Annotated in this window: 46 protein-coding genes and 5 pseudogenes (1 of these 51 running past the window's edge); 26 read left to right on the top strand and 25 right to left on the bottom strand. The window is 39.9% G+C overall.

Annotated elements, in window-relative coordinates; translation table 11 throughout:
• The 6 genes from BKK50_RS03010 to yiaK form a co-directional block, all read right to left on the bottom strand.
• Window positions 1-402, bottom strand: partial view of an FGGY-family carbohydrate kinase gene (locus BKK50_RS03010; RefSeq protein WP_077415183.1) — the 5' portion only. Its footprint begins 1,056 nt before the window's first position; the window shows 402 of its 1,458 coding nt (coding positions 1-402); the start codon lies at window positions 400-402; its stop codon lies off the left edge, out of view.
• A gap of 53 nt (window positions 403-455) precedes the next feature.
• Complete coding sequence (locus BKK50_RS03005; protein WP_077415181.1) at window positions 456-1,445, bottom strand: TRAP transporter substrate-binding protein; 990 nt, start codon at window positions 1,443-1,445, stop codon at window positions 456-458.
• Between the two features lie 43 nt (window positions 1,446-1,488).
• Complete coding sequence (locus tag BKK50_RS03000; RefSeq protein WP_077415178.1) at window positions 1,489-2,766, bottom strand: TRAP transporter large permease subunit; 1,278 nt, start codon at window positions 2,764-2,766, stop codon at window positions 1,489-1,491.
• Entirely contained in the window at window positions 2,763-3,245 is a 483-nt protein-coding gene (locus BKK50_RS02995) for a TRAP transporter small permease (protein WP_077415176.1), read from the bottom strand. The genes BKK50_RS03000 and BKK50_RS02995 overlap by 4 nt, the downstream gene beginning before the upstream one ends.
• Window positions 3,242-3,715: a NanQ anomerase/TabA/YiaL family protein gene (locus BKK50_RS02990; protein ID WP_077415174.1), complete on the bottom strand. Its 474-nt coding sequence runs from the start codon at window positions 3,713-3,715 to the stop codon at window positions 3,242-3,244. Before BKK50_RS02990 ends, BKK50_RS02995 begins: the two co-directional genes overlap by 4 nt.
• Before the next feature lie 113 nt (window positions 3,716-3,828).
• Window positions 3,829-4,827: a 3-dehydro-L-gulonate 2-dehydrogenase gene (gene yiaK / locus BKK50_RS02985; RefSeq protein WP_077415172.1), complete on the bottom strand. Its 999-nt coding sequence runs from the start codon at window positions 4,825-4,827 to the stop codon at window positions 3,829-3,831.
• A gap of 203 nt (window positions 4,828-5,030) precedes the next feature.
• Here yiaK and BKK50_RS02980 point away from each other — a divergent pair, with 203 nt between their 5' ends.
• Window positions 5,031-5,819, top strand: coding sequence for an IclR family transcriptional regulator (locus BKK50_RS02980; RefSeq protein ID WP_077415170.1), 789 nt, complete (start codon window positions 5,031-5,033; stop codon window positions 5,817-5,819).
• Window positions 5,820-7,288: 1,469 nt separating this feature from the next.
• Entirely contained in the window at window positions 7,289-7,648 is a 360-nt protein-coding gene (locus BKK50_RS02970) for a DUF805 domain-containing protein (protein WP_077415168.1), read from the top strand.
• Between the two features lie 107 nt (window positions 7,649-7,755).
• Here BKK50_RS02970 and ligA read toward each other — a convergent pair whose 3' ends face one another.
• Both ligA and zipA read right to left on the bottom strand, forming a co-directional pair.
• A complete protein-coding gene (gene ligA, locus BKK50_RS02965) occupies window positions 7,756-9,774 on the bottom strand; it encodes an NAD-dependent DNA ligase LigA (RefSeq protein ID WP_077415166.1) in 2,019 nt (672 codons plus the stop codon).
• A 101-nt stretch (window positions 9,775-9,875) separates the two neighbouring features.
• Window positions 9,876-10,826, bottom strand: coding sequence for a cell division protein ZipA (gene zipA, locus BKK50_RS02960; RefSeq protein ID WP_077415164.1), 951 nt, complete (start codon window positions 10,824-10,826; stop codon window positions 9,876-9,878).
• 139 nt (window positions 10,827-10,965) lie between these two features.
• Between zipA and cysZ the strand changes: the two genes are divergently transcribed.
• Window positions 10,966-11,814, top strand: coding sequence for a sulfate transporter CysZ (cysZ, locus tag BKK50_RS02955; RefSeq protein WP_077415162.1), 849 nt, complete (start codon window positions 10,966-10,968; stop codon window positions 11,812-11,814).
• Between the two features lie 102 nt (window positions 11,815-11,916).
• Window positions 11,917-12,864: a cysteine synthase A gene (gene cysK / locus BKK50_RS02950; RefSeq protein ID WP_077415160.1), complete on the top strand. Its 948-nt coding sequence runs from the start codon at window positions 11,917-11,919 to the stop codon at window positions 12,862-12,864.
• A 726-nt stretch (window positions 12,865-13,590) separates the two neighbouring features.
• On the opposite strand, the gene BKK50_RS02945 is transcribed toward cysK, so the two are convergent.
• Complete coding sequence (locus BKK50_RS02945; RefSeq protein WP_077415158.1) at window positions 13,591-13,878, bottom strand: hypothetical protein; 288 nt, start codon at window positions 13,876-13,878, stop codon at window positions 13,591-13,593.
• Window positions 13,879-14,373: 495 nt separating this feature from the next.
• Here BKK50_RS02945 and rpsP point away from each other — a divergent pair, with 495 nt between their 5' ends.
• From rpsP to BKK50_RS02905, 8 genes are all read left to right on the top strand, one after another.
• Window positions 14,374-14,622 carry a 30S ribosomal protein S16 gene (gene rpsP / locus BKK50_RS02940; RefSeq protein ID WP_077415156.1) on the top strand — a complete coding sequence of 83 codons (249 nt, stop codon included), beginning with the start codon at window positions 14,374-14,376 and terminating at the stop codon, window positions 14,620-14,622.
• Window positions 14,623-14,654: 32 nt separating this feature from the next.
• Window positions 14,655-15,182 (top strand): ribosome maturation factor RimM, encoded by a 528-nt coding sequence (rimM, locus tag BKK50_RS02935; protein WP_077415154.1) that lies wholly within the window; start codon window positions 14,655-14,657, stop codon window positions 15,180-15,182.
• 55 nt (window positions 15,183-15,237) lie between these two features.
• Window positions 15,238-15,987, top strand: a complete 750-nt coding sequence (gene trmD, locus BKK50_RS02930) for a tRNA (guanosine(37)-N1)-methyltransferase TrmD (protein ID WP_077415152.1) — start codon at window positions 15,238-15,240, stop codon at window positions 15,985-15,987.
• 35 nt (window positions 15,988-16,022) lie between these two features.
• Window positions 16,023-16,373: a 50S ribosomal protein L19 gene (gene rplS, locus BKK50_RS02925; protein ID WP_049358025.1), complete on the top strand. Its 351-nt coding sequence runs from the start codon at window positions 16,023-16,025 to the stop codon at window positions 16,371-16,373.
• A 197-nt stretch (window positions 16,374-16,570) separates the two neighbouring features.
• Window positions 16,571-17,422 carry a formate transporter FocA gene (focA, locus tag BKK50_RS02920; protein WP_077415150.1) on the top strand — a complete coding sequence of 284 codons (852 nt, stop codon included), beginning with the start codon at window positions 16,571-16,573 and terminating at the stop codon, window positions 17,420-17,422.
• 52 nt (window positions 17,423-17,474) lie between these two features.
• Window positions 17,475-19,787 carry a formate C-acetyltransferase gene (gene pflB / locus BKK50_RS02915; RefSeq protein WP_077415148.1) on the top strand — a complete coding sequence of 771 codons (2,313 nt, stop codon included), beginning with the start codon at window positions 17,475-17,477 and terminating at the stop codon, window positions 19,785-19,787.
• Between the two features lie 130 nt (window positions 19,788-19,917).
• On the top strand, window positions 19,918-20,658 hold the full coding sequence (gene pflA, locus BKK50_RS02910) for a pyruvate formate lyase 1-activating protein (protein ID WP_077415146.1): 741 nt from the start codon (window positions 19,918-19,920) through the stop codon (window positions 20,656-20,658).
• Between the two features lie 35 nt (window positions 20,659-20,693).
• Entirely contained in the window at window positions 20,694-21,161 is a 468-nt protein-coding gene (locus BKK50_RS02905) for a surface-adhesin E family protein (protein WP_077415144.1), read from the top strand.
• A gap of 47 nt (window positions 21,162-21,208) precedes the next feature.
• On the opposite strand, the gene BKK50_RS02900 is transcribed toward BKK50_RS02905, so the two are convergent.
• A complete protein-coding gene (locus tag BKK50_RS02900; RefSeq protein WP_077415142.1) occupies window positions 21,209-21,547 on the bottom strand; it encodes a helix-hairpin-helix domain-containing protein in 339 nt (112 codons plus the stop codon).
• 185 nt (window positions 21,548-21,732) lie between these two features.
• On the opposite strand from BKK50_RS02900, the gene BKK50_RS02895 reads away from it, so the two are divergent.
• From BKK50_RS02895 to BKK50_RS02880, 4 genes are read left to right on the top strand one after another with little or no spacing between them, the layout of a single operon-like run.
• Entirely contained in the window at window positions 21,733-22,524 is a 792-nt protein-coding gene (locus BKK50_RS02895; RefSeq protein ID WP_077415140.1) for a TroA family protein, read from the top strand.
• An 11-nt stretch (window positions 22,525-22,535) separates the two neighbouring features.
• On the top strand, window positions 22,536-23,111 hold the full coding sequence (locus tag BKK50_RS02890) for a L,D-transpeptidase family protein (RefSeq protein ID WP_077415138.1): 576 nt from the start codon (window positions 22,536-22,538) through the stop codon (window positions 23,109-23,111).
• A 24-nt stretch (window positions 23,112-23,135) separates the two neighbouring features.
• The gene (locus BKK50_RS02885; protein WP_077415136.1) at window positions 23,136-24,110 is read left to right on the top strand and encodes a FecCD family ABC transporter permease; all 975 of its coding nucleotides are present in this window, start codon (window positions 23,136-23,138) and stop codon (window positions 24,108-24,110) included.
• Window positions 24,103-24,840, top strand: coding sequence for an ABC transporter ATP-binding protein (locus tag BKK50_RS02880; RefSeq protein ID WP_077415134.1), 738 nt, complete (start codon window positions 24,103-24,105; stop codon window positions 24,838-24,840). Before BKK50_RS02885 ends, BKK50_RS02880 begins: the two co-directional genes overlap by 8 nt.
• A 94-nt stretch (window positions 24,841-24,934) precedes the next feature.
• Here the strand turns inward: BKK50_RS02880 and BKK50_RS02875 are convergent.
• From BKK50_RS02875 to malQ, 11 genes and pseudogenes are all read right to left on the bottom strand, one after another.
• Window positions 24,935-25,744: pseudogene (locus BKK50_RS02875) on the bottom strand (DUF72 domain-containing protein).
• A 30-nt stretch (window positions 25,745-25,774) separates the two neighbouring features.
• Window positions 25,775-26,386 carry a DUF6037 family protein gene (locus tag BKK50_RS02870; protein ID WP_077415132.1) on the bottom strand — a complete coding sequence of 204 codons (612 nt, stop codon included), beginning with the start codon at window positions 26,384-26,386 and terminating at the stop codon, window positions 25,775-25,777.
• A gap of 284 nt (window positions 26,387-26,670) precedes the next feature.
• A pseudogene (locus tag BKK50_RS02865) lies at window positions 26,671-26,982 on the bottom strand (vitamin B12 dependent-methionine synthase activation domain-containing protein); the annotation flags it as partial.
• Window positions 26,983-27,012: 30 nt separating this feature from the next.
• The gene (locus BKK50_RS02860) at window positions 27,013-27,729 is read right to left on the bottom strand and encodes a restriction endonuclease subunit S (protein ID WP_077415130.1); all 717 of its coding nucleotides are present in this window, start codon (window positions 27,727-27,729) and stop codon (window positions 27,013-27,015) included.
• Between the two features lie 40 nt (window positions 27,730-27,769).
• Window positions 27,770-29,179: a restriction endonuclease subunit S gene (locus BKK50_RS02855; RefSeq protein ID WP_143529736.1), complete on the bottom strand. Its 1,410-nt coding sequence runs from the start codon at window positions 29,177-29,179 to the stop codon at window positions 27,770-27,772.
• 32 nt (window positions 29,180-29,211) lie between these two features.
• Window positions 29,212-31,215 carry a type I restriction-modification system subunit M gene (locus tag BKK50_RS02850; protein WP_077415126.1) on the bottom strand — a complete coding sequence of 668 codons (2,004 nt, stop codon included), beginning with the start codon at window positions 31,213-31,215 and terminating at the stop codon, window positions 29,212-29,214.
• Window positions 31,216-31,297: 82 nt separating this feature from the next.
• Window positions 31,298-34,984, bottom strand: coding sequence for a methionine synthase (gene metH, locus BKK50_RS02845; protein WP_077415124.1), 3,687 nt, complete (start codon window positions 34,982-34,984; stop codon window positions 31,298-31,300).
• A gap of 285 nt (window positions 34,985-35,269) precedes the next feature.
• The gene (locus BKK50_RS02840; RefSeq protein ID WP_077415122.1) at window positions 35,270-36,934 is read right to left on the bottom strand and encodes a PTS transporter subunit IIBC; all 1,665 of its coding nucleotides are present in this window, start codon (window positions 36,932-36,934) and stop codon (window positions 35,270-35,272) included.
• Window positions 36,935-36,944: 10 nt separating this feature from the next.
• Window positions 36,945-37,736, bottom strand: coding sequence for an endonuclease/exonuclease/phosphatase family protein (locus BKK50_RS02835; RefSeq protein ID WP_077415120.1), 792 nt, complete (start codon window positions 37,734-37,736; stop codon window positions 36,945-36,947).
• Window positions 37,737-37,746: 10 nt separating this feature from the next.
• Window positions 37,747-40,014: a glycogen/starch/alpha-glucan family phosphorylase gene (gene glgP / locus BKK50_RS02830; protein WP_077415118.1), complete on the bottom strand. Its 2,268-nt coding sequence runs from the start codon at window positions 40,012-40,014 to the stop codon at window positions 37,747-37,749.
• The gene (gene malQ / locus BKK50_RS02825; RefSeq protein ID WP_143529735.1) at window positions 40,011-41,522 is read right to left on the bottom strand and encodes a 4-alpha-glucanotransferase; all 1,512 of its coding nucleotides are present in this window, start codon (window positions 41,520-41,522) and stop codon (window positions 40,011-40,013) included. The genes glgP and malQ overlap by 4 nt, the downstream gene beginning before the upstream one ends.
• 194 nt (window positions 41,523-41,716) lie before the next feature.
• On the opposite strand from malQ, the gene BKK50_RS02820 reads away from it, so the two are divergent.
• Window positions 41,717-42,448, top strand: coding sequence for a GntR family transcriptional regulator (locus BKK50_RS02820; protein ID WP_077415117.1), 732 nt, complete (start codon window positions 41,717-41,719; stop codon window positions 42,446-42,448).
• 103 nt (window positions 42,449-42,551) lie between these two features.
• Complete coding sequence (gene metJ, locus BKK50_RS02815; RefSeq protein ID WP_077415115.1) at window positions 42,552-42,869, top strand: met regulon transcriptional regulator MetJ; 318 nt, start codon at window positions 42,552-42,554, stop codon at window positions 42,867-42,869.
• Here metJ and BKK50_RS02810 read toward each other — a convergent pair.
• Entirely contained in the window at window positions 42,866-43,261 is a 396-nt protein-coding gene (locus tag BKK50_RS02810; RefSeq protein ID WP_077415113.1) for a Cu(I)-responsive transcriptional regulator, read from the bottom strand. The two genes, metJ and BKK50_RS02810, sit on opposite strands and share 4 nt — an antisense overlap.
• An 85-nt stretch (window positions 43,262-43,346) precedes the next feature.
• Here BKK50_RS02810 and BKK50_RS02805 point away from each other — a divergent pair, with 85 nt between their 5' ends.
• From BKK50_RS02805 to BKK50_RS02795, 3 genes and pseudogenes are all read left to right on the top strand, one after another.
• Window positions 43,347-43,553: a heavy-metal-associated domain-containing protein gene (locus tag BKK50_RS02805; protein ID WP_077415111.1), complete on the top strand. Its 207-nt coding sequence runs from the start codon at window positions 43,347-43,349 to the stop codon at window positions 43,551-43,553.
• On the top strand, window positions 43,540-45,705 hold the full coding sequence (locus tag BKK50_RS02800; protein ID WP_143529734.1) for a heavy metal translocating P-type ATPase: 2,166 nt from the start codon (window positions 43,540-43,542) through the stop codon (window positions 45,703-45,705). The genes BKK50_RS02805 and BKK50_RS02800 overlap by 14 nt, the downstream gene beginning before the upstream one ends.
• Before the next feature lie 231 nt (window positions 45,706-45,936).
• A pseudogene (locus tag BKK50_RS02795) lies at window positions 45,937-46,537 on the top strand (IS1595 family transposase).
• Between the two features lie 563 nt (window positions 46,538-47,100).
• Here the strand turns inward: BKK50_RS02795 and BKK50_RS02785 are convergent.
• A complete protein-coding gene (locus BKK50_RS02785) occupies window positions 47,101-47,991 on the bottom strand; it encodes a LysR family transcriptional regulator (RefSeq protein ID WP_077415107.1) in 891 nt (296 codons plus the stop codon).
• 116 nt (window positions 47,992-48,107) lie between these two features.
• Between BKK50_RS02785 and BKK50_RS02780 the strand changes: the two are divergent.
• From BKK50_RS02780 to BKK50_RS02770, 3 genes and pseudogenes are all read left to right on the top strand, one after another.
• A pseudogene (locus BKK50_RS02780) lies at window positions 48,108-48,950 on the top strand (aldo/keto reductase).
• 55 nt (window positions 48,951-49,005) lie between these two features.
• Window positions 49,006-50,550, top strand: coding sequence for a methyltransferase regulatory domain-containing protein (locus tag BKK50_RS02775; RefSeq protein WP_077415105.1), 1,545 nt, complete (start codon window positions 49,006-49,008; stop codon window positions 50,548-50,550).
• A gap of 497 nt (window positions 50,551-51,047) precedes the next feature.
• A complete protein-coding gene (locus BKK50_RS02770; protein WP_077415103.1) occupies window positions 51,048-51,782 on the top strand; it encodes a hypothetical protein in 735 nt (244 codons plus the stop codon).
• A gap of 205 nt (window positions 51,783-51,987) precedes the next feature.
• Here the strand turns inward: BKK50_RS02770 and BKK50_RS12775 are convergent.
• Window positions 51,988-52,921, bottom strand: a pseudogene (locus BKK50_RS12775) (ATP-binding protein); the annotation flags it as partial.
• Between the two features lie 208 nt (window positions 52,922-53,129).
• On the opposite strand from BKK50_RS12775, the gene BKK50_RS02760 reads away from it, so the two are divergent.
• Window positions 53,130-54,197 (top strand): alpha/beta hydrolase, encoded by a 1,068-nt coding sequence (locus tag BKK50_RS02760; protein ID WP_077415101.1) that lies wholly within the window; start codon window positions 53,130-53,132, stop codon window positions 54,195-54,197.
• 88 nt (window positions 54,198-54,285) lie between these two features.
• On the top strand, window positions 54,286-55,386 hold the full coding sequence (locus BKK50_RS02755) for a cupin domain-containing carboxymuconolactone decarboxylase family protein (RefSeq protein WP_077415099.1): 1,101 nt from the start codon (window positions 54,286-54,288) through the stop codon (window positions 55,384-55,386).
• 49 nt (window positions 55,387-55,435) lie between these two features.
• Here the strand turns inward: BKK50_RS02755 and BKK50_RS02750 are convergent, their stop codons facing one another.
• Window positions 55,436-57,364, bottom strand: a complete 1,929-nt coding sequence (locus BKK50_RS02750) for a TonB-dependent receptor plug domain-containing protein (RefSeq protein WP_077415097.1) — start codon at window positions 57,362-57,364, stop codon at window positions 55,436-55,438.
• Window positions 57,365-57,671 lie beyond the last annotated feature (307 nt).

Genomic DNA, 57,671 nt, shown 5'->3' with positions numbered 1-57,671 from the left:
CGGGTGACCGGTCCATAATGTTTGTCGGGTTAAGGGATAAAGTTTTTCCGGAATTTGCTCCGCCTGCCACTTTTTGACGATTTCTAAGGAACGTTGATCGGAAGATAAAATGGCGCGTCCTAAAGGGCGGTGATTTTTATCTAAAAAAAAGCCCCCTTTACCTTGGGCAGAAATGCCAACAGCTTTAATTTGTTGGGCATCAACCGGGCTTTGTTCAATGGCTGTTTTTACCACTTGTGCGGTGATTTGCCATAAGGCTTGCGGATCCCGTTCGGCATAGCCGGATTGTTCGCTGATAACCGATACATTTTGGCGTGCGATGCCTTGCAGTTTTCCTGTGCTATCAAATAATGCGGCTTTTATAAAGGTTCCACCGCAATCAATACCTAAGTAATAATTCATAACACCTCAATAGAAAAGACAAGCAGCCATGGGGCTGCTTGTGATTGATGATCTTATTTGGCTAATGCATCAATTTGATTAACCAAGCTATCACCGTGTTTTTCAATGTAAGATTTACGTACTTTTTCTTCAATGATGGCTTTAAACGGTGCAGGATCGATGGTTTCTGTTACTTCAATCCCTTCTTTACGCAATTTCGCAATAATTTCTTGCTCATTTTTAACGTTCAGATCACGTTGGAAAGCCCCAGCTTCTTTGGCGGAAGCGACAATAGCTTGTTGTAATTCAGGTGAAAGTGCATCAAATTTGGCTTTATTCATCACCACAATGAGTGGGGTGTAGCCATGGTTACTGAGAGTTAAGTATTTTTGCACTTCATATAATTTAGAAGACCAGAAAATACCAATCGGGTGTTCTTGTGCATCCACTGCTTTGGTTTCTAATGCGGTGTAAAGTTCAGCCAACGGCATTGGCACAGGGTTTGCACCTAACAGGCTAAAGGCTTCAATATACATCGGGTTTTGGTTGGTACGAACTTTTAAACCTTTCACATCTTCAGGTTTGGTCATGGTGTGTTTAGAGTTAGAGAACGCTCTAAAGCCCACATCCCAAAACGCCAATCCTTTAAGACCTTTTTCTTCCAGAGCTTTTAATAGGTTTTCACCAATTTCTCCGTCTAAGACTTTATAAACGTGTTCACGGTTTTTAAAAATAAACGGAATATCAATTACATTTAAGGCAGGAACTAATCCGGTGAAGTTTGGTGAGCCGGACATTTCAAGATCAATGGTGCCGCCACGAACACCGGCAATCATGGTTTGTGCATTGCCTAGGGTGCTATCAGGGAATAATTTTAGTTTAATTTCACCTTTGGTTTTTTCAGCCAATAATTCATTAAATTTTTTCGCTGCAATATGTTGAGTATCGCTGCGTGGCGCTTCATAACCAAATCGTAAACTGGTTTCTGCCGAAACCGCTGAGGTTGTAAATACGGCTGCACCTGCAACTAATGTGGCTAAAAATTTCATATTAAAACGTTTCATAATGTTCTCCTAATTGAGCGTGGTTGAGAATACGATTGCTTGTTTACAGCATCCATTGTAATGGCACTAAAATTAATGATGGAAAGAAGATAAACAAAAACAATAATATAACCATCATTCCCATATAAGGCAGGATGCCTTTTGCGGATTGTTCAAAGGGGAGTTTAGAGACCCCTGTAATCACATTTAATACATTGCCCACCGGTGGGGTAATTAAACCGATGGACGTGTTTAAGATAAATAACACGCCAAAATAGACCGGATCGATACCGGCTTCTTCCACTAACGGCATTAATACCGGTGTTAGAATAAGCACGGTCGGCGTGAGATCCATCACCATACCAATAATGAATACTGAAATCATAATGACGATTAACAATAAGGTTGGATTATCAATTAATGGTTCTAAGAATTCCGTCATGATTTGCGGTAATTCTGCAACGGTGATGAGCCAACCGGTCACATTGGCTGCGGCAACTAAGAACATCACAACAGCCGTGGTTTTCGCCGCAGCGAGGATCACGCGGTATAAATCTTTAATTTTGAGTTCACGGTAAACAAATAGCGAAACGATAAGGGCATAGAATGCCGCTACAACCCCGGCTTCCGTTGGGGTGAAGATCCCTGAGCGGAAACCACCAATAATGATAACAGGTAGTAACAATGCCCAAATACTATTTTTGAAAGAAATACATAACTCCTCTTTTGTGGCTTTTGAGAAGGTCATCAAATTTAAGCGTTTGGCTTGCCACCACCAAAGTAGGCCTAGCATCACACCCATCATCACACCGGGAAAAATACCGGCTAAGAAAAGTTTTGTAATGGAAACACCACTGGCGACCCCAAACACGATAAAAGGAATTGAAGGGGGAATAATCGGGGCAATAATTCCTGCTGTACCGATCAAACCCGCAGATTTATCAACAGGGTAGCCGGTGGTTTTCATCATCGGTAATAACATGGCGGCCACCGCAGCGGTATCTGCAACGGCAGAACCTGAAAGGCTCGCCATAATCATGGCAGCGATAATCGCAACAAAGCCCAATCCACCCCGTTTATGACCGACTAATTTCATTGGTAAGTCAATAATGCGTTTTGATAATCCCCCTTCATTCATAATTTCACCGGCAAGAATAAAGAAAGGAATTGCCATTAACGAAAAGCTATCGGCACCACTGACTAAATGCTGTGCCAAAATTTGCGAATCAAATAAGTCGAGTTGGAGCATTAAAGCAATGCCGCAGACTAACAGTGAGAAGGCAACGGGAATACCTAAGAGAATAGCCCCAAGTAATACTGAGAGGAAAATAACGACAATCATGCTTTCTCTCCTTTCGTTAATAATGTGATTCGGCTAATAAGGCGGGCGATAAGCAAGAGGCCGATTAAAGTTCCTGCGACAACACTGGCAAGATAAGTGATACCTTGTGGTAAACCGGAAATCGGGGCAAGATTCGCCCAATTTAATTGGAACTGTATCCAGCTACCATCCACAATCAAATAGCAACAATAAAGCATGATGCTGTCTGTCAAAATACCTAATATATTCCGTCTGTTTGGGGAGAGCTTATCGGTTAAAATGGTGACATTAACGTGGCGGTTTTCACTAAATGCCAAGACAGCCGCCAAAAAGGTGAGCCAGATAAACATATAACGGGACACTTCTTCTGTCACGCTAATACTGCTGTTAAAGCCGTAACGCAAGACGACATTAAGAAACACCAAAATCGACATCACCGATAAAATAAACACCACAAGGGCTTCTAATGCTTTTCCAACAAATTGAGCCAAGGCTTTCATTGTTCCTCCTCAAGGTCATCAATCGCGACTTTCACCACCACTTTACGAATTCTTGAAGTTTCATTTTCTTTACAAGCGATTCGATGGGCATCTTCCGGAAAGAAAACGGCAAAATTGCCCGGACGACATAACAATTCTTGCTCATTTTCGACTTGGGTATAAAAAAGAATGTCACGCTCTGCATCATAGCTTTCAGCAACTTGATGATTGCCCCGATCCGTTGCAACACACATTCTCTCCATTCCGGCATGCCAATATTGCACATCAATATACTGACGATGCACTTCAGGTAAATGGGTTTCTTCGGGGGAGGGGATAAGATCAAGTACCTGCACATAAGATTTGCCTTTCAGTGGATAGCGTCCGCTTGCCAGTTGATCAAAGTCGGTTTGTTTGAGGTAGTCGAGTGCGGCAACAATCGCTTTGGGATAACGGTTTGCCACGATATGAGAAATATGACCGAAAATCATCAGCTCCCCCTAAAAAATATTTGGAAAATTATTCACAAAACGCCTTGTTTATTTTTTCCCCTCTGTTGAGGGGAAACCTGCCTTTAAAAACGCTATTTTTTATGACCGCACTTTTAAAGGGATTTGAGTTTTGCCCAAACCGTTTCGTCCACCGGAATACCATTGGCTTTGTTATCTGCCAAAATTTGCGTAAATTCATGTCCCGGTAAACGGATTTCGACATTCGGGTCGGCACGTTCTGCGGTCTTCACATAGTCCATAATACGTTGAAGTTTTTCATCTTTTGTTTTACCGTCAATAAGACGATCTACTTCAATGGCAATGAATACTTGGGAAACACAGTATTCATCATCTTTATCTTCGGTGACGGCAACAGTGGATTCCCCATTGGAAAGCAGTGTGGCGATCATATCTAAGACAATGGATAAGCCGGAACCTTTCCAAAAGCCCATTGGCATTAAACGGCGATTTCTTTCCACCGTTGCCGGATCACGGGTTGGATTACCCTCATCATCGAAGCCTGCATCAACAAGGGTTTGGCGACCTTGTAAGCGATGCACTTCTAACATGCCGTAAGAGTACATTGAGCAAGACATATCCACCATAGTGATAGGGTTGGTAGGGACGGCGATGATTAAAGGATTTGTACCGATGCGACATTCTTTAGCCCCCCATGGTGGCATTACCGCAAGGGCATTTGTCCAACAAATCCCGATATAGCCTTTTTCTGCCGCTTGCCATCCGTAAGAACCACCACGCATCCAATGGTTAGCGTTACGCAATGCCACCACACCAATTCCATTTTGAGCGGCAAGCGCCATGGCACGATCCATCATTTTTTGAGCGGTTAAATTCCCAATGGCTTGGTGGGCATCCCACTGTTCAATCGCACCCAATGAGAGTACTTTAGTAGGTTCGGCTTCTGGTACAATATCGCCATTTTCAAGTTGTTGAATAAAACGAGGGAAGCGATTAACCCCGTGAGAATAAGCCCCGGCTTGTGTGGTATCGGCAAAGACAGTAGCACATTCTTCCGCAATGTCTTCACGAACATGACGGGAAAGTAGTACACGTTTGAATTCCGCTTTGAGCTCAGAATAAGAAACTCTCATTTAACACCTCTATAATTTCAAATAGTAAAACCATATTTCACAATATACAATCAACCTATAATGAAGTCAATTTTATAAACAATATTAAATCCTTTTAAAATCAATAATATAAAAACAAACTTCCTATTATGTGACAGAGATCTCATTTTTATAAAGCGGTATTTCACATTATGAAATATAATGCATAAAAAGCGAGGAGTACTATGGAAAAAGAAAAGTTAATAGGTAATCAAAGCCTTATAAGAGGGCTTAGACTTTTAGATATATTGAGTGATTTTCCTAATGGTTGCCCATTAGCGAAATTAGCCGATATTTCTGGACTAAACAAAAGCACGGTTCATCGTCTTTTACAAGGCTTGCAAAGTGAGGGGTATGTTAAAACGGCTTCGACGGCAGGAAGTTATCGGTTAAGCATAAAATGCCTCAGTATCGGGCAAAAAATGCTCAGTTCAATGAATATTATTAATGTGGTTTCGCCTTATTTGGAACAACTTAATCTCACATTGGGAGAAACGGTAAATTTTTCCCAAAGAGAAGAAGATAAAGCGATTATGATTTATAAGTTAGAACCCACCCACGGCATGCTTAAAACCCGGGCTTATATCGGTCAACACATGCCACTTTACTGCTCAGCAATGGGAAAACTTTATTTGGCTTATCCTAGAAAAGTGGACTATTTACTACAGTATTGGCAAACACATCAAACAACTATTCAACAACTGACGAAAAATACCATTACCCAACTAGATGAAATGGAGGCAGAGTTGGATGCTATACGACAAAATCAATTTGCGATGGATAAAGAAGAAAATGAAATCGGGGTGATGTGTATTGCCTGTCCGATTTTTGATTCTTTTAATCAAGTGAATTATGCCGTTTCTGTTTCAATGTCCACTTATAAATTGAAAAAAATAGGCGTTGATTTTTTCCTGAAAGAAATCAAAAAAACCGCACAGGATATTTCCAGAGAACTCGGCTATGTAGCCGGATAAAGTGCGGTTGATTTTAGCCTAAAATTCGGTCTTATGTCATTATTGTACCAGTCTGGAGTACGGGCACTTACAGATACCATAAGACACAACAAATTTTATTTTGTAAATACCTCTAAATTAAATTTGTTGTGTCTTATGGTATCTCCAAATAGCCCCAAAATCAGGTTTTATAGCTGCAACATAATATCATTAGAAATAAAAAGTGATCACACCAAAACTAAGTACCTAATTTGAGTTGAAGATTATGTCCCATTCTTATCAATTTTGTTTAGAAATTATCAAACCGGTCACCGAACAGCATTTTGGTACTAGTAAGAGGCTAAACTTTATCAAATTCCCCCCATTCTCTCGTTATTTATTGACCCAAAGAACTTCGTGAAAGAAGGATTGACGGAGTAAAATCACCCTGTATAAGATTTCAACTATCCAAAATACTGAAGCCAAAAATGAAAAAGAAAGAGATTGCTGCTACTGAGTCAATAAATCTTTCACAACAAGCATTTAAAAAGTTATAACGAGAATCAGTGTTAGCTTGTGAGGAGATTACTGACCTAAAATCTCGATCGTCAAAAATGATGGCAGAAAAAAGAAAAATCATTGAAATGTTAAAGCTCAAGCACGCTTTGAATGATTTACTTCATATGGTTAAAATGTCATGCTCTACCTTTAAGTGAGGTTATACTCATGCTAAAGAAACGATTTTATTGTAGAAGCACGAAAATAAATGTCGTGATGGGTATCGTCTTTTGATGTTAAAACAGTGTCAAATAGATTTTAATTTGACTCATAAAACAGTGCTGAAATGAATGTGTGAATTATTAGTTCAACTTCAAACAAGAAAAGGCACGGAAAACGAGGAATAATATAGATTATTGTACCGAACGTACTTTACGACAACTTCGCTCAATCAAAAATGGGTAACTGATGTCACAAATTTCACATTGGATAAAAAAAACTATTTTGCGCCATTGATAGACTTGGCTAACCGAGACATTATCGCTTAGAGTTTTGCGACACGCCCTATGTTTTCACCTGGAAAAAGAATGTTAGAACAAGAACTTACTCAATTTAAGCCGACATACCCATAGCGACTAAGGCGTGTTTATACTTCAAGTCACGGAATTACAAATAGATCACTTTTAAGTAGAGAATTAAAACTGTGGTCTATTTTCTTGGATTATTTAATGGCAAAATCGGTTTTGTGGGAAATTTTCATAAATCAAAAGAAAAAGGATAATAGTAAATCGCCTTTGCTATTTCAGTCTGTCGATTAAAAAGGCAAATTCAGTTTTTTGATTTTCAATAATCTCTTTTTTATGGGCTAATAATTCGAGTCTTTATGCAAAAGCGTTAAATTTCGTCACAGCCGTTACCTATTACTTTATCTTTCATTTATTTTCATCTTGTACGACCAAATTTTTTCTATAAAATAAAATCTCCTTTATCAATCAATTTTTTGGAGTTTTTACATGAATTGGTATCTTTCTGTACTGAAAAATTATGCAACTTTTAATGGTCGAGCAAGACGTAAAGAGTATTGGATGTTTGCACTATTCAATACCGTTATAACTATTGCGCTAGTCATTTTTGACGAGCTTTTGGGGTTGGTGAATTATGAAGTAGGTTTCGGTATTTTAAGCGGGCTATATTCTCTAGCTGTAATTATTCCGGGTCTTGCTGTTTCTATTAGACGTTTGCATGATGTCAATAGAAGTGGTTGGTGGGTATTAATTGCTTTAATACCATTTGGTTGTATCGTTTTATTCATCTTTGGGTGCCTAGATAGCCAACCGGGTGATAACCAATACGGACCTAATCCTAAAGAATAATATAAAAACGAGAGTACATCAGCGTTTTCTATCATAAAAATCACCGCACTTTAGATCAAAGTGCGGTGATTTTTTGTTTGTTTTTCATCAATAAAGGTTAAATGCTTTTATTTAGAAATTGAAAGCTGTGCCAAAAATTCCTCTTCCAAAAGCACGATCACGCCCAGTTCCTGTGCTTTGGTGAGTTTTGATCCCGCATTCTCACCGGCAACGACAAAATCGGTTTTAGCGGAAACGGAACCACTGACTTTTGCCCCCATTTCTTGCAATAAGGCTTTCGCTTCGTTACGTCCCATTTGGCTGAGGGTGCCGGTGAGGACGATAGTTTTTCCTTTGAAAGGGTTGTCTTGCACTTCTTTAACTTCCACCTCTTCCCAATATACCCCTTGGGCAAGCAAATCTTTCACTACTTCAACATTATGAGGTTCACGCCAGAATGCCAAAATGTGGTTCGCTACCACTTCACCCACATCAGGTACTTGTTGGAGTTGTTCAAAATCGGCACTTTGTAAGGCATCGAGCGTTTTAAAATAATTGGCTAAATTTAATGCCGTGGCTTCACCTACCTCACGGATCCCCAAGGCAAAAATAAAACGGGCAAGGGTCGTGTGCTTGGCTTTTTCAAGGCTGTTTAAGGCGTTTTCTGCTGATTTTTTCCCCATGCGTTCTAAACGGGTTAACGTGGTCAGATCAAGTTTAAATAAATCTGCCGGTGTGTGGATTAATTCACGATCAACAAGTTGTTCAATTAATTTTCCGCCTACGCCGTCAATATCCATGGCTTTGCGTGAAACAAAGTGTTTTAATGCTTCTTTTCTTTGTGCCTCACAGAATAATCCACCACTGCAACGTGCCACGGCTTCCCCTTCAATACGAACGATCTGTGAATGGCATACCGGACAATGTTCGGGGAAAACAATGGGTTTTGCATTTTCAGGACGGCGTTCCCGTAAAACCCCAATAATTTGTGGAATGACATCGCCGGCACGGCGAACAATTACGGTATCGCCAATGGCAATGTCCAAACGGGCGATTTCATCGCCATTGTGTAGGGTGGCATTGCTCACTGTCACCCCGGCGACAAATATCGGTTCAAGTTTTGCCACAGGCGTAATCGCACCGGTGCGTCCTACTTGGAATTCCACATCATTTAATACGGTGAGTTCCTCTTGGGCAGGGAATTTATAGGCAATGGCCCAACGGGGTGCTTTAGAAATAAAACCTAATTCATTTTGCAGAGCGATATCGTTAATTTTTAACACTGTACCGTCAATGTCGTAACCCAGCGTACTACGTTTATTTTGCATTGCCCGATAAAATTCCAGCACTTCGTCATTACCGTGACAAAGACGGATTTCAGGATTGACCGGAATACCGATCGCTTTGAGCCATTGTAAACGCTCATAATGGGTGGAAGGTAAATCCACGCCTTCTGCAATCCCGATGCCGTAAGCGTTGAGTACAAGCGGGCGTTTACTGGTAATTTTCGGGTCGAGTTGGCGTAGCGACCCGGCTGCCGCATTGCGTGGGTTGGCAAAGGTTTTTTCACCATGCTCAAGGGCATATTTATTCAAATTTTCAAACCCTTGATGTGGCATAAACACCTCACCCCGCACTTCTAATCGTGCCGGTGGGTTTTCTGTCAATAACTGTAATGGAATGTTGCGAATAGTACGAATATTCGCCGTAATATCTTCCCCTGTTGTACCATCGCCTCGGGTTGCGGCTTGTGTTAATACACCATTGACATACAAAATACTCACGGCTAGCCCATCAAGTTTAGGCTCACAGCAAAAGGTCAGGGGGGAAGCAGAAAGCGTTAAACGATCTTCAATGCGTTTCACAAAAGCATCAAATTCCTCATCAGAAAAGGCATTATCGAGGGACAGCATCGGAATTTCATGACGGATTTGGTTAAATCCTGAAAGGGGTTTTGCACCCACCCGTTGGGTTGGGGAGTCTGCGGTAATCAGTTCAGGATGCGCCACTTCCAAGGCTTTGAGCAGGTGGAAAAGACGATCATATTCACTGTCCGGCACGGTGGGATTGTCTAATACATGGTATTCGTATTCGTATTGGCGAAGGGTTTGGCGTAAGGTTTCAAGTTGGGTTTGGATCGTGTTCATAAAATTCTCAATAAAAACCGACCGCACTTTTAACTGGTGGAATAAGAAAGGCGAACTCAATGTTCGCCAAAAGCTAAAGTGTGGTTGAAAATCAATAGGGATTATACCCGTGAAAGGTAATGTTGTTCTTGGTAATCATCAAAGAGTTGTTCATCTTCTGTCAGTACCGCGCCGCCTAAATCTTCCGCAAGGGTTTTGGCAGCACGAATCATCAATTTAAGATTAGCCAAGTCATTACCCGGTGAAGGTAATTTCATAAATAGGGTGACACCGATAGTGCGGAAATCCGCATTATAAGGATCAAAGTTGCCTTCCCCTTGTAAGTTAGCAACACTAAATAAGACAGGGCTTGCCACGCTTAAATCAAAATGGCGGTGATACATATTATGCTTACCAAAAATAAAGCCTAAGTTTTCAAGGGATTGAATTAAACGAGAGCCATGAAATTCACGATGTTGCGGTGAAATCACATAGAGTTGAATATAGCCCGATGTTTGCTTTTGGATTTCTGGTTCAGCTTGGCGTGCTTCATTAAAATGTACGCTGGCTTTGACTTCCTCTAACTCACCTCGAGCCATTTGTGAAAGCTGTTCACGCAATTCAGGCGAGGAAGAATTAATTCCTTCTAACTCATCACTTTGTGCTTCCAATTGCTCAAGGGTCATTGCCGCAGGATTTGGCGCAGCCTGTGGTTGTGTCGGTTTCATATTGTATTCCATACGAACCGGCTCACGCACAGGCGCACTGTTTGGAATGGAAATTTTAATATCATCGACCGTACGCTCGGTTTCACGATAATCCACCTGCGACACCGGTGGGGTGTAATCAAAAGATTGCGGTGTATTCGTAAAAGAGGGAGGGGATACCGACACCGGAGTAGCTTCCGAAGTATATTCTGATGGTGTTTGTTGCGTTTGGTTAAACGCACGGTTAAATGTGGTTTCATTTTTAAAATATTTTGATTTCTCACGGCGATTTGACCATAATCCGTGGGCAACCAAGGCGACAAGTGCCACAACACCCAAAATAATCAAGATAGTATTCAGATCCATGTTTGCTTCCTATCGGCAATAAAACTGCGCCAATGCTACCATATTTTAAAAGGTGAAAAAACAGGGCTAATGGGGAATTTTGTGGCAAAAATACGGTCAAAACTGACCGCACTTATGTGAGCGTTAAAAAGGAAAAAGCATGATTAATCAACAAGAAATTAAATCCGGTTTTTATTATTTTGTGATGGGATGGCATTTTATTACACAAAAAGGGCTACGCCGTTTTGTGATTATGCCTATTGTTTTGAATGTGGTCTTACTTTCCGGATTATTTTGGCTATTTATTTCACAAATTAGTGCGATGATTGATTGGCTGATGAGCTTTGTCCCCGATTGGCTCGGCTTTTTGAGTATTGTTTTACTTATACTTTCCATCGGAATGATTTTGTTGCTATTTTACTTCACTTTCACCACATTATCCGGTTTTATCGCCGCACCCTTTAACGGATTATTATCGGAAAAATTGGAAAAAATGCTCACCGGCGAGCCGATTAATGATGACAGTTGGCTGGATATCATGAAAGACGTGCCCCGTATGTTACATCGAGAATGGCAAAAATTGTGGTATAGCTTGCCTAAAATTTTCGGTTTATTCTTATTAGGCTTTATCCCCGTGGTTGGACAAACCATCGTACCGGTTTTAACCTTTTTATTCACCGCTTGGATGATGGCGATTCAATATTGTGACTATCCTTTTGATAATCACAAAATTTCCTTTAATGTGATGAAAAACGCCTTGGGTGAGCAGCGTTCACAAAGTCTTACTTTTGGTGGATTAGTCACTTGTTGCACGTTTTTACCTATCGTGAATTTAGTGATTATTCCCGTTGCCGTATGTGGTGCAACAGTGATGTGGGTAGAAAATTACCGTGATCGTTTACGCTTTGATATGAATTTCAAGTATCAACACGGTCATTCTTCTAGAGAAGTGGCGACAAGCAGTAATAGTGCGGATATTCGTACAAACAATCATCAAATTGTGAAATAGCGTTTAGTTATAAAATAGATCAAATAACTATTTTTTTTATTTTATCGTCAATGCTATAACTGCCTCATCAATCATCGTAAATCATCTTCATAAGGAGAGCATATGACAATCTATGCAGATAATTCTTACAGTATCGGCAACACACCACTGGTACGTTTAAAACATTTTGGTCAGGGTAATATTGTGGCAAAAATTGAAGGCCGAAATCCAAGTTTTAGTGTGAAATGCCGCATTGGTGCCAATATGGTATGGCAAGCAGAAAAAGACGGGATCCTCACTAAAGACAAAGAAATTGTCGATGCCACCAGTGGCAATACCGGTATTGCACTTGCCTATGTGGCGGCTGCGCGTGGGTATAAAATCACACTTACCATGCCGGAAACCATGAGTTTAGAACGTAAGCGTTTATTGCGTGGCTTAGGGGTGAACCTTGTGCTTACCGAAGGGGCAAAAGGCATGAAAGGCGCCATTGCCAAAGCGGAAGAAATTGTGGCGGCTAATCCAAATCGTTATGTTATGTTAAAACAATTTGAAAACCCGGCTAATCCACAAATTCACCGTGAAACCACCGGTGTTGAAATCTGGAAAGATACGGAAGGGAAAGTAGATGTAGTGGTTGCCGGAGCCGGCACAGGTGGGACGATCACAGGGGTTTCCCGTGCCATTAAATTAGACTTTGGCAAGGCGATTACCTCTGTGGTGGTAGAACCTAGCGAATCCCCGGTGATTAGCCAAACCTTAGCCGGTGAAGAAATCAAACCGGGTCCGCATAAAATTCAAGGCATCGGTGCCGGATTTGTGCCGAAAAATTTAGATTTATCCTTAATCGATCGTGTGGAAACTGTAGACAGCGACACCGCCATTGCGACTGCCCGTCGTTTAATGGCTGAAGAGGGAATCTTAGCGGGGATTTCTTCCGGTGCTGCGGTTGCCGCAGCCGACCGCATCGCAAGATTACCGGAGTTTAAAGATAAACTTATTGTTGTCGTGCTCCCATCCGCTTCAGAACGCTATCTCAGTACAGCGTTATTTGAAGGCATTGAGGCCTAATCTATTCATCAGTGGATAAACTGGGGGTAAAGATGATCTACCCCCAAAAGTTGAGCTAAATGTCGACTGACTAAGATGCAGATTTTTATGGCTAAACGCAACTCACTTTTTAAACACCAAACCATCAAATTTTATCTTCAACAATATAAAAACCACTCACTGACACGCAAATATTTTCAACTCCGAGAGAGCTAAACCATTGGATGGTTCCATTTTTCCACTCGCAATATTATTTTCAATTTCAAAGATGAAAAGTAGCTTATTTTTCTATCATTTAAGCCAAAAGAAGATAAAAATGCCAAAATTAAGCAAAAAACCGCTGAAATCCCATCAAGAAAAAGAGGAATATATGGTTATCATCGGATTTATAATGTGCTAAAAAAGACACCTAAAATCAACTACAAGAAAATGTAAACGATTATACAATTGGCAAAGGAGGATATTCAAACATCGAAAATATTGTTCTCACAAAGGATAGATGAACAAAATTGCAGAGAATCAGTAACAACTGAGACATTTAGGACAAAGCAATGAACAAGAGATGAATATTCAATTAAAACTAAAAAAGACTAAGTTCTATACAATAATATAACCCAGTTTTTAAATTAAGTGAGCCTAACTTTTGAGAGTTAATCAATTTTGACCGCACTTTGAGCCATTCCCCAAAAGTTGGACAGGTTAGTTAACTTAAATATTGAGCTTGGTATTGTACCAAGCTCAATCCTTTTAAACCAAGCTTAATCCATTTTGGGTTGTAATATGCCAATATTCTTCAATTTTAGCCTGCAATTCAGTGATTAACGTAGAGGTGGTGTGGGTACATTCGGATTTTAATACCGTAAAAAACCTTTCAATCACGGCATTTTCATAGCAATTTTTTTGATAGCTCATACTTTGTACCGCCTTACCTCCCAACATTTTTACCCATTCCACCGTGCCGTATAACACGCTTTGGTCGCTATGAGTAATTGAGCATTCTTTTGAATTAAATTGGCTAAGTCCTTGTTCTAACATTCTTTTTAGCAAAACTCTAGGAAATAATTTCTTGGTTAGCTTAAATCCATCAATGGCGAAAAAAATAGCGCTTTTCTTGTCCAACACGAAATTCTGTCACATCAGTTACCATTTTTGATTGAGTGCAGTTATCGTAAAATCACTGTTTATCACGTTCGGTACGATAAGCGACACCTTCCCTCTTTTTCTGCGTAAAATCGAACGAATATGTAATTCACATATTCATTTCGGTACTGTTTTATGGTTCAAATGAAAGCCTAATATCAAAAGACGATAATCATCACGCTATTTACTTTCGTGATAAATCAAAGTGCGGTTAATTTGTTTGCAGAATTTCCATTTTTCCAATGCTGTTTTAGCTTGCCTTTTTGTTCGAAAAGTGTAAAATCCCCAGGCTTTTTGTCTATATATACAGAGAAAAAAGTAAGCTATATTTTTAAGTGACTTTCGAGCTTAGAAATATTCTTTTAATCATCAAATAATTAGAGGAAGGTTATGGTAACCATTCGTTTATCTCGTGGCGGAGCTAAAAAACGCCCTTTTTATCAAATCGTTGTTGCAGACAGCCGTTCACCTCGTGATGGTCGTTTCATTGAGCGTGTAGGTTTTTTCAATCCAATTGCACAAGGTAATGCTGAACGTCTTCGTATTAACTTAGACCGTGTAAACCACTGGGTAGGTCAAGGTGCGTCATTATCTGATCGCGTTGCCTGTTTGGTAAAAGAAGCTCAAAAAGCCGCTTAATTCGCTTTTGAGTAGAGAGATAGGTGAAAAATATGGAACAACAACGTATTGAAGTTGTGGGCAAATTAGGCTCAACCTATGGTATCCGTGGGTGGTTGCGTATTTATTCATCAACCGAATATGCCGAAAGCATTTTTGACTATCAACCTTGGTTTTTAAAAATCAAAGGACAATGGCAACCCACAGAGCTTGAAAATTGGCGTCATCATAATCACGAACTGATTGTGAAACTGAAAGGCACAGATGATCGTGAAGCTGCTCAGCTTTTAGCGAATGTTGAAATAGGGGTAGATCTTTCTGTGTTCCCTAAATTGGAAGAAGGCGATTATTACTGGCACGATTTAATCGGTTGCTCGGTCGTCAATCTTCAAGGCTATACGATGGGAACAGTCACGGAAATGATGGAAACCGGTTCAAATGATGTACTGGTCGTCAAAGCCAATAGCAAAGATGCTTTTGGAAAACAAGAGCGGTTAATTCCGTTTTTGTATGAACAAGTAGTTAAAAGAGTCGATCTCACCACGAAAACAATTGAAGTGGATTGGGACGCTGGTTTCTAATCTCAGGTATGCTCGAACGTAATGTCGTCAGTTTTAAACAGAGTAAGGCTAAATCATGCAGATCGGAATAATTACCTTATTCCCTGAAATGTTTAAAGCAATTACGGAATTTGGGGTAACAGGGAGAGCCGTAAAACATCATCTCTTGCAACTGCAATGCTGGAATCCGCGTGATTTTACACAGGATAAACATAAAACCGTTGATGACCGCCCTTACGGTGGAGGCCCGGGAATGTTAATGATGGTGCAGCCCTTACGGGATGCCATTCATTCAGCAAAAGTTGCAGTGGGAGAAGGTGCAAAGGTGATTTACCTTTCACCACAAGGACGTAAACTCGATCAATCTGGTGTCATGGAACTGGCACAAAATCAAAAGCTGATTTTAGTGTGCGGGCGTTATGAAGGGATTGATGAACGATTGATTCAGACTGAAATTGATGAAGAATGGTCAATCGGTGATTACGTTTTAACCGGAGGGGAATTACCCGCAATGACATTAATTGATGCCGTTGCAAGGTTTATTCCGGGTGTATTAGGCAAACAAGCCTCTGCAGAAGAAGATTCTTTTGTCGGAGGTTTACTTGATTGCCCGCATTACACCAGACCGGAAGTGTTAGAAGGCTTAACCGTTCCACCCGTGCTGATGTCGGGGAACCACGAAGAAATTCGCAAATGGCGATTAAAACAATCGCTTGAAAGAACGTGGCTCCGTCGCCCTGAGCTCTTGGAAAGCCTAGCTCTGACTGACGAACAACGTAAGCTGTTAAAAGAAGTGAAAACGGAAAATAACAGTAAACTCAGTTAATTCTAGGATCATTAGATCAATTAAGGATCAAAGAAATGTCTAACATTATTAAACAACTTGAACAAGAACAATTAAAACAAAACGTACCTAGCTTCCGCCCGGGTGATACTTTAGAAGTGAAAGTATGGGTAGTGGAAGGAAGTAAACGTCGTTTGCAAGCATTCGAAGGCGTGGTTATTGCAATTCGTAACCGTGGTTTGCACTCTGCATTTACTTTGCGTAAAGTATCAAACGGTGTGGGTGTTGAACGTGTATTCCAAACTCACTCACCGGTGGTAGATTCCATCACTGTTAAACGTAAAGGTGCGGTGCGTAAAGCGAAACTTTACTACTTACGTGAGCGTTCGGGTAAATCTGCTCGTATTAAAGAGCGTTTGGGCGAATAATTTCGCAAATAAAGAGTATAACGAGGCTTGGGGTTCCAAGCCTTTTTTGTTATCAGAATCAGAAAAAACTTAACAAAACTTGCAAAATATCAAATTTTGTTGAAATAACATTTGAGTGTATCTTGCAAAGCATACCTAAGAGAGTAGAATACCCTCGGTTGTAGTATTAAGAGAAAATCATCATATTTAGGTGTTTTATGTCAGATGTTAAAAATTCTTCCACGGTAGCATTAACGCCGGTTGAAGCGACAGATTTTGCAGAAAATGCAGCAGCTTATAAAGCCCAAAAACGTCCTTTCCTCTCTTTTATATCCGGTATTAGTGCCGGTGCTTGTATTGCATTAGCCTTTGTTTTTTATACTACAACACAAACGGCATCCGCTGGTGCAGCGTGGGGCTTAACGAAATTAGTTGGCGGTTTAGTTTTCTCTATTGGTGTCATTATGGTGGTGTTATTAGGTGCTGAACTTTTTACTTCATCAACCCTCACATTAATTGCCCGAGTAGGGGGAAAAATTACCACTTGGCAAATGATCCGCAACTGGATTGCCGTCTATTTTGGTAATTTTGTCGGTGGATTGATTATTGCCGCATTGGTTTGGTTTGGTGGCCAAACGATGGCGGCAAACGGACAATGGGGCTTGACAATTCTTAATACGGCACAACATAAGATCCACCACAGCTGGTTTGAAGCCTTTAATTTAGGTATTTTGTGTAACATCATGGTGTGTTTGGCCGTTTGGTTATCTTATTCCGGTAAAACCGTTGTTGATAAAGCCTTTATTATGATGTTACCGATTGCTTTATTTGTAGCATCAGGCTTTGAGCACTGTGTTGCGAATATGTTTATGATTCCAATGGGTATTATTACCGCCCATTATAGTAGCCCGGAATTTTGGCAACAATTAGGCGTTGAAGCGAGTCAATATGCCGATTTGGATATCTATCATTTTATTGTAAAAAATTTAATCCCGGTAACGTTGGGAAATATAGTGGGGGGGGCAATTTGTATTGGTTTATTCCAACGTTACTTAACAAAATCCCACTAACTACTAATCATTTGAAACAAATTATTTTTATTACTTAACAAAGGAAATGACTATGTCAGAACTTAATGAAGCGCAAAAAGTGGCTTGGGCCGGTTTCACCGGCGGTGATTGGCAAAACAATGTCAATGTACGCGACTTTATTCAAAAAAACTATACCCCGTATGAAGGTGATGATTCTTTCTTAGCCGGTCCGACCGAAGCAACAACAAAACTTTGGGAATCGGTGATGGAAGGCATTAAAATTGAAAACCGTACACACGCGCCATTAGATTTTGATGAGCATACGCCATCAACCATTACCTCTCATGCCCCAGGTTATATCAACAAAGATTTAGAAAAAATCGTTGGTCTGCAAACCGATGCCCCTTTGAAACGTGCCATTATGCCATTCGGTGGTATTAAAATGGTGGAAGGCTCATGTAAAGTCTATGGTCGTGAGCTTAATCCTGAAGTGAAGAAAATTTTTACTGAATATCGTAAAACCCATAACCAAGGGGTATTCGATGTTTATACACCGGATATTTTACGCTGCCGTAAATCAGGTGTATTAACCGGTTTACCGGATGCTTATGGTCGTGGTCGTATCATTGGGGATTATCGCCGTGTAGCACTTTATGGTGTTGATTTCTTAATGAAAGATAAATACGCACAATTCTCCTCTTTACAAGACAACCTTGAAAACGGTATCGATCTTGAAGCCACTATTCGCTTACGCGAAGAAATCGCAGAACAACATCGTGCACTTGCTCAAATGAAACAAATGGCGGCAAGTTATGGTTATGATATTTCTAATCCTGCTACCAACGCACAAGAAGCGATCCAATGGATGTATTTCGCTTATTTAGCAGCGATCAAATCACAAAATGGGGCGGCAATGTCCTTTGGTCGTACCGCAACATTCATTGATATTTATATTGAGCGTGACTTAAAAGCAGGCAAAATCACTGAAGTAGAAGCCCAAGAGTTGGTCGACCACTTAGTGATGAAACTGCGTATGGTTCGTTTCTTGCGTACCCCTGAATACGATCAATTATTCTCCGGCGACCCAATGTGGGCAACCGAAACTATCGCCGGTATGGGGTTAGACGGTCGTACATTAGTGACCAAAAACACTTTCCGTATTTTGCATACTCTTTACAATATGGGCACCTCTCCGGAGCCAAACCTCACCATTCTTTGGTCTGAGCAATTACCGGAAAACTTCAAACGTTTCTGTGCAAAAGTGTCTATTGATACCTCTTCCGTTCAATATGAAAACGATGACTTAATGCGCCCGGATTTCAACAACGATGACTATGCTATTGCCTGTTGTGTGTCACCAATGGTGGTGGGTAAACAAATGCAATTCTTTGGTGCTCGTGCAAACTTGGCAAAAACCTTATTATATGCAATCAATGGCGGTATTGACGAAAAATTGGGTATGCAAGTAGGGCCTAAAACTGCGCCAATTACCGATGAAGTGCTAGATTTTGATACAGTGATGACCCGTATGGATAGCTTTATGGATTGGTTGGCAAAACAATACGTTACTGCGCTAAACATTATCCATTATATGCATGACAAATATTCATACGAAGCCGCATTAATGGCATTACACGATCGTGATGTATTCCGTACCATGGCGTGTGGTATTGCCGGTCTTTCTGTGGCGGCAGACTCACTTTCTGCCATCAAATATGCGAAAGTGAAACCGATCCGTGGCGACATTAAAGACAAAGACGGCAATGTGGTTGCCTCTAACGTTGCTATCGACTTTGAAATCGAAGGTGAATACCCACAATATGGTAATAACGACAACCGTGTCGATGACATTGCCTGTGATTTAGTTGAACGTTTTATGAAGAAAATTCAAAAACTCAAAACTTATCGCAATGCCGTGCCAACACAATCTGTATTAACCATCACCTCTAATGTTGTATATGGTAAGAAAACAGGGAATACCCCGGATGGTCGTCGAGCCGGTGCACCATTCGGTCCGGGCGCTAACCCAATGCACGGTCGTGACCAAAAAGGTGCGGTCGCCTCATTAACCTCAGTGGCGAAACTGCCGTTTGCTTACGCGAAAGACGGTATTTCTTACACCTTCTCCATCGTACCAAATGCGTTAGGTAAAGATCCGGAAGCGCAACGCCGTAACCTTGCGGGCTTAATGGATGGTTATTTCCATCACGAAGCCACGGTTGAAGGCGGTCAACACTTAAATGTTAACGTGTTAAACCGTGAAATGTTGTTAGATGCCATGGAAAATCCGGATAAATATCCACAATTAACCATTCGTGTCTCCGGTTACGCAGTGCGTTTTAACTCTTTAACCAAAGAGCAACAACAAGATGTGATTACCCGTACTTTCACGGAATCAATGTAAAAACGTTAAAAAAATTGACCGCACTTTAGTGGCAATCACAATGATGAGCCTGATTTTACTCAGGCTCATTTTTTATGTTGTCATATTCTGATAAAATTTAGCTATATTATTTCGTTGTTGTAGGTTGATTATGTCTATTTTAGGAAAAATTCATTCCTTTGAATCTTGCGGCACGGTTGATGGGCCGGGGATTCGTTTCATTTTATTTATGCAAGGCTGTTTAATGCGTTGCAAATACTGCCATAACCGTGATACCTGGGATTTAGATGGTGGCAGAGAAATCAGTGTTGAGGAATTAATGAAAGAAGTGGTGAGTTATCGCCATTTTATGAATGCTACAGGCGGTGGCGTAACCGCCTCGGGCGGTGAAGCGATTCTTCAGGCGGAATTTGTGCGGGATTGGTTCCGGGCTTGTAAAAAAGAAGGGATTAATACCTGCCTTGATACTAATGGTTTTGTCCGCCACTACGATCATATTATTGATGAATTGCTCGATGTGACCGATCTCGTGTTACTTGATCTAAAAGAATTAAATGATCAAGTTCACCAAAATTTAATTGGTGTTCCGAATAAACGAACCTTGGAATTTGCCAAATACCTACAAAAACGCAATCAAAGAACGTGGATCCGCTATGTGGTCGTGCCGGGTTATACAGATAGTGATCACGATGTCCACTTACTTGGTCAATTTATTGAGGGAATGGAAAATATCGAAAAAGTCGAATTGCTGCCTTATCACCGCCTTGGGGCACATAAATGGAAAACCCTTGGCTTTGATTATGAACTGGAAGACGTGATGCCCCCAACACGGGAATCATTAGAACATATCAAATCTATTTTAGAAGGCTACGGGCATACCGTTAAGTTCTAGCTGATCCTCAATGAATATCAGGCTAAGGAATAAATATGAAAAAGCTAATTTTAATTTTCTCTGCCGTGCTCTTTACCGCTTGCGCTGCTCCGATACAAAAAAATGCTGAACATCAAGACGTTAAGCTCACTCCACCTACACAAGATCGTAAAGGTTATGTACGCTTGGTAAAAGATGTTGATTATTATATTGATACGGATTCTATTTGGATTGATAACGAAGAACCTCAAGAAGTCCATTTTGATGCCGTAATTAATTTAGACCAAGGTTTATATGTTTACCCTAAAGAATCAAAACGCTATGCACGTTCCGTTCGTCAATATAAAATTTTAAATTGTAAAAACTATCGTTTAACACAAGTTCGTACTGATTTTTATGATGAGTTTTGGGGGGAGGGGCTACGTGCAGCGCCGAAAAAACAAGAGAAATACAGCATTCGTTTAACGCCTAATACCACACTTTATAATGCTGCACAGATTATTTGTGTCAATTACAGTAAATAATCCATTTAGAAAGTCAAAGGTCGCACATTGCGACCTTTGAATATTTATTAAAAAGTTAAGCGATCACGATTTTTCTCAAGGGTTGCTTTGCCAATGCCTTGGACTTCAAGCAATTGCTCTGCGGTAGTGAAATGACCATGTTTTTCACGATATTGCACAATAGCCTCGGCTTTTTTTGCACCAATACCGGTTAAGGATTTCTGAATTTCATTTGCTGTTGCCGTATTAATATTGAGCTTATCCTCCATATTTTTTGACATTTCATTTTTGGTGATCTCCGCTTGTACCGCTACCGGTTCCGCTGATTTTTCCTCTGCCAATGAGTTTACGCTAAATAAGCTACTGCCTAAAATAATTGAACTGATTAAGGTTTTCATTAATTTCATAGTGTTTCCTTGTTAATGATGAAAATGTTGATAAAATCAACATCAACATTTTTCTCTTTCTATGAAAATAAACAAGAAATTGACCGCACTTTTGCGCTCCGGCTCGAAAAAATTTATGTTTTATGAAGTAAAACGAATTGTTATGAGTCATACCGTAGTTGATGTGGAATCAAAATGAGTCTGCTATGTTTAAATTTTTTATTTTCTCAACCGCACTTTTTCTTTCTTTTCCTTCCTATAGTGAGCAATTTGTTTCGCTGACGTTGTGTAGTGATAGACTCTTGGCTGAACTCGCACATCCCGACCAAATTGCAGCACAATCATCTTATTCCAAAAATTCACTGATGATGTTGGATAAAGTCAATACCGATAAACCTGCTCTCGAACCACAGCTCACCGCATTATTACCTTACTTAGATAAAACCCTACTTATCAATGAAAGCTTCTACCCTCAACTGATAGCAGACTTGAAAAAACTTGGGGCAAAGGTAATTCCCATTAACGATGAACCACAAACTCCTGATGAACTCTTTGATTTAATATTGAAACTGGGCAAAATCACGGGCAATGAAATTTATGCTGAGCATTTGGTGAAAAAATTGGAATCTAAAAATTTCAAGCTAAATCAACCTCTTACAAAAACCTTAATGCTTTCGGATACAGGGTTCGTGGAAAGCGATTTTCCACAATATTCTGCATTGCTTAATTTGCTCGGGCTCACGCCATTAAAAACACCGCTCAGTGCACAAAATTTTTCATTGGAAAAAATGGTGCTTGCCCAACCAAATGTACTGATTGAAATCTCGGACAAACAAAGCTATAACGAACAATCAGCGCTCCTCAATCACCCAATTTTAAAAAAACTTTTTAAAAACCGACCGCACTTTCGTATTCCAATGAAATACACTTATTGCTTTGATCACGGCATCTGGACTGGGGCAGAACGAATTTATAATCAATACAATGCTTTACATTGAGGGAAGATAAAATGAAGAAAATAATATTTATTGCATTGTTGCTTATTATGGCTATTTGTAGCACTACATTTTTAATGCTTAAGCCAATGCCCGATCATCTGTTAAAAGGCGAAAAAGAAGCGGCACCACAAGTATTGAATATGCAGCCACTACCTAAAAATACGCCAATTACTCGCTTGGTGGTAATGAAAAGCGAACGTCAAATGTGGGCTTATAATCAAAATAAACTTGTGAAGATTTATCCGATTTCACTCGGTAAATCCCCTGTGGGACATAAGCAATTTGAGGGGGACAAAAAAACACCAGAGGGCGTTTACCGTATTAATGAACGTAATCCTAATAGTCGTTATCACAAAAATTTAGGTATTTCATACCCTAATTCCGCAGATCAAGCTTATGCCCAATCTCAAGGAAAATCTCCCGGTGGATTAATAAAAATTCACGGTTTACCAAATAAATTTATTGATATTGGTCGTCAACATCTGCGTAAAGATTGGACGGATGGTTGTATTGCCGTCACCAATGAGGAAATTGATGAATTATTTAATGCTGTGATACACAATGCGGAAATTGATATTCGCCCATAAACATAAAAAAATGACCGCACTTTTATGAAAAAATACCTTAACCTATTGCTTCTTCTATGCCTAGTATTCATTGTTGCCTGGACGCTTTACCACCAACTCAGTGATTTTGCGCAGCTAAAAAATACCGATGGTGTGCTAACGGATATGCGCCCCCTTGTGATCTGGGATATTCGCCTGCCCCGCATATTATTGGCGGTGCTGACAGGTGCGAGTTTAGCGCTTGCCGGCAATGCGATGCAGGCGGTTTTTCAAAATCCTCTCGCTAGCCCGGGATTGCTCGGCAGCGCCAATGGAGCAACCACCGCCAGCGTTTTTTTGCTCTACTATTTTTCCCTTCCTGCAAGCCTGTTGCTGCTCGGTGGCGTACTTGGGGCATTAGCCAGTTTTACGTTGGTCTATTTCATTGCGCACAAACAAGGCGCAACGGTGATGATTTTAAGTGGCGTGGCAGTGAATATGCTACTCGGCTCGGCAATCGCCCTTTTACTCTCCAACGCCGAAAGCCCATGGGCATTGGCAGAACTCTATCGCTGGCTACAAGGCTCGCTGGTTTGGGCAAAAATGGATACGTTACTTTTATCGCTCCCGATTCTATTGCTCGGTGGTCTTTGCCTTTTTCAGCAACGGCGTTATATTGATGTTCTCACCTTTGGTGAAGAAACCGCCGCCACGATGGGCATTAACCCCAAACGGAGCTTTTTTATCACCGCATTAGGCGTGGCATTGCTGGTTGGTGCAACCATTCCACAAACGGGGACGATAGGTTTTATCGGCTTAATCGCTCCCCATTTTGCCCGAATGTTACTCAAAAAACGCCCCTCTCAGCTTTATGTGAGTAGTGCGCTAATCGGCGCTTTATTACTGCTCATCGCCGATCTCAGTGTGCAATATCTCCCGCTTTTCTCACACATCTACATCGGCACACTCACCGCTATAATTGGCGCTCCCGTGCTAATTTGGGTTTTACTCACACAACAACGGAGGCTTGCCCGTGATTAACCTTGAAAATGTGAGCCAGCCCTACGCCTTAAGCAATGTCAGTTGCCATATTCCGCAAGGAAAATTGGTCGGCATTATGGGGGCAAACGGCGCAGGGAAATCGACCTTGTTGAAAAGTATTGCGGGAATCTTACCGCTTGCAAGCGGTCAAATTTGGCTAAATGGTTGCAAATTAAGCGAAATGAACGCCCGGCAAAAAAGCGAACAACTCGCCTATCTTGCTCAAAATACCGCAATTCACTGGGATTTGTCCGCTTATGAGGTGATCGCCTTAGGGCAGCCTTATCCCCTTAGCCCTGCAAAAGAGCAGGAAAAAGTGCGGTCGATTTCAGCGCGATTTTCTGTTTCTGCCTTATTGGATAAACCCTTTCAACAACTTTCAGGCGGTGAAAAAGCCCGTGTGCAACTGGCGCGGTGCTGTATTAAAAATGCACCAATATTGCTTGCCGATGAACCAATCGCCCCGCTCGATCCTTATTATCAAATCGATATGATGGAACAGCTTAAGTCCCTCACACCTAAACAGACCTGCGTGGTGGCAATCCATCATTTATCACTGGCGTATCGATTTTGTGATGAAGTGATTTTGCTGAATAAAGGCAAAGTGCTAGCCTGTGGCGAAACGCAAGCGGTGCTAAATGCTGAAAATCTTGCAAAAGCCTTTGGCGTGCGTGCGCAGTTTGACTTGGAGAAAAAAGAAGTTTTTACCGTGGAGAAATTGGAAATTTGATGATAATTCGTCAGGCTTTGGAGAGCAGAGTACTTTCAATATTTCACAACTTGCCAATACTCTCCTTAATCGTTTTTATTACGTTGGCGTGCGATTAAATCGGCAATATTTGCTTGATTCTCGCTTGTGGGCTAACTTTACAAAACAAACTCTGCTGCCCCACTAAAAACGCGGACCTTTCTTTCACGTTAAAGCCATATTGAGTCAAATACTGTTTCAGACTTTCGATATTATAGAAAGAATGGCTGTTGTAACTCCACACCGCTATACCGATAATCGTGGCGTTCTTGTGCCGATAGGGCTTTCCACCAATGGGGAGCTCGACCGTGCAATCGTAGATAAGCGGTACGCTGGTTCGCATAAAATTGAAAGGCGGGCAAACCGATATTGGGCAGATAATCCACATTGCACCAAATCAAGTTTTCTTTGCTGTGAAAATAATCCAGCACCGATGGTGTATGCTAACTAGCGTGACGAAATTCAATGGCAAGGGGATAATCACTAAACCACGAAACCAGCTCCGCCAAATAATAACGGTTGGTAAAATTGCGTTCAAAACTCGTTGGAAATGCACAAATGAATTGGCGAGACAACGATTTTCCTGCAAGGGTTGCAAGGTAGCTAAAAATTCCTTTGCCTGATCAATGGTTGCCGTGCGTTTATGGCTAAAATCTTGATGAAGTTTAACGGAAAACCGTAACCTCCCTCTCACTTTTTCCAATATCCCCTGCACCGCTTTATAACCAATAGGGGCGTGAAAAGTTCTGTTGATCTCAACGGTGTCATAATGCTGGCTATAAATCGGCAAAAAATCCTCTTTGTCCGTCCCAAACGGATAGAGCGTACCAATTAAATCCGTATCGCTATAACCGCCCGTGCCGATGTAAATATAGGGAGTGTGCATTTTTTCTAACATAATTTAGAAAATAAAAATTTATTTTCTTTTAGCAAAATTTAAAAGTATTTTTTCATCGCTTTCTTCTTTATAACTTTTTTTAGAATAATAAAAACTTATGGTTTCATCATTTTTAAAATATTCAAATAATGTTGGTCTTAATAATTTTGTTTTATCCGAATTAAATTCGGAACGTTTACCCCTACTTCTTCTCGCTTCATAACAATAGATTTTGTTAGGGTCTTGAGAATCACTTCTACTTAATGAATTAACCATTGTCATTTTATCTGTTTCAGATATTTCACTAGGATCAGGCATTTCTCGTGGTATATATGAGTTTAAATAATTAGTAAATTGTCTAAGAATCTCCCCTAGGTTATCTCCATATTTTATTCCGAAGTATGTTCGCAATGTTTTAGTATCAATAATCAATCCACTAGAATTTGCTTCTACAATAAGTTCATCCTTTAAATCATTAACTTTCATAAAGTGTAATTTTACTAAAGCATATTCATTATTTCTCCGTTCTTGACCTACAAATCTTTTTACTAAAATAATATAATTAACATTATTATACTTAAATGTCAGACAGCAAATAGTCCAACCTTTTTTAACCATATCTTCTTTTAAGAGTTTTAAATTATCTAACATAAGATTTTCCTTTTTTAAATAGGTAATGATTTAGGGGCTGTACTAGATAACTAACAAACTTCCCATTTAGGATAAACTCATCCTATGAGAAAAAGTGTTTAAGTTAGTATAAGCAAAACGCCATTAATGTAAAATTTGTTACAAGCTCTGGTTATCTAGTTCAGCTCTAATACTTTCATATTTTTCGACAAACTTTTCACATTTATCACAAAACTCTTCAACATTAAACTTAATAAAATGAAATTTTAAACTTTTTCTTCCTGAGCAATTTAAGAAAATGATAAGAAGTACCAGCCACGCACACTGGCGGCAGGGCATATTGCGTAGCTTTCGGTGAGTTTCATTCCGAACCGTTGTTCGACTTCCAGTAAATCCCAGATGATCTGTTTTTCGGTGTGTTTAGGGCAGCTTGGGTAGCCGGGGGCGGGGCGAATGCCGACATATTCTTCACGGATCAAGAGGTCGTTTTCAAAGGTTTCTTTGCTATATCCCCAGATTTTCGTACGAAGTGCAAAACGTAGATATTCCGCCATTGCTTCGGCAAGGCGATCGCCAACTGCTTGCAGTAAAATCGCATTATAGCCATCCCCAACTGCCCATTCTTTATTTAAGTCTGAACACGTGAATTAGGCACTCTCTCTTCCCCTCACTTCAATTTCATTTTCTACTAAACATTTGCTTTGCTCCAATAAATATTCACTTTCTTGTTTTAATTTAAAACTCTCTTGAACTCTATCACTGATCGTTTGCTGAATCTCTTTTGGCAGAATGGGGATCGTTACATCTAGAATTTCAGAAGGTTTCCAATGCTGAATAATTGAACCACCCGCATCACGCTCTGCTTGTAATTGTACCGCAAAAGAATTAAGGACTAACGTTAAATAATTGGGTAGCACACTCTCTGTTTTTAACGATAAATGCACAATCGCACCCGATGTAATCACATCTAAATCTTGCGGGACACAATAAGCGATACCAACTGTACCGTCTTTCGTGAGCAGTATTGTGTCCTTTTTAGGGCGAATAACGTTAGAAAAATCATTCGGATTAAGATATTTATCCGTCTGACTTATGCCCAATTTGGATAAATCAGACACTCTCACAAAAGGGATTCCCTCGCTTTGATAAGCATCCGAACCTGGTTCAATTGATTTTTGTAAATCTACAATATCTCCTAAACGTACTGATTTAAATCTCTCAAGTTGTGCGAAAAGACGTTCAAATTTAGGTTGGTAATACTCCGCATCTAAACGACCGCTTGCTCCAAATGATTGAGAAAATGATCTCACCGAAATTGCACTATGACAGAATAAAATACTCTCCAATAAAGTCCATTCCGCCATACGGGTAAAGTAGCGAGATCTGTCTAATAGATAATTAAATTTAGCAGGATCTACCCCCCCCCCGCAAATCTAACTCATTGATATTTAATGCATTATTTTCAATTTCAGATTCAACTTTTATTTTTGCTTGCGCTAATAAGTCTTGGGCTTGTTGACGTAACGCATTGCTTTGTTGAATATAATCAGAAATTTTTGTTTGGGTTTTAGTATCAATAATTGGTAATGGGATATTTAACAATTCTTCTTTATTTATCGCTGTTAAAATCGTACCTGAGCAATTTTTCTTTAAAATTTGTTGCATCAATTCAGATTTGAAAAGTACAAGCAAAGTTTCTGCATTTAATATCTCTGACGAAAGTACATAAAATCCTGTTGAACACAAAGCGTCATCATAGTTTGACGATACAATTGCACAGCTTTGCAAAGATCCCTCAATGCTGGAAATAATAACTTGATTTGACCGTACTTTTCGTCTGGCACGAGACGGTAATTCTTTCCCTAAAGCCCTTGTACAGCCTGTGATTTCTCCTGATTTCCCAATATTAGACAATTCAATATAGTTATATTCTTGATTATCCTTTGGCGTGTAATTTTCATCGTGTAATTTGCATACGTTACCCAATCTTGCAAAACCAAGAGAATGTGATTGAATATATTGTTCTAACTGTTCATAAAAGGGTTGATAAAACTCGGCATCTAACCTGCCTGTTTGTAAAAAACTCTCCTTAAGTGATTTTATATTGATAGGGTTATTTATCACTTGAAAGTTTTTTAATCCTAAATTTTCTAATAACAGAGTTTCGGCTTCAGTGTATAAATTTCCTGATTTAATCAAAGATATTTTTGCACTTTCAAAACAATCTTTTATTTTTAATTGAATACTTTTATCCAATAGTGGAATAAACGTTTCTTTTACTTCTTCTGGATTAATATTAGTTTGATTAACAGACTGTCTAGCTCGTCGTTTTAGATCCCATATACCATATTTTGTATTCAAATAAGCTGTTAAGTATTCAGGTAAAATAATATCTTCATTCGGAACAAAACGTACAAGGTAGGAAGCAAAAATAAAATCTCTATTACTTTGTTGATAAAAGATACCTGTTCTACCAACCCATTCAAAAGAGTTTGTTCTATTAAATAGGACATCTCTATCTTTCAATAAAAAAGTTTCTTTTTCATCCCCAAGAACTTTCGCATATTTAGCTACAGAAAAATCACATAACATATTATGAATTTCATTCATTCTATAAATTGGAATACCATCTCCATCTTCATTCATTGATATAGAAATTCCATATTGAGATTTTAAAAGACAATCTCCTATTTTTATATAGGTTAGATTTGGATTTTTCTTTGGTTCTTTTGTCCAAAAATCTGTATCAAATCTATAATCTTTATTTTTTCTGATGTTAGATAAATATACCTCACTTACTTCCAACCCACTCAACAATGTCTGATACTTTACATCATCAAATGGGCTTAATCCTTTCCCACAAAAGATAATTTCTCTCTCTTGGCAAATTCAATAAAGGCTTCCGCAATGCCATCTTGAGTTAAGCCATCGTGATTAAATAAATCGTGTTCAACTATTAAATGCTCGTGGCTATCTAAAACGGGAATACCTTCGCTATTTTTTACATAAATTTTATCACCTGAATTATCTTTACTGGCTTTTTGCATTGTTGCGAAGAAAATCGGGTAATCCTCCACTTTTGGGCAAAGTTCATTGTGCCATTTTTGCACAAAAAGCACGCTGGTTTTCGTACCGGTATGCGGTTTAAATACATTTCCGTGCAAGCCTACCACAGCTAAAATACGGCAACGTTCGGCAATAAAATCACGAATATATTTATCACTAGAGTTATTAAAACGCCCTTGCGGTAAAACGATAGCCATTCTTCCACCATCTTTTAGAAAGTCTAAATTGCGTTCAATAAATAGAATATCCCTTCCTACTTTCGTTTGTTGTTTACCTTTACTGTTTTTGCCTAATTCATAACGAGCAAGAATTCTGGTTTCTTTAATATCACCTGCAAAGGGAGGATTTGCCATTAATATATCAAATTGGAAATCTCGGTTTTGGTCACGAGTCTTGCGGAGCTTACGTAATTTCTTCCACCCCTCACCATAAACATCACTCCATTCTTCCTCTTTAGTAAAATCCTCCCAGCGTTCATAATCCAACGTATTTAAATGTAAAACGTTAGTTTGCCCATCGCCAGCAATTAAATTTAAAGTACGAGCAACACGTACGGCTTTTTCATCAAAATCAATCGCAAAAACTTTCTTTTCTACATAGTCTTTTTGTTCTGGTAATTTTTCTTCCGCAGTAAATAGGTGGCTTTTAGTTAAACCCTTAGCGGTAAGTTGCTTTTCCCAAACGTGGAAAATAGAATGAACAGGAAAACCACAACTACCTGCGGCGGTATCAATTACCGTTTCTTCTGGTTTGGGATCAAGCATCTTGACACACATATCAATGACATAACGAGGAGTGAAATATTGCCCTTTTTCTCCCTTGCTTGATTTATTGATTAAATATTCAAAAGCTTCATCTACAACATCAAGATTAGAATTAAAGAGTTTCACCTCTTCTAATGAAGAAACACAAATAGCCAAATGTGATGGTGATAAATTAATTTTGCTACTATCAGAGAATACGCCTTCCCATTTTTCCTTTGCTTTATCAAATAAGGTTTGAATTTTATTTTTAAGCTCATTTTCCGTATCACCATAGTTACGAAATTCTAAATGACGGCTTTTATCTCTTGTGCTTTCCATCTCATCGTATAACTTGGTAAAAATAAGTTGGAATAATTCTTCAAAGACATCAACACCTGCATTTGCCAATACCTCATCTTCCATTTCAACAACAAGATCTTTTAATGACTTACGCTGTTTAACAATTTTATCGTTATTGATTAAATCTTGAATCGTCCAACGCTCTTGTAAAATATCAGATAATTTTTGTTGAGCATTCGGAATATCTGGAATATCTTTGAAATAATTTGGATCACGGCGATTGTAATAAGAAATACTGTCCCCATTAGTCCAAACACCAATTGGCGCACCTGTGGCATTACAGTAAGATTTTAGCTGTTCTTTACCATCTTTTAATTTTGGTTTTTTCAGCTCTACCATAATATAAACAGCATTCGGATTATCTTTATCAAAAATGACAATATCTGCACGTTTTTTATCTCGCCCAAACGCAACCGAATATTCTAATTCCATTCGCTCAAATGGATAATCATATTCATAATGTAAGTTCATTAAATAAAGTTGGCGAACCGCTTCTTCCGGTGTGAGCTTAATATCTTTCTTACGAACAAGGCATTGAATATAAGGCACGTTACCATTCTTTCCTGATTTCAGAAAAATAGCATTTTCCAGTTTTTTAATATAGACAGGTGAAAATTGGGTGAGTTGATAGTTACTATCTTTTAAAAGTTGCACTAAGTTATAATTTGTTTGTTCAATCATTTTTTGTTCCAAAATTACTTCAATTTAAAATATAAATACGCAGTGAATTTCGCTCTTTATCATAAAACGATACTATTTATTTTCACTTCATCGCCACACCCAACCACTTCACCATCTCTTTCTCATTCCAGCCTTTACGTTGTGCATAATCCACCGCCTGATCTTCATCAATTCGCCCTAGTGTGAAGTAATTCGATGCCGGGTGGGTGAAGTACCAACCGCAAACGGAGGCGGCGGGCCACATGGCGTAGCTTTCGGTGAGTTTCATACCAATGCGTTGCTCCACTTCGAGAAGATCCCAGATAATTTGTTTTTCCGTGTGTTCTGGGCAGCTTGGGTAGCCGGGGGCGGGGCGAATGCCGACATATTCCTCACGGATCAAGCGGTCGTTTTCAAAGGTTTCTTTGCTATATCCCCAGATTTTCGTGCGAAGTTCAAAGTGCAGATATTCCGCCATTGCTTCAGCAAGGCGATCGCCCACCGCTTGCAGTAAAATGGCGTTGTAATCGTCCCCTGCGGCTTTGTAGCTTTCGACTAAATCGTGTTCTTCAATCCCCGCACAGACGGCGAACATACCGAACCAATCTTGCTTACCGCTCTCTTTGCGTGCGATAAAATCGCTCAAACAAAGGTTATACGGGCTTTTGCTGTTTTTGCCCCGTTCGCCTTGTTGACGCAGATTATAGGCTTTGCCGATGACAAAAGTGCGGTCAGAATTTTGATAGATTTCAATATCATCACCTGCACTGTTAGCAGGGAAAATCCCCATCACACCGCTTGGGTTGAGCTTGTGATTTTGTTCTAATTCGTCCAATACTTTTTGGGCATCATTCCACACACGGCGGGCTTCTTCGCCCCCTTCAGGATAGTCAAAGGCATCAGGATATCCGCCCATCAAGCCCCATAACCGAAAGAACGGCGACCAGTCGATAAACTGGCGTAATGTGGCAATCGGCACATTTTTATACTCCACAATGCCCGTTTGTTTTGGTGTTGGCACGTGGTAATCCGCCCATTCACCGCTGAACGCATCAAAGCGGTTGGCTCTGGCTTCCTCAATTGGTAATTGCTTGCGAGGCGCTTTTTTGTTGGCAAAGGCGTGCTGAATTTGCTCGTACTCTTTTTTCGTTCTCGCCCACAACTCTGCTTTCGTTTCTGGATTCATCAACGCAGCACAGACGGTAACGGCGCGAGAGGCATTGGTGGTGTAGATCACTTCATAATCGTATTTCGGGTAAAGTTTAATTGCCGTGTGCTCTTTGGAAGTGGTCGCCCCACCGATAATTACGGGAATGTTCAACTTCAATCGGTTCATTTCGCCTAAAAAGTATTCCATTTCATCAAGAGACGGCGTGATCAAACCGCTCAAGCCGATAATATCCGCTTTTTCATCAATCGCCGTTTGAATGATTTTATCCGCAGGCACCATCACGCCCAGATCTATCACGTCAAAATTATTACATTGCAACACGACGCTCACTATGTTTTTGCCGATGTCGTGAACATCGCCTTTGACGGTGGCAATCACCACTTTTCCATTTGACGCTCCTTTTTGTTTAGTGGCATTGATGAAGGGTTCTAAATAGGCGACCGATTGCTTCATCACACGGGCGGATTTCACCACTTGTGGCAGGAACATTTTACCGTCCCCAAATAAATCACCGACCACATCCATACCATCCATTAAAGGTCCTTCGATCACCTCAAGCGGTGTGGGGAATTTTTGGCGGGCTTCTTCGGTGTCTTCCACAATGTAGGTGGTAATCCCTTTCACCAAGGCGTGTTTTAAACGTTCTTCCACCGACCAAGTACGCCATTCTGCGACAGAATCGACCGCACTTTCGTTGCCTTGATGACGATATTTTTCCGCAATATCCAAAAGGCGTTCGGTTGCATCCGCACGGCGGTTAAGTACGGCCTCTTCCACCACTTCACGCAATTGGGGATCGAGATCATCATAAATCGCCAGCTGTCCAGCATTAACGATCCCCATATCCATACCTTGTTTAATGGCGTGATAAAGAAAAACGGCGTGAATCGCTTCACGCATAACATTATTTCCTCGGAAGGAGAAGGAAACATTGGATACCCCTCCCGAAATTTTGGCGTGTGGTAGGGTGCGTTTAATTCGCCCTGTGGCGTTGATAAAATCCACACCGTAATTATTGTGTTCTTCAATGCCTGTGCCAATGGCGAAAATGTTCGGGTCGAAAATAATATCTTCAGGCGGAAAGCCGACGTGATCGACCAAAATCCGATACGCACGGGTGCAGATTTCCACTTTTCGTTCTTCGGTATCCGCTTGCCCCACTTCATCAAACGCCATCACAACCACGGCAGCACCGTATTTGCGCACTAATTTGGCTTGTTGGATAAATTTTTCCTCCCCCTCTTTCAGTGAGATGGAGTTCACAATGCCTTTCCCTTGAATTGCTTGCAAACCTGCCTCAATCACCTCCCATTTGCTTGAATCGATCATCACTGGCACTTTTGCTGCATCGGGTTCGGTTGCCATAATGTTGAGGAAACGGGTCATACATTTTTGCGAATCGAGCAGGGCTTCGTCCATATTGACATCAATCACTTGCGCCCCATTTTCCACTTGGTCAATGGCGATCTCGATGGCTTCGGCAAATTTTTCTTCTTTAATCAATTTTTTGAATTTCGCCGATCCCGTCACATTATTGCGTTCCCCCACATTGACAAACAGGCTGTTGTCATCAATGTTGAGCGGTTCAAGCCCAGATAAACGCATTGCGGTTTTAATTTCGGGTAATGGGCGTGGCGGAATGTTTGCCACCGCTTCCGCAAAAGCTTTAATGTGTTCGGGCGTTGTGCCACAACAGCCGCCTACAATATTGACTAAACCACTTTCCGCCCATTCTTTGAGATACGCCGCCATCTCGTCAGCCCCCAAATCATAGCCACCGAAGGCGTTGGGTAAACCCGCATTCGGGTGAACAGAAACGTAGCTTTCGCTAATTTTCGCCATCACTTCCACATAAGGTCGTAACTCTTTCGGCCCCAAGGCACAGTTTAATCCGAAACTAATCGGTTTCGCATGGCGAAGGGAATTATAGAAGGCTTCGGTGGTTTGTCCTGAGAGCGTTCGCCCTGAGGCATCAGTGATCGTGCCAGAAATCATTACCGGCAGTGTCACGCCTAATTCGTCAAACACCGTTTCAATGGCAAAAATAGCGGCTTTGGCGTTGAGGGTGTCGAAAATCGTTTCGATCATAATGATGTCCGCCCCACCTTCGATCAAACCTCTCGTTGCTTCGGCATAGGCATCGACTAATTCCATAAAGGTAATGTTGCGGAAACTTGGATCATTCACGTTCGGTGAAATCGATGCAGTGCGGTTAGTCGGTCCAAGAACGCCCGCCACAAAGCGAGGTTTTTCGGGGGTGGAATACTTATCGGCGGCAAGGCGTGCCAATTTTGCCCCTGCAAAATTCAGTTCGTAGGCGATGGATTGTAAATCATAATCCGCTTGGGCAATGGTGGTGGAACTGAAAGTGTTGGTTTCAATAATATCCGCTCCCGCCTCAAGGTATTTTTCATGAATGGCACAAATTAAGAGTGGTTGAGTTAAGGTAAGCAAATCATTATTACCGCGTAAATCGACCGCACTTTCTTTAAACCGCTCTCCCCTGAAATCTGATTCGGTGAGTTTATATTGCTGAATCATCGTTCCCATTGCTCCGTCTAAAATTAAAATGCGTTGGGCAAGGGCGTTTTTGAGTGGGGCTAAGGTTGTTTTTTGCATAATTTAGATTTTGTAAGCATAAAGAAATAATGGATGGATAATAGGTAGAAGTATCGGCAGTGTCAAATATTGCAACAGAAAGTGCGGTGAAAAAATAAGCCGTTCTTAAGAAATGAAACTTTTTAATTCAGTTTATATGTCATCGAGCAGTTTTTGTTGAAGAGAAACAATCAATCACTTGTTGTTTAAACGCTGATTTTATTTAGTTATAAAAAAATCTGCACCTTAATCAGCTAGCGTTTAGTCCAACTTTTGAGATGCAGATTAATCTTTTATTGCTAAAAATTATTCTTTTGGAATTTCAGCGCCTGAGGCAAGTAAATCTTGAATATCGGATTTTAGTACATCAGCTTTTGGTCCATAAATGGCTTGAACACCGGTACCTTTGATAATAATCCCCATCGCACCAGCTTGTTTCCATCCGGCTTCGTCACCAACCAAATCAGCGTTATGTACGGAAATACGTAAGCGTGTCATACAGGCATCCACATTGGCGATATTATTGCGCCCGCCAAGTAAATTCACAATTTGTACCACTTGTGCGCTGGCATTAGCCACTTTTGGCTCATTCGATGTATTTTCATCGGCACTTTTCGCATCATAGTTACCATTACGTCCTGCGGTAGCGAGATTGAATTTTTTAATCATAAAATTCGCAATGAAGAACATCGCCACAGCAAAGAGAAGTGAAACCCAAATAAAGTTAATCACATCCATACCAATGCCCGCTTTAATCGCCATTGGTGTGCGGGTTAAAAATTCAATGTTACCGAAGGAATGCATACGGAGATTGACGATATCCGCCATAGCAAATGCCGCACCTTGAACTAAGGCATACACAATATAAAGTGGCATTGCCGCAAACATAAACATATATTCAATCGGTTCGGTAACCCCGGTGAGGAAAACTGCAAGGGCAGAAGAGAGGAAAATCCCTTTGTAGAGTTTTTTCTTATCGGCATCCACATTCACATACATCGCAAGGGTTATCCCCATTAAAATCCCGCTTGAACCAATCATTTGCCCCACTTTAAAGCGAGCCGGCGTGACGGTGGAAAGTAGATCATTATATTGTGCTAAATGCCCCGCATCTTTTAAGTTAATTAAGTCGGAGATCCAAGCTAACCATAATGGGTCTTGTCCAAAGACTTGTGCCCCTTTTTGCGCCCCGGTTAAAAACTCATAAGTACCGCCCAATGAGGTGTAGTTCATTGGAATCGTCAGCATATGGTGCAAACCGAAAGGTAATAAAAGACGCTCTAATGTCCCGTAGATAAATGGTGCAAGAACCGGAGCGGTATTTTGTGAGCTTGCAATCCATTGACCAAAATGGTTGATCCCGGTTTGTACCAAAGGCCAGAACAAGGCAAGGATGATCGCCACTAATACGGAACGATAAATCACCACAAAAGGAACAAAACGTTTACCATTAAAGAAAGTGAGCACTTCGGGTAACTTGCGAAAGTTGTAATAGCGATTGAAGGTTGTGGCACCAACAAAACCGGCTATAATGCCCACAAACACCCCCATATTTAATGCGGGTTGCCCGAGGATGTTGACAAAGTAGTTTGCCACAGGAATTTCACCGGCAAAGAATGTGCTGACATAGGCATTCGGATCCGCAAGCATTTCAATTTTCACCCCGAAAAAATGTCCGGTAATCAGGTTAATTAAAATAAACGCCAATCCTGCGGCAAATGCACCACCGGCACGTTCGTTCGCCCAGCTACCGCCAATAGCGAGAGCAAATAAGAGATGGAGGTTACCAATAATCCCCCAACCAATTTGGGCAATAATATTACCAATGCGTGCAACCCATTCAGCATCGCTTAACAAAGGCAGTGAGTTACCAATACTCACCATTAATCCGGCAGCCGGCATAACCGCAATGACCACCATCAGGCACTTGCCAAATTTTTGCCAAAATTCAAAACTTAGCAATTTTTTCATTTGTTTTCTCCTACAATATGACATCCACTTCCAAGCCAAAATGGTCGGAAACCACAGGTTTATTTTTGCCGTTAAAAATCACCTGACTGGATAACACCCTTTTTGCTTGATTTAAAAAAATATAATCCAAACGCTTTTCTTCGCTATGACCACGCCAACCATCAATGGCTTTCTCTACCGTAATGCCCGAATCTTTTTGTTCGGCAAGTTCGTAGCTATCAAGTAAACCTAGTGATTTAATTTGCTGATAAGCCTGCTGATTGCTGATTGCATCGGTATTGAAATCCCCCATGAGGATTTTTAGATTCCCACTGCGGCTACGTTCGACGATATTTTGAATATTATCGAGTTGATTTTCACCTTCGCAATCAGGCAAATTAATATGGCAGGAATAACAATCAATAAATTGATTTTGGTATTCTACGGTTAATCCCAGTATTTTACGTGAAAGAATGGAATCAAGGCGTTGATGTTGGCTACAATAAAAAGGATCAACTTCATAAACAGGTAAGCGGGTTAAAAATGCAATACCTTCATCATATTTATCATAGCCAATATGGGAATTACTCCAAAATAACGAATATTTTTGCTCAACTTGTTGGTTAATTTGGCGTAATAATATTACGCCATAATTATCCTGCTTTAAGGTTTGAGCAACGGTTGGAGCTACCATAAGTTGATTTACTTCCTGCAACGCAACCACATCGTAACCCTTTTCCACTATTGTTTGAGCAAGAATTTCGATTTTTTCTGCTTGGTTATCTTCTAACCAAGCATGGACATTTAGGGTAAGTAATTTCATTGCCCCTCCCTTAGCCCTCACAATGCCAAATATCAGCGTTATATTGCGCAATTGTTCGGTCTGAGGAGAAGAAGCCTGCTTTTGCGATATTTTGAATAACTTTTTTATTCCAACTGTCTTGATCTTCATAATCCGCTAAGATTTGCTCTTTCGCTTTCACATAAGCGTTGAAGTCAATCAAGGTCATAAACCAGTCTTTGTTCAATAATTCATTATAGAGGCGTTCCAAACGTACCGAATTACCGAGTTTTACTAATGCCGGATTTACAATAAAATCGACAGCACGTTTAATATGCTCATCATTGGTGTAGTAATCTTTTGAAACGTAGCCTGCTGTTTCATAAAGTTTAATAATACTTTGTGAATCTTTACCAAAGGTGTAAATATTCTCTGCGCCCGCAAGCTCAGCAATTTCAACATTTGCACCGTCCATGGTTCCCAGCGTTAATGCTCCATTAAGCATAAACTTCATATTACCTGTGCCGGAGGCTTCTTTTGAGGCAAGGGAGATTTGCTCTGAAATATCCGTTGCCGGAATGAGTTTTTCAGCCACACTCACATTATAGTTTTCCACTAGATAAACATTTAAATATTTGTTGACTTCCGGATCGTTATTGATTAATTCCGATAAACAAAGAATTAAATGAATAATATCTTGCGCAATCACATAAGCCGGTGCCGCTTTACCGCCAAAAATCACCGTAATTTTACGCTGAGGTAATTTACCTGCTTTGATTTCAAGATATTTATGAATCACATAAAGCGCATTCATTTGCTGACGTTTGTATTCGTGGAAACGTTTAATTTGCGTATCAATAATAGAATTTTCGTCTAATTCAATACCTTTGTTTTCTTTAAGATAGGTTTTTAAGGCTAACTTATTCTTAAACTTAATTTCAGCCAGTTTTTGATGGACTTGTTTATCATCGGCAAAAGCAAGTAATTTTTCTAACTGTGTGGCGTCTTGCAGATAACCATCCCCAATGAGTTGTTTGAGATAGGCCGCCAATTCTTGGTTGGAAAACTCTAACCAACGGCGGAACGTGATCCCATTGGTTTTATTATTAAATTTCTCCGGATAAAGGGCATAAAATGCTTTGAGTTCCGCATTTTTTAAAATGTCAGTATGTAATGCTGCAACCCCATTTACCGAGTTTGAAAAATGGATATCCATATGTGCCATATGAACACGCTGATGTTCATCAATAATTTGCACAGCAGGATCTGTATATTCAGCACGCACCAACTCGTCTAATTTTCTGATAATGACAACTAAGTGTGGAACGACTTCCTCTAAATAACTAAGCGGCCATTTTTCAAGCGCTTCGGCAAGAATGGTATGGTTGGTGTAACCTACCATATTGCGTACAATTCCCACGGCTTCGGTAAATTCAATATGATGTTTTTCCGTGAGTAGACGGATTAATTCAGGAATCACCATTGAAGGGTGGGTATCATTAATTTGTACATAGGCATAATCTGCCAAATCGTGTAAATTGCTACCACGCTCAAGGGCTTCATCAATTAATAATTGGGCTGCATTGGAGACCATAAAGTATTGTTGATAAATACGTAATAGCTCACCATTTTTATCAGAATCATCCGGATAAAGGAATAACGTTAAATTTTCTTCAATATTGGTTTTATCGAATTCAATTCCCTCTTTAATTAAGTGATAATTCACTGATTTAATATCAAATAAGTTGAGGTAGTTTTTCGTGGATTTTTTATAGCCTAAAATATCAATACGATCTAATTTTGATGTTAAAGTAAAGGCTTTAAATGGTATGTCATAACTAATTTTTGTCGGTACTAACCAAGAATCATTTTCGATCCAATAACTCGGTTCGGTTTTTTGTTCATTGTGCTTAAAGACTTGTTTAAATAAGCCGCAATGGTAATTTAATCCTACACCTTCCGCATTTAAACCAAGTGTTGCCATTGAATCAATAAAGCAAGAGGCTAAACGTCCTAAGCCGCCATTTCCTAAAGAAGGTTCAGGCTCAATATCTTCAATATGGCTTAATGATTTTCCTGCAAGAGCCAATTCCTCTTTAATCTCTTGATACACGCCAAGGTTAATGAGATTGTTAGATAACAATTTACCAATTAAAAATTCAGCAGAAATATAATAAACCTTACGTTTACCCGTATTTTTAGGTTTATCGGCAGAAATTCTTTTTACATAGTTTAATAACTGCACATAAACGTCTTGATCGTTTAATTCTGCAAGGGTTTTGTTGGTTGCTGTTTGCACAAAAGTACTAAATTTTATCATTGTTTTTTTCCTTCATTCGCTCTTTGATAAAGTGCGGTTATTTTTGTTAAGAAATCTTTTTTGTCTTGTGTGAGATCGTTTTCTTGCATCCTCCATTGCCAATTTCCACCAATGGTAGAAGGAATATTCATTCTTGAACGGGTCGGCAAGTCTAAAATATCTTGCATGGTTGCAATTGCCGTATTACTGACCGTGGCAAATAATTGACGAATCACTGCCTGACAAACAGATTCATCTGCGCTACGATGCGTATAATCATTGACATATTGTTGCTGTTCCGGGGTCAAATTGACATACCAACCATTAATCACATCATTGTCGTGGGTACCTGTGTAGGCAATGCAATGAGGGATGCAATGATGTGGGTTATCAAAACTTTCCCCGGTAGTATCTTCAAAACCGAATTGTAAAATTTTCATACCGGGATAGCCACAGTCCGCTAACAGTTTTTTGGCTTTATCATCAATATTACCGAGATCTTCAGCGATAATCGGTAAGTCACCTAATTGTTGTTTTACGGTCTCAAATAATTCGTAACCGGGACCCGGCTGCCAGCTACCGTACTTGGCAATGTCTGCCTTGCCATCCACTTGCCAGTAATCTGAAAAACCTTTGAAATGGTCGATACGAAGTACATCGTAGATTTTAAAACTTTCCGCAATACGATAAATCCACCAAGCATAGCCTTGTCTTTTATGTTCGTTCCAATCATAAAGCGGATTGCCCCAAAGTTGACCGGTCGCACTGAATTGATCGGCTGGAACACCTGCCACAAATAGTGGATTACGTTCTGCATCTAATTGGAAGAGTTCCGGTTTTGTCCACACTTCCACACTATCAGCGGAGACATAAATCGGCATATCACCGATAATTTTAATGCCTTTTTGGTTGGCATAATTTTTCAGTGCCTGCCATTGCTGGAAGAAAAAGTATTGGGTTACTTTGAAATACTGAATTTGCGCTGCCAACATTGCTCGGTATTTTTCCAGCGCCTCCGGCACACGGGCAATGGCTTGTTTGTCTTCCCATTTTTGCAGTGCTTGATTACCAAAATGTTCTTTAATTGCCATAAATTCCGCATAATCCGTCAACCAAGTGCGGTTGTTTTCTGCAAAGTTTTCAAAGTCAGGGCGCAACGCCTCATTGGCGACAAAATTTTTCACTGCTATTTCTAAAATCGGGCGTCTTGCGTAGAAAATGCGCTCATAATCCACTTGAGTCGGGTCATCACCAAAATTGATGGTGCGATAATCTGCCTCTTGCAAAAGCCCCATTTGTGCCAATAAATCAAGGTCGATTAAGTGGGTATTGCCGGCAACAGCAGAAAAAGATTGGTAAGGTGAATCACCATAACTTGTTGTGGTTAATGGCAGAATTTGCCAATAGGTTTGCTTTGTTTCAACCAAAAAATCCACAAAATGATAAGCAGATTGACCAAAACTACCGATACCGAATGAATTTGGGAGTGAAGTGATGTGCATTAAAACACCGCTTGAACGAGTAAACATAATATTTCCTCTAGGAGTAAATGTTGTCGCCAATTTTAACTAAAATCCACCTTTATGCAATATCTTTTACGTAAAAGTTTTATCATTAACGGAAAAATATGATTTTAATCAAGATTTATACGTATAACTTGGCTTTTTTATGCTATCCTATGAAAGAAGAGAAAGGAATCGAAGATAGGCAGACGGAGTAAAATATGAGCAAATATAAAAAAGTTTATCACGATATAAAAGCAAAAATCAGCAATGGTACGTTAGTTGCCAAACAAGAATTACCAAGTGAAAGTGAATTAATGCAACATTATGGTTTTTCAAAAGATACGATCCGAAAAGCCCTTTCACTGCTCGAAATAAACGGCTATATCCAAAAACAACAGGGTAGAAACTCAATCGTTTTGGAACGTCATTTGCCAAAACCGCAAATACTTTCAGAAATTAAAACAGTAAGTGAATTAAACCATTCGTCATCTCACCAAGTTAAAACTACACTGAGTAGCTTATATATTGTACAAGGTGAGGAAGAATTAATGCATATCTTTAATGTCAATGAGCAAATTGATTTCTACCGTATCGGGCGAACACGTGAGATCGATGGAGAGCGTGTGGAGTATGAGGTGTCTTATTTTGATCGCCGCATTGTTCCTTTCATTAACCGCGATATTGCAGAACAATCTATTTATCACTATTTAGAAAGTGAACTAGGCTTAAAAATCAGTCACTCACAACGGGAAATTGTGTTCCGTTATGCCAATGAAGAAGAGGAAAATACGCTGGATCTAGGAGAATACAATATGATCGTGAGTGTCACCAGCACAACTTATCTCGCCGATGGTCGTCCATTTCAATATGGCAGTATTAGTTATCGTCCTGATAAAATTACCTTTGCATCAACAGCGACACGAGAAATAAAGCATTCATCAACAAATTGATTAAATGCTGAAAAAGTGCGGTCGTTTAGCCGTCTAGATTGTCATTTGTTGGTTTTTTATTTAGAATAATCCCGTTTATTTGGTTTTGATTAAAAGGTGCGTTATGGCAGATTGGGATGGAAAATATATCAGCCCTTATGCGGAACATGGAAAAAAAAGTGAACAGGTAAAGAAAATTACCGTATCGATTCCGATTAAAGTATTAGAAATTTTGACGAATGAACGCACCCGCCGCCAATTAAAAAACTTGCGTCACGCCACAAATAGTGAATTGCTTTGTGAGGCATTTCTTCACGCCTTTACCGGTCAACCTCTTCCGACAGACACCGATTTAATGAAAGATCGTCATGATGAAATCCCGGAAGATGCAAAAGAAATTATGCGTAGCTTGGGGATTGTTCCGGAAACTTGGGATTATTAATTTTTCTCGTTATTTAATCCCGCCAAAATGGTACATTCTGGGCAATCATTACCTTGGCAAGTATCGTGCCATCGTTGTAATTCTTCCACCATTTTCTCCAATTGTTTAATTTGTTGTTTTAATGTGTTGATGTGCTGTGCAGTTAATATTTTAACCTCTCGGCTATTGCGATTCGGATTATCCTGCAACGCAATTAACTGCTTGATTTGTTGTAGGGAAAAACCGACATCACGTGAATGACGAATAAAATGTAACCGTTCAATATCTTTTTCTTCATAATGGCGATAACCGGAAAAACTACGTTGTGCCGGTTTGAGTAAGCCCAACTTTTCATAATCTCGAATTTGCTTTGTGCTGAGTCCGCTCAGTTTTGCCGCTTGGCTAATGTTCATAAAAAAGCCCTTGACCTTCACCTTAAGTTAAGGTTTATAGTATGCCACGATTCATCAGTCCTTCAACCATAAACAGGAGAAAATTATGAAAAACGTTCGTTTAACCGTAACAGGAATGCATTGTGGCGGCTGTGTAAAAAGTGTTACCCGAGTATTGGAAGAATTAGAAGGTGTAGAACAGGTGAATGTTGTGCTTGAGGGATATGCCGATATTCAATTTGATGAAAACAAAATTACCATTGCGCAATTAATTGATGCCATTGAGGATGCGGGTTTTGATGCAACAGAGTAAAAAAATTACCCTTCAAATTGAGGGAATGACTTGCCAATCTTGTGCTAATCGAATTGAAAAAGTGCTGAATAAAAAAGCCTTTGTCAAAGAGGCGAGTGTCAATTTTGCTGTGGAAGAAGCAAAAGTAGTATTTGACCCGACACAAGCAAATGAAGCCAATATTCTTGAGATTATTCAAAAAACAGGGTTTAAAGGCATTTTGAAAAACGATACGCTGCCTGTTCAAAAAGACGAAAAAAAATCCCACTGGCGACTTTGGTTGTTATTGCTGATTAATATTCCATTTTTAATCGGTATGGTTGGTATGCTTATGGGTAATCACAACTTGATGTTGCCACCTATCTGGCAATTTGTGTTAGCGACCATTGTGCAATTTGGTTTGTCCATCCCATTTTATCGTGCAGCGATAGGGAGTATTCGAGGCGGTTTAGCCAATATGGATGTACTAGTGAGTAGTGGCACACTCACGATTTATTTCTATTCCGCTTATATGCTGTTTTATCATACCTCACAAGGACATAATGCCTTACACCATATCTACTTTGAAGCAGCAGTAATGGTGATTGGGTTTGTGAGTCTGGGGAAATTTTTAGAAGAACGAACTAAAAAGCACAGCCTCAATAGTCTGGAATTATTACTGCGACTTACGCCTAAAAAAGTGGAAATTTTCCGTGACGAAACTTGGCAGAATGTACCGATTAATCAAATCAAAGTTGGCGATCTGCTGCGTGCAAATCAAGGTGAACGTATTGCTGCCGATGGCGTGGTGGAACAGAGGAAAGGTTGGTGCGATGAAAGCCATTTAACCGGTGAATCTTTGCCGGAAATGAAACAGGCGGGAAGTGCAGTACTTGCCGGAGCAATAGTCACCGAAGGCAGTCTAACCTATCGAGCCAATCAACTTGGCGCACAAACATTACTTGGCGATATGATGAAAGCACTTTCTGAGGCACAAGGAACAAAAGCCCCCATTGCCCGCTTTGCCGACAAAGTCGCAGGTATTTTTGTTCCGGTGGTATTGGCTATTGCGCTATTCACATTCGTACTAACTTGGTGGATAAGTGCAGAAATTAAAACCGCTATTATTCATTCCGTTGCCGTATTGGTTATAGCCTGCCCCTGTGCATTGGGACTTGCCACTCCGGCAGCGATTATGGCAGGGATGGGGAAAGCCGTAAATCGTGGCATTTGGTTTAAGGATGCCGCAGCGATGGAGCAAGCAGCGCACATTGATACGGTTGTATTGGACAAAACCGGAACGCTAACAACCGGGGAGTTAAAAATCGCCGCAGTATGGCAGCCTGAAAGTGCGGTCATTTCTAAAGAGGATTTATATCAAATAAGCGCAACCGTAGAGCAATATGCCACCCATCCCCTTGCCAAAGCCATTGTCCGTGAAGCATTGGAAAAAAATCTCACCATTTCGACCGCACTTTCAGTAAATACAGAAATTGGCGCAGGAATTTCCGCTACGCTCGAAGGAATTGGCGAAGTGAAAGTTGGCTCACCTGAGTTTTGCGGATTTAATGTTCCCGTAATGCTTGATCAGGTCTGGCAGATTGCCAGTATTGTGGCGGTTTCCGTGAATGGTAACATTGCCGGTGCATTTGCTCTAACGGATACATTATGCGAAGAAAGTAAAATAGCGATTGAACGTTTAAAACAGCATCAGATTGAGGTGATGATTATGAGCGGTGATCGCCAATCTGTCGTTGATTACGTGGCGCAACAATTAGGCATCACACAAGCATGGGGGAAACTCAGTCCTCGTGATAAGGCTACTCAAATTCAAACCTTGCAACAGCAAGGAAAAATCGTTGCGATGGTCGGCGATGGCATTAATGATGCCGCAGCGCTTGCAATGGCAGATGTGAGTTTTGCGATGAAATCCGGATCTGATGTGGCACTCCAAACGGCATCTGCCACCCTTATGCGACACTCCGTCAATCAACTTGCAGACGGTATCCTTATCGCCCGAGCAACATTAAAAAACATCAAGCAAAATCTCTTTTTTGCCTCAGTTTATAATGTGCTGGGTATTCCCCTTGCGGCATTGGGCTATCTAAATCCCGTTATTGCAGGTGCAGCGATGGCATTAAGTTCCATTTCTGTCTTGACGAATGCCTTAAGATTAAAACATTTAAAATACTAAACAAACGTCCACAAAACACCGCTATTATGTGGTAACCATGCAAACAAATTTTGACCTTGCACGAACCGTGCAAGGTTGATTCTCCCCTAAAAGTATTAGAGTTGTAGCACCACAAAATTTACCCATTTTAGCTTTAAAGGGGTTGTCCTAGATAACAACTAAAAGCTCTATTTAAGTTAAGATAACCAAATAAGAAAAAGCCGTCTAAGTCAGCATAAATAAAATAAACTCATCGAGCTGTTTGTAGCAGGTGTCACTACCTGAATAACCGCTGAGTTAGTAAATGTGAACAAAACGATCACGGTCTATTACTTCCATCATCTACGGTTGCTTATCTATCAAAATAGCTCATATATAGAGATGTTTGAAGGTGAAATTGAAGCCGATGAAAGCTATTTTGGCGAACCCCGCAAAGGTAAACGAGGATGGTGCTACTGGTAAAACCGCTTTGTTCGGGCTTTTAAAACGTGACGGTAAGGTGTATACCGTTGTTGTTCCGAATACGCCATCAGCAACACTTTTACCGATTATTAGAGAAAAGTTGAAGCCCGACAGTATCGTTTACACCGATTTCTACCGAAGTTATGATGTGCTTGATGTGAGTGAGTTTAATCGTTTTCTTATCAACCAAAGCACTCACTTTGCAGAAAAACAAAACCATATCAACTGAATTGAGAATTTTTGGAACCAAGTTAAGCGTCATTTATGCAAGTTTAACAGCATTCCCAAAGTTCATTTTGAATTGAAGGAATGTGAATGGCGTTTTAATCACAGTAACTTGAAATCTAAAATTTCCATTTTAAAACAATTAGTTAAGGGCATCTTAAGTTAATTATCTAGGACAGTCACTTAATTAAATACATTTATCGTAATAATACAAAATGCATTCATAAATCCTATTTTCAAGCTATTAAATGTCTTAAACCACTTATCAAGATCGCAAAGTCATAGGCAATAAATAAAGTCTCCCTTCTGTTCGTTCAAATTCTGTCCCATCCGTTACCCATTTTTGATTGAATACAGTGATCATAAAATCGCAATTTAGCACGTTAGTTACAATAATCGATATTTTCTCATTATTTTCCATATATTTTCCTGGGTGAAATCGAATGAATATCTAATTCACGCATTTATTTCAGCACTGTTTTATGATTCAAATTAAAACCTATTTGACGTAGTTTTCGCTTTAAAGGACAATAATCGATTAGAGGGACTATTTGGAGAACTTAAGCAGAAATTATTAGTACATCAGGGTTTAACTAAATATCATAAGATATTATTTATTAAAGATTTTTTAAATAAAAAGAGTTGATCGTAAATTTACGATCAACCACTTTCTCTATTAGGGCATAGGGGAAACAAAAAAGGTCAACCATTTTGTCTACTATACTTTTTTTAAACCCTTAATTCTTCCACCAATGCTTTAAATAAGGGGGAATTTTGACGGCGGTTTGGGTAATAAAGATGATATCCCTCATAGTGGATGGCGTGGTTGGATAATATTTCCACCACTTCACCCGTTTTTAATTCTTCGGCCACTCTATCTTTTGGGATTAAGGCTAGCCCTAAATGGGAGAGGCAGGCTTTTTTGACTAAAAAATTGTTATTCACAATTAATCGGCCTGATGGGGTAAATTTAATTAACTCTTTTGTTTTAGGGGAGCGAAATTCCCATACAAACAATCCTTCAGAGGTTGGCATTCTGACACACAAACATTGGTGTTTGGTTAAATCGTTAATGCTTTTCGGCGTGCCGTGTTTCTCTAAATATTGTGGGGTTGCCACCAGTGCCATTTGCATATCTTCAGAAATGCGTACGGCGATCATATCTTGATCCACTTCTTTACCCAAACGAATACCTGCATCAAAGCGGCCGGCAACAATATCTGCAAATTTCATATCGCTGGTGAGTTCTAATTTCACCTCGGGATATTTTTGCATAAATGCTAATAATTTATCCCAAATAGCGTATAAAAATGAGTGATCTGCACCATTAATTCTTAATGTGCCATTTAAGGTATCACGAAATGTGCTTAATGCATTCACATTGTCTTCGATGCTTTCAAACAAAGGAAAGAGTTTTTTGAAAAGTTGTTCACCTGCTTCTGTGGTAGCGACACTTCGGGTGGTGCGGTTAAACAGTTTGATTTTTAGCTGTTCTTCCAATTTACGCATCGCATGGCTTAGGGCTGAGGTGGAGACCCCTAGGCGTGCTGCAGCTTTGGTAAAGCTGCCTGTTTGTGCGACAACGATAAAACTGCGTAATTCATTCATATTTTCAATCATCTTACTTCCCCATTGATTGTTGAATTTCATTCAAGAGGCTATCAAAAAATTTCCTACTAATCAAAGCAATCTTTTCTCATTATAATGCGCCCATTCAACGCAAATAGGAGTAAAAAATGACATCAGTTAAATTAAATAATGGTATTGAAATGCCAATGGTCGGCTTTGGTGTTTTCCAAGTGAGCGATGAAGAAACCGAAAAAGCTGTATTAGCCGCATTAAAAACCGGTTACCGTTTGCTTGATACGGCCGCCGTTTATGGCAATGAGGCAGGAGTAGGGCGTGCCATTAAAGCGAGCGGCATTCCTCGTGAAGAGATTTTTGTTACAACAAAACTTTGGATTCAGCGTGAAAACGGTTATGAAAACACCAAGAAAGCCCTTGAAGACTCGTTAAATCGTTTGGGTTTAGACTATGTGGATCTCTATTTAATGCACCAACCTTTCGGTGATGTGCATGAACAATGGCGTGCGATGGAAGATCTCTATAAAGCAGGCAAAGCCCGCGCTATTGGTGTGAGTAATTTCCATATGGATCGTTTAATGGATTTGATTACTTGCCATGAGGTTGTACCTGCGGTCAATCAAATTGAAACTCACCCATTCTATCAACGTGAAGAGGAAATCGTTTTCCATCAGGAATGGGGTGTCGTACAGCAAGCTTGAGGCCCGCTTGCCGAAGGAAAATTTGAGATTTTCAGCAACCCGATTTTAACCGGTATCGCACAAAAACATGGTAAATCGGTGGCGCAGGTGGTATTGCGTTGGCTCAATCAACGGGGAGTAGCAATTATTCCTAAATCCGTTAAAATTGAGCGGATGGTTGAAAACCGTGATATTTTTGATTTCACCCTTGATGAGCAGGATTTATCGCAAATTGCGACACTCAATCGTGATGAGATCATCTTCAATCACCGTGATCCGAAAATGGTTCAATGGTTGGCAGAACATCGCGGGTAAGACGATTAATGTTGATAAATGATGATTCACATATTAACACTGATGAGGAAAACTTATGTCTAGTTGGTCGGAAGGCTATGTTAGCGATATAAATTATACGTTTGGTTATTATTCGGAGCTCAACCCGAATAATGCGGTTATCCCTTTTTTAATGGCTGGGCTCGCACCACCCGAATCGATCCTCACTGCGCAATATAACGCTTGTGAGCTTGGTTTTGGGCAAGGGGTATCACTCAATGCGCACGCAACCGCCAGTTATGCAAAATGGTATGCCACAGATTTTAATCCTTCTCACGCCAATTTTGCCCGCCACCTTTCTCATATCGCCAATAATGGCGCATTGATTGCGGACCAAAGCTTTAATGAATTTTGTCAACGTGATGATTTGCCGGAATTTGATTTTATTGGTTTACACGGCATTTGGTCTTGGATTTCCGATGAAAATCGAACTATTTTGGTGGATTTTATTCACCGTAAATTAAAAGTGGGCGGGGTATTATATATCAGTTATAACACCTTACCGGGCTGGTCTGCCCCTTCACCATTGCGTCATTTATTGCGTGAGCACCATAACACGATGACCTCTACGGCGAATAGCCACCAACAAAATATCAGAGATAGTGTAGAATTTGTCGAGAAAGTTTTTGCACAGAGTGCATCGCTCACTCAAAGCGCACCGCAGCTCTTACCTCGTCTCCAAAATTTGAAGGATAGAGATCTCAACTATGTTGCTCATGAATATCTGAGCAAAGATTGGCAACCAATGTATTTTGCCGATATGCAAAAATGGTTGGAATCAGCCAAGTTAACCTTTGCTTGTTCCAGTAATTATTTAGACGATTTCAATGAAACCCTATACAACCAAGAACAGCGTGAATTAATGGCAAGTTTTAGCAATCCATCCTTTGCGCAAACAGTGAAAGATTTCATCTTGAATAAGCAGTTCCGTAAGGATTTTTGGGTAAAAGGTGCACGTCATTTAACCCCTTATGAGAAAAGTGAAGCGTGGAAAAAGCTACGTGTCCTGTTGCATACCCCTCGTTTGAAAATTGAAATGAAAGCCTCAAGCCATTTAAATGTCGGGTTAAATGAGGCGTTATTTAATCCTGTACTCGATATTTTGCAAGATCACAAAATTCATTCTGTGAAAGACATTGTTGAAACTTTAAAAGATCGCTTTAATGAAATCGATATTTTCAATGTGTTGGCAATTCTTGCAGGGAAAAATAATTTAGCAGTTGTTCAATCGGAACAAGCTATTGAACAAGCCCGCCCTCGTTGTGCCGCCTTTAATCGCTATATACTGGAACAATCCCGTTCTTCTGTATTCAGTATTAATTATCTTGTCAGCCCGATTACCGGCGGTGCGTATCATTTTGATCTTGTACAACGCTGGTTCTTACTGGCGCATATTGAAGGCGTTGCGAAAAATAAACAAGTGGATTTTGCTTGGGAACTGTTAAAGACTAATGGATTATTTATGTCGAAAGAGGGGAGAACCCTACATGATGACAACGAAGGCAAAGCTATGATGAAAGATCTTCACAAGGCGTTTGTTGAAGAACAACTTCTGTATTTAAAATGCTTAGCCATTCTCTAAGCAAAGGAAAAATAAGGGAAAGGTATTTGATCTGAGCAGCCCCCAAAATGTTGGGGGCGTTTGATGCAAAAGTCATCAGCGACAGCATGGTGAAATTGTTGAGCTACCGAAAATCGGTATTAAAGGTAACACTCACTTCCCAATGCAAGATACCAATAATGTGCAAGTGGTGGAGCATTTGGAGGGGTGGTTGAAGGATAAGGGGTTGGATAAGTAAGGGGATAATTTAATACAGTCTGGAAGTTCAGATGGCGTTTTACTAAAGATCATAACCACATTAACGGAATTGAGAATTTTTAGAATTAAATAAGACGTTATTACGCAAGTTTAATAGCATCCTTAAAGCCGATTTTGAGTTGAATTTAAAGAAATACAAATAACATTTAATAATGGCAATAAAGGATATAAAATCTCTATCAAAAACAATTGGTTATAAAAATTTTTGTCTAATTTCCGAATGCCCCTTTTAATCAAACTTAAGCTAATGGAGAAAATTTATGGGACATAAAATTAGAGCACAATTAGGTAAAACTAATATTTTAGGAGATGCAAATAATGTCACTCAAATAGGAACTGGAAACCAAAACAACAGTAATAATACTACACACAATCACTACCATAATTCAGTATCTTCTACTCAATCTGATAATGGAGAAATGATTTTTGCTTTTTTATTTATTGTTATAATAGCACCTATTAGTTATTACTTGTTTAAATATGGTGATTATATTTTAAATGGTATTATATGGCTTCATGTGTTTTTATTGTTAAACTTTAAATCGGCATACGACCTCTACAAAAATAGAGACTTTGATGGAAAAGATTTCTTAAATCTTATTTTTATATTAGCTATAGGGATAATATCTTTCTTATACTCAAAAGGGCTGTTTTCTGTTAAAGAATTTAACGCCCTGATTAAACATGCTGAAAATAAAAATTTTTCAGAGTATTGGAATATGACAAGAGATTGGAAGGTTTATTCTATATACTTCCTGATTTCATCGCTACTAAGCCTAGTTATATTGATTATAAATCTAATTTATACATACACCTTCTTTAGATATTCAAAGGCTTCAAAAAAGCAAAGCAGCCTTGTTGGTATTTTTATTATATTATTCATCACAGGAGCCATTTATTACTTCGTTATCAAAGAACCTATACATATAATTCATTTTATTAATGATATTAAACTTATTAGTGTAGTAGATATAATAGTTGCTAATTTCTTGTAATCGATACCTAAACAATAAGGTAATAGCTAATGATGATAGGGAGTGCACTAGATAATTAGCAAATTTCTTAACATGTAAGTGGCGGAACATTTTCTCTTCATTGATGGCGAGGGTAGTTTGAACATAAATACGTTCGCCGTTTTTTTCCGCAATAAAGTTAATTCATTAGCTCATCCTATTTAACTAAAACATTATTATGTGGCTCCTAGAGTAAAATTATATTAGTCGCATACAACGGCACATTCACCATCCAATCCTGCTCCCGATAATCCGCCATTGAAAACCGAATTGCCTGCTCGGGGTGAAACTGATCCACATACACTTTCAAACTTTTTGTTTTAAGGTTTTCTTCCGCTTTCACTTCAATGGGGATTACGGTTTGTTTGCATTGCAACACATATTGCTCCGTTAACCCCCTTTAAATTCAGTGAAAATGCGGTTGCTTTCTAATAAAGTTGTGACATCTAAATGGCTTTGTGTTGCGAGCAAACCTACATCCAAGCCAAATAATTTAAAGGCATTATCTTGATAGGTGGACAAGGGCAAATGCGGTTTTTTGATGCGTGGCACGCAATGCACCAATCCACTGTTTTTTAGCCATTGCAGTGCGATTTCATAATCCTTACTTCTCGCCCCTTTCTGCAAATTGGCATAGATGAATTTCTTATTTTCTTTGGCAAGTTGTTCTGGAATTGAAGCCCAAATCGACCGCATTTTTGCACCGTTTTCCCATCAGGAATATGTTTAGAAAAATCCTGCTCATACGCCATTAGTAGATTGTGTTGCACTTGGCGTACCTCATTGACATTTTGGGTTTCAACAAAGATTTTTACTGCTTCGGGCATTCCACCGACAAAATAATATTGCCGTAGTAAATCAATGTAGCTGGATTTCATCGCCGTTATCAACGCCCAATCTTTCATTTCAAGCAATTGAACGAGCTCTTTCTTGCTCAATGCGGTCAAAAATTAGTGAAAAGTCATCGGGTAAAGCGGTAAAAAATCCACTTTACCCACAGGAAAAGACTATTGATGATGGAGCAACACGCCAAGTAAGGAACCAGCCGCCACAATATAAAAGTACGGTGCGTTTTCGTAGAAATATTTCAGTGAGGACAAGCCTTGCGGCACTTCTTGAATTAACATTTTTTCCGGCGAAAAAATGTTAATATCTAGCATTTTTCTAAAGGAAAAATCATTATCTAAGCCAAAAGCTAAAAGTGTCGTCGGTTTTTCGTTCATTTTTATTATTGAATCCCATTCACAACCCCATTGAATTTCCCCTATCTAATCAACACAATCTTTTTCACCTATAATGTCCTCATTCGATTAATACGAGGAAAGCAAAATGAAAAAATCATTTAAGAAAACCCTGATTTCAGGTTTATTTATTTCAACATTCTTTTTAGGAGCAAATACCATGGCGGCTGATTACAAACAAAATCCGTTTACCTTAACTTATGACGGTGCGATTACGGAAAATCTACAAGGCAAAGTGAACATTCATCCTCTCACTTATGTAAATAATGAAGGGATTAAAATTTCTGCGAATATCTATACACCGGCAAATTTTGATCCAACTAAAAAGTATCCGGCGATTACGGTTGCTCATCCAAATGGTGGTGTGAAAGAGCAGGTAGCAGGATTGTATGCACAAAAATTAGCGGAACAAGGTTATATCACTATTGCGGCTGATGCGGCTTATCAAGGAGCGAGTGGCGGTGAGCCTCGTCAAACAGATAAGCCGGCTAACCGTATTAATGATATTCATGCAATGGTTGATTTTCTTGAAACTTATCCCGGGGTCGATACTACACGTATCGGTGCTTTGGGTATCTGTGGTGGCGGTGGCTATACATTTGCCGCAGCGCAAAGCGATAAACGATTACAGGCTGTGGCGACAGTTAGTCTTTTCAATACAGGTGATGTACGTCGTAATGGCTTAGCCAATAGCCAAGTTTCGACTATTCAAGAACGGCTTGCTCAAGCGGCAGCCGCACGTACTGAAGAAGCAAAAGGTAACATTGAATATGCCGCTAATGCGGATATGAGCAAAATTACACAAGCCGATGTAGAAAAAATGCCGGCAGGGTTATACAAAGATGGAACTGAATACTATGGTATAACTCACCGTCATCCTAACAGCACACCACGTTACACAATGGGAAGTCTGTTAGATTTAATGACTTGGGATGCCACTGATCATGCTGAACTAATTAGTGCGCCATTGTTGATTGTTGCCGGTGATAATGCGGATACGCTGTATATGAGCGAAAAAGTCTTTGAAAAAGCTGGCTCACCAAATAAAGAATTTATGAAAATTCCAGGTGCAAGCCATATCGAAACCTACTGGAAACCGGAATATGTGAAGCAAATTAGCGAGAAATTGACGGATTTCTTTGGTAGAAATCTGTAGCCTGTTCACCTAGCACGAGCTGTGCTAGGTTTTTTAATGTCCGATTATCCCCACACCCCAAACTGGGGTTAAATTGAGAAGACGATCTATGAAAAAAACCTTTCTTTTTTCTACCGCACTTGCTTTCGCCACGTTGCCTGCTTTGGCGGAGCAAACCATTACGCCTTACACGCAACATCAATGGATTTCTGTACCCGCTGAGTATTTTTCGGGGGATGCACGTTTTACCAGACTACCTGAAATGCCAAATAGTCCTGACGGCTCTGCAATGGTGGAATTTCAAGCCGGCACAGTGACTGATTGGCATAGTCATTCATATGGACAATATCTTATTGTGACTGAAGGCGAAGGACGCACACAAGAATGGGGCAAGCCGATTCAAATTATCAAAAAAGGCGATGTGGTATGGTGCCCGCCGAATGTGAAACATTGGCATGGTGCAGGCGAGCATAGCAAGATGTCGCATATTGCGATCAGCCCAAATGCGAAAGAAAACAAGGCAACTTGGTTAGAAAAGGTGGAGTTAGCGAAATCTGATCCGAAAGCCGAATTACAAAAAATGAGCCAATCTACCCCACTTATCGATAAGCAACTTGCCATTGTGCCGATTGCGTTTTATTCCGCTCGGGGGGAATTAGCACCACTCAAATCTGCGTTAGAACAAGGTTTGGCAAGGGGGTTGACTGTAAGTGAGTTACAAGAAATTTTTGCCCACCAATATGCCTATGCAGGCTTTCCTCGGGCTTTAAATGGGTTATTGACTTTGCAAAATTTGCTAAAAGAACGTGCTGAAAAAGGTATTGGTGATGAGCAAGACAATCCAACAGCAAAAACGGGACCGACCGACTATTATGCCTTAGGTACGCATACGCTCAATACCCTAAATGGACGGGATAATTCAGCTATTTTATGGCATTTTGAGGGGATTGATTATGCCTTAAAAGCCCATTTATTCGGTTATTTGTTCAGTCGCGATAATTTAAGTGCGGTTAATCGTGAGATCGTTACCGTCAGCACCCTTGCCGGGCTGGAAACGGTGCAGAGCCAACTACGTTCTCATTTAGGTATTTTGAGAAATCTTGGTTTAAATGAAGTGGAATTAAAACGGATCATTGCTGAGTTAAGTAAGCTTAATCTAATGGCTGCGGATAAGGCGAATGAGGTGTTAGAGCAAGTTTTGAAAGGTTAACATTAAGCGGTGGAATTTAAAACGGTCGCAAATTCCACCGCACTTTTTCTTAGAATGAACCCCTTAAGCCAACATAGATATTACGACCATCTTGACCATAACCAACAACGTTTTCGTATTTTTTATCGAAAAGATTATTTAGGTTCGTATAAATATTAAGGTTTTTAGTTAACTGATAATTTACACCTAAATTAACTAATGTATAGGATGGCATACGATAGCGGAACGTATTGTTATCCCTGCGTTTTCCAACGTAAGAGATATTTGCACTTGAACCTAATTGCGCCGTTATTTGATAAGTGATTCCTGCGTTAGCCGTATGTTTTGGACGGCGAATGAGTTGTTTACCTGAACTGTCTTTTGCTTGAGTATAAGTGTAGTTTGCGTAAGAACTTAATTTATCGGTTAATTTTCCGTTAAACACCAGTTCAACGCCTCGAATATGACTCGTTCCGGGCATATTTACAGACTGATAAGTACAGGACTGTCCCCAAGAAGTAGCATAACAAGAGCCGGGAAGGGGTTGATCCGCAATTAAATCTTTAACATTTCGAGCAAAATAGGTCGCATCTAGACTGTATTTTTTATCGGTCGTTTCCATTAACAAACCGACTTCTCCCCCACGACTTTTTTCAGCTTTTAAACCAAAATTTGGGATGGAATAATAGGGATAACCGAAATATTCAACCAAAGTAGGCGTTTGTGTTGCGGTTCCTAAACTTGCGTGAGCGCGCAAATTCTGCGATAAACGGTACGCGCCGGATAATCTTGCAGTAAACGCATTACCATATTGAGTGTTATCAATATAACGTCCACTAATTGAAAAGCTATGATCATCTTTGCTCAATAAACGATATTCAAGTGCGGTACTTTTTTCATTGATTTTTAATTTATTCGAATATTCCGTTCCTAAGTAGTTGGATTTGTTATAGTCAGCCAACAAACTTACCGATTGTGTTATCTCTCCTTCACGATCAAAATTGATATCTAATTGATAATTGACATCTGATCTTTTGGCATCATAGGCACTAGAGTAAGACGAAAAGACATCACGATCAGTTTTAATACGGCTTAAATTAATTTTATGTTTGAACAATTCCTCTTCATTTCCAAGATAACCGCTTAATTTATAAAGGGTTTCACGAGTTCGTGTGGCATGCCCGATTTCATCACCAATAAAATTATCAAAATCAACGGTTTGGGATGAGCGAGACGTTAAAAATTCAATACCTTTTTGATTGTCGTCATAACCAATGCGTGCAGATACATTATCTCGATGAAATTTATCTTTTTCAGAGGCGGCTGGGCGATGAGATGAAGCACCGTTTTTACCACGATAAGAAAATTGACGGTTGCTGAGTGCTGAAATACCGTTTGTACGATGACTATCTCCGTGAAACGCATAATAAAAACCACGGTTATAACCGGAAATAGTGGCTGAGGCGTCACGGGTACGGTGTGAACCGGTGCCTAAATCAAAATCAATGTTAAACGGTTTCTCTTTGTAGAGCCCGCTTTTGGTGGTGATATAAACCACACCACCCAAGGCATCACTTCCCCAAAGGGCGGATTGTTCGCCACGCAGTACCTCAATACGTTCAATATTGCTTAATGATACCCCACCGAAATCAAATCCATATCCATTCACCGGATTCATTTTGACCCCGTCAATAATAACGGCAGTTTGGTTGGAATCTGCACCACGTAAAAATAAACTTGTTGGGGAGCCTACCCCTCCGTTGGCGCCTATCGCCACACCCGGCACGGTTTTCAACACATCACTCACATAAGTCGCATTGCGAGCAGCGAAATCTTTTTCCGTTAAAACGGTGACAGATGAGGCGGTTTGATCTTGATTGATGGGTGTCGCATAAGCGGAATAAACATTAATGGACGGCAGTTCTGTACCAGAAGATTCCCCATAGACAAAAGTGGAAGCACCAAGCAAAAGTGCGGTTGTAATTAGATTTTTTTTCATTGGTATGTCCCTTCGGTTAAATAAAGCCGTATTTTGACATAACTTTTTTCGCTTTCCTAATCGAGATTTTTCATACCGGGTTTTAATTCCATTCATAAAAAAACCGGTATTATGCAGCAGTTGCACAACGTTGTTTTTTGTTATCTTGTAGGGACACACTGCGTGTGTCCGAATTTTAAGCTATTGAAATAATTTGATTTTATAACGGACACACGCAGTGTGTCCCTACGTTTTGGTTAAAATTTCTGTTTTGTGCATTTGCTACATAATACCGCACGTTTTACTCTACTTTAACGCCTTGTACTAT

Source organism: Rodentibacter rarus, assembly GCF_001998965.1.
Classification (GTDB): domain Bacteria; phylum Pseudomonadota; class Gammaproteobacteria; order Enterobacterales; family Pasteurellaceae; genus Rodentibacter; species Rodentibacter rarus.
This window is presented reverse-complemented; position numbering and strand designations above follow the sequence as displayed.

Excerpts from the sequence above, each read along its gene's own strand:
- BKK50_RS02775 (WP_077415105.1), top strand. The coding sequence starts at position 49,006 with ATGTCTAGTTGGTCGGAAGGCTATGTTAGCGATATAAATTATACGTTT.
- BKK50_RS02770 (WP_077415103.1), top strand. The coding sequence starts at position 51,048 with ATGGGACATAAAATTAGAGCACAATTAGGTAAAACTAATATTTTAGGA.
- BKK50_RS02990 (WP_077415174.1), bottom strand. The coding sequence starts at position 3,715 with ATGATTTTCGGTCATATTTCTCATATCGTGGCAAACCGTTATCCCAAA.
- BKK50_RS02850 (WP_077415126.1), bottom strand. The coding sequence starts at position 31,215 with ATGATTGAACAAACAAATTATAACTTAGTGCAACTTTTAAAAGATAGT.
- BKK50_RS02995 (WP_077415176.1), bottom strand. The coding sequence starts at position 3,245 with ATGAAAGCCTTGGCTCAATTTGTTGGAAAAGCATTAGAAGCCCTTGTG.
- BKK50_RS02750 (WP_077415097.1), bottom strand. The coding sequence starts at position 57,364 with ATGAAAAAAAATCTAATTACAACCGCACTTTTGCTTGGTGCTTCCACT.
- BKK50_RS02805 (WP_077415111.1), top strand. The coding sequence starts at position 43,347 with ATGAAAAACGTTCGTTTAACCGTAACAGGAATGCATTGTGGCGGCTGT.
- BKK50_RS02895 (WP_077415140.1), top strand. The coding sequence starts at position 21,733 with ATGTTTAAATTTTTTATTTTCTCAACCGCACTTTTTCTTTCTTTTCCT.
- BKK50_RS02760 (WP_077415101.1), top strand. The coding sequence starts at position 53,130 with ATGAAAAAATCATTTAAGAAAACCCTGATTTCAGGTTTATTTATTTCA.
- BKK50_RS03000 (WP_077415178.1), bottom strand. The coding sequence starts at position 2,766 with ATGATTGTCGTTATTTTCCTCTCAGTATTACTTGGGGCTATTCTCTTA.
- BKK50_RS02870 (WP_077415132.1), bottom strand. The coding sequence starts at position 26,386 with ATGTTAGATAATTTAAAACTCTTAAAAGAAGATATGGTTAAAAAAGGT.
- BKK50_RS02885 (WP_077415136.1), top strand. The coding sequence starts at position 23,136 with ATGAAAAAATACCTTAACCTATTGCTTCTTCTATGCCTAGTATTCATT.
- malQ (WP_143529735.1), bottom strand. The coding sequence starts at position 41,522 with ATGTTTACTCGTTCAAGCGGTGTTTTAATGCACATCACTTCACTCCCA.
- cysZ (WP_077415162.1), top strand. The coding sequence starts at position 10,966 with ATGATTAATCAACAAGAAATTAAATCCGGTTTTTATTATTTTGTGATG.
- metH (WP_077415124.1), bottom strand. The coding sequence starts at position 34,984 with ATGCAAAAAACAACCTTAGCCCCACTCAAAAACGCCCTTGCCCAACGC.
- zipA (WP_077415164.1), bottom strand. The coding sequence starts at position 10,826 with ATGGATCTGAATACTATCTTGATTATTTTGGGTGTTGTGGCACTTGTC.
- ligA (WP_077415166.1), bottom strand. The coding sequence starts at position 9,774 with ATGAACACGATCCAAACCCAACTTGAAACCTTACGCCAAACCCTTCGC.
- BKK50_RS02980 (WP_077415170.1), top strand. The coding sequence starts at position 5,031 with ATGGAAAAAGAAAAGTTAATAGGTAATCAAAGCCTTATAAGAGGGCTT.
- BKK50_RS02860 (WP_077415130.1), bottom strand. The coding sequence starts at position 27,729 with ATGGCGGAATGGACTTTATTGGAGAGTATTTTATTCTGTCATAGTGCA.
- pflA (WP_077415146.1), top strand. The coding sequence starts at position 19,918 with ATGTCTATTTTAGGAAAAATTCATTCCTTTGAATCTTGCGGCACGGTT.
- BKK50_RS02810 (WP_077415113.1), bottom strand. The coding sequence starts at position 43,261 with ATGAACATTAGCCAAGCGGCAAAACTGAGCGGACTCAGCACAAAGCAA.
- BKK50_RS02945 (WP_077415158.1), bottom strand. The coding sequence starts at position 13,878 with ATGTTAGAACAAGGACTTAGCCAATTTAATTCAAAAGAATGCTCAATT.
- cysK (WP_077415160.1), top strand. The coding sequence starts at position 11,917 with ATGACAATCTATGCAGATAATTCTTACAGTATCGGCAACACACCACTG.
- pflB (WP_077415148.1), top strand. The coding sequence starts at position 17,475 with ATGTCAGAACTTAATGAAGCGCAAAAAGTGGCTTGGGCCGGTTTCACC.
- BKK50_RS02820 (WP_077415117.1), top strand. The coding sequence starts at position 41,717 with ATGAGCAAATATAAAAAAGTTTATCACGATATAAAAGCAAAAATCAGC.
- BKK50_RS02890 (WP_077415138.1), top strand. The coding sequence starts at position 22,536 with ATGAAGAAAATAATATTTATTGCATTGTTGCTTATTATGGCTATTTGT.
- BKK50_RS02785 (WP_077415107.1), bottom strand. The coding sequence starts at position 47,991 with ATGATTGAAAATATGAATGAATTACGCAGTTTTATCGTTGTCGCACAA.
- rplS (WP_049358025.1), top strand. The coding sequence starts at position 16,023 with ATGTCTAACATTATTAAACAACTTGAACAAGAACAATTAAAACAAAAC.
- yiaK (WP_077415172.1), bottom strand. The coding sequence starts at position 4,827 with ATGAGAGTTTCTTATTCTGAGCTCAAAGCGGAATTCAAACGTGTACTA.
- metJ (WP_077415115.1), top strand. The coding sequence starts at position 42,552 with ATGGCAGATTGGGATGGAAAATATATCAGCCCTTATGCGGAACATGGA.
- rimM (WP_077415154.1), top strand. The coding sequence starts at position 14,655 with ATGGAACAACAACGTATTGAAGTTGTGGGCAAATTAGGCTCAACCTAT.
- BKK50_RS02755 (WP_077415099.1), top strand. The coding sequence starts at position 54,286 with ATGAAAAAAACCTTTCTTTTTTCTACCGCACTTGCTTTCGCCACGTTG.
- BKK50_RS02840 (WP_077415122.1), bottom strand. The coding sequence starts at position 36,934 with ATGAAAAAATTGCTAAGTTTTGAATTTTGGCAAAAATTTGGCAAGTGC.
- BKK50_RS02900 (WP_077415142.1), bottom strand. The coding sequence starts at position 21,547 with ATGAAATTAATGAAAACCTTAATCAGTTCAATTATTTTAGGCAGTAGC.
- BKK50_RS02835 (WP_077415120.1), bottom strand. The coding sequence starts at position 37,736 with ATGAAATTACTTACCCTAAATGTCCATGCTTGGTTAGAAGATAACCAA.
- BKK50_RS02905 (WP_077415144.1), top strand. The coding sequence starts at position 20,694 with ATGAAAAAGCTAATTTTAATTTTCTCTGCCGTGCTCTTTACCGCTTGC.
- BKK50_RS02800 (WP_143529734.1), top strand. The coding sequence starts at position 43,540 with ATGCAACAGAGTAAAAAAATTACCCTTCAAATTGAGGGAATGACTTGC.
- BKK50_RS03005 (WP_077415181.1), bottom strand. The coding sequence starts at position 1,445 with ATGAAACGTTTTAATATGAAATTTTTAGCCACATTAGTTGCAGGTGCA.
- trmD (WP_077415152.1), top strand. The coding sequence starts at position 15,238 with ATGCAGATCGGAATAATTACCTTATTCCCTGAAATGTTTAAAGCAATT.
- glgP (WP_077415118.1), bottom strand. The coding sequence starts at position 40,014 with ATGATAAAATTTAGTACTTTTGTGCAAACAGCAACCAACAAAACCCTT.
- focA (WP_077415150.1), top strand. The coding sequence starts at position 16,571 with ATGTCAGATGTTAAAAATTCTTCCACGGTAGCATTAACGCCGGTTGAA.
- rpsP (WP_077415156.1), top strand. The coding sequence starts at position 14,374 with ATGGTAACCATTCGTTTATCTCGTGGCGGAGCTAAAAAACGCCCTTTT.
- BKK50_RS02970 (WP_077415168.1), top strand. The coding sequence starts at position 7,289 with ATGAATTGGTATCTTTCTGTACTGAAAAATTATGCAACTTTTAATGGT.